This is a genomic window from Abyssisolibacter sp. ZYX002 (genome assembly GCF_056892235.1).
In genome coordinates, this window is the sequence record NZ_JARMXH010000011.1 from 57,672 (window position 1) to 111,272 (window position 53,601).

53 protein-coding genes (1 of these 53 cut by a window edge) are annotated in these 53,601 nt (G+C 31.1%); 6 read left to right on the forward strand and 47 right to left on the reverse strand.

What is annotated here, in order from left to right; translation table 11 throughout:
• A protein-coding gene (gene pcp / locus P3X86_RS19440; protein WP_483294401.1) for a pyroglutamyl-peptidase I crosses the window boundary here: on the forward strand, positions 1 to 384 show its 3' portion. The gene continues 261 nt to the left of window position 1, outside the view; the window shows 384 of its 645 coding nt (coding positions 262-645); its start codon lies beyond the left edge, outside the window; its stop codon occupies positions 382 to 384.
• A gap of 145 nt (positions 385 to 529) precedes the next feature.
• Here pcp and P3X86_RS19445 read toward each other — a convergent pair whose 3' ends face one another.
• The gene (locus P3X86_RS19445; protein ID WP_483294402.1) at positions 530 to 706 is read right to left on the reverse strand and encodes an HTH domain-containing protein; all 177 of its coding nucleotides are present in this window, start codon (positions 704 to 706) and stop codon (positions 530 to 532) included.
• 146 nt (positions 707 to 852) lie between these two features.
• Here P3X86_RS19445 and yiaY point away from each other — a divergent pair, with 146 nt between their 5' ends.
• Positions 853 to 2,001 carry an L-threonine dehydrogenase gene (gene yiaY, locus P3X86_RS19450; protein WP_483294403.1) on the forward strand — a complete coding sequence of 383 codons (1,149 nt, stop codon included), beginning with the start codon at positions 853 to 855 and terminating at the stop codon, positions 1,999 to 2,001.
• Positions 2,002 to 2,618: 617 nt separating this feature from the next.
• On the opposite strand, the gene P3X86_RS19455 is transcribed toward yiaY, so the two are convergent.
• The 8 genes from P3X86_RS19455 to P3X86_RS19490 form a co-directional block, all read right to left on the reverse strand.
• On the reverse strand, positions 2,619 to 2,894 hold the full coding sequence (locus P3X86_RS19455) for a hypothetical protein (RefSeq protein WP_483294404.1): 276 nt from the start codon (positions 2,892 to 2,894) through the stop codon (positions 2,619 to 2,621).
• Between the two features lie 29 nt (positions 2,895 to 2,923).
• Entirely contained in the window at positions 2,924 to 5,020 is a 2,097-nt protein-coding gene (locus P3X86_RS19460; protein ID WP_483294405.1) for a methyl-accepting chemotaxis protein, read from the reverse strand.
• Between the two features lie 214 nt (positions 5,021 to 5,234).
• Positions 5,235 to 6,119, reverse strand: coding sequence for a helix-turn-helix domain-containing protein (locus P3X86_RS19465; RefSeq protein WP_483294406.1), 885 nt, complete (start codon positions 6,117 to 6,119; stop codon positions 5,235 to 5,237).
• A 150-nt stretch (positions 6,120 to 6,269) separates the two neighbouring features.
• The gene (locus P3X86_RS19470; protein ID WP_483294407.1) at positions 6,270 to 8,039 is read right to left on the reverse strand and encodes a sensor histidine kinase; all 1,770 of its coding nucleotides are present in this window, start codon (positions 8,037 to 8,039) and stop codon (positions 6,270 to 6,272) included.
• 16 nt (positions 8,040 to 8,055) lie between these two features.
• Positions 8,056 to 8,718, reverse strand: a complete 663-nt coding sequence (locus tag P3X86_RS19475) for a response regulator transcription factor (RefSeq protein WP_483294408.1) — start codon at positions 8,716 to 8,718, stop codon at positions 8,056 to 8,058.
• Positions 8,719 to 8,853: 135 nt separating this feature from the next.
• On the reverse strand, positions 8,854 to 9,417 hold the full coding sequence (locus P3X86_RS19480) for an HD domain-containing protein (RefSeq protein WP_483294409.1): 564 nt from the start codon (positions 9,415 to 9,417) through the stop codon (positions 8,854 to 8,856).
• An 18-nt stretch (positions 9,418 to 9,435) separates the two neighbouring features.
• Complete coding sequence (locus P3X86_RS19485; RefSeq protein ID WP_483294410.1) at positions 9,436 to 10,497, reverse strand: 4Fe-4S dicluster domain-containing protein; 1,062 nt, start codon at positions 10,495 to 10,497, stop codon at positions 9,436 to 9,438.
• Between the two features lie 142 nt (positions 10,498 to 10,639).
• Positions 10,640 to 12,193: an ABC-F family ATP-binding cassette domain-containing protein gene (locus tag P3X86_RS19490; protein WP_483294411.1), complete on the reverse strand. Its 1,554-nt coding sequence runs from the start codon at positions 12,191 to 12,193 to the stop codon at positions 10,640 to 10,642.
• A gap of 138 nt (positions 12,194 to 12,331) precedes the next feature.
• Between P3X86_RS19490 and P3X86_RS19495 the strand changes: the two genes are divergently transcribed.
• From P3X86_RS19495 to P3X86_RS19510, 4 genes are all read left to right on the forward strand, one after another.
• The gene (locus tag P3X86_RS19495) at positions 12,332 to 13,591 is read left to right on the forward strand and encodes an MFS transporter (protein ID WP_483294412.1); all 1,260 of its coding nucleotides are present in this window, start codon (positions 12,332 to 12,334) and stop codon (positions 13,589 to 13,591) included.
• A 73-nt stretch (positions 13,592 to 13,664) separates the two neighbouring features.
• Entirely contained in the window at positions 13,665 to 14,273 is a 609-nt protein-coding gene (locus P3X86_RS19500) for a helix-turn-helix domain-containing protein (RefSeq protein WP_483294413.1), read from the forward strand.
• A gap of 82 nt (positions 14,274 to 14,355) precedes the next feature.
• On the forward strand, positions 14,356 to 15,033 hold the full coding sequence (locus P3X86_RS19505) for a DUF6483 family protein (protein WP_483294414.1): 678 nt from the start codon (positions 14,356 to 14,358) through the stop codon (positions 15,031 to 15,033).
• Between the two features lie 441 nt (positions 15,034 to 15,474).
• Positions 15,475 to 16,170: a hypothetical protein gene (locus P3X86_RS19510; RefSeq protein ID WP_483294415.1), complete on the forward strand. Its 696-nt coding sequence runs from the start codon at positions 15,475 to 15,477 to the stop codon at positions 16,168 to 16,170.
• 201 nt (positions 16,171 to 16,371) lie between these two features.
• Here the strand turns inward: P3X86_RS19510 and P3X86_RS19515 are convergent, their stop codons facing one another.
• The 38 genes from P3X86_RS19515 to P3X86_RS19700 form a co-directional block, all read right to left on the reverse strand.
• Positions 16,372 to 17,658, reverse strand: a complete 1,287-nt coding sequence (locus P3X86_RS19515; RefSeq protein WP_483294416.1) for an L-cysteine desulfidase family protein — start codon at positions 17,656 to 17,658, stop codon at positions 16,372 to 16,374.
• Position 17,659: 1 nt separating this feature from the next.
• The gene (locus P3X86_RS19520; protein ID WP_483294417.1) at positions 17,660 to 19,594 is read right to left on the reverse strand and encodes a S9 family peptidase; all 1,935 of its coding nucleotides are present in this window, start codon (positions 19,592 to 19,594) and stop codon (positions 17,660 to 17,662) included.
• Positions 19,595 to 19,605: 11 nt separating this feature from the next.
• Positions 19,606 to 20,964 carry an amidohydrolase gene (locus tag P3X86_RS19525; protein WP_483294418.1) on the reverse strand — a complete coding sequence of 453 codons (1,359 nt, stop codon included), beginning with the start codon at positions 20,962 to 20,964 and terminating at the stop codon, positions 19,606 to 19,608.
• A gap of 107 nt (positions 20,965 to 21,071) precedes the next feature.
• Positions 21,072 to 22,298: an MFS transporter gene (locus P3X86_RS19530; protein WP_483294419.1), complete on the reverse strand. Its 1,227-nt coding sequence runs from the start codon at positions 22,296 to 22,298 to the stop codon at positions 21,072 to 21,074.
• 336 nt (positions 22,299 to 22,634) lie between these two features.
• Positions 22,635 to 24,614 carry a sigma 54-interacting transcriptional regulator gene (locus P3X86_RS19535; RefSeq protein WP_483294420.1) on the reverse strand — a complete coding sequence of 660 codons (1,980 nt, stop codon included), beginning with the start codon at positions 24,612 to 24,614 and terminating at the stop codon, positions 22,635 to 22,637.
• Between the two features lie 177 nt (positions 24,615 to 24,791).
• The gene (locus tag P3X86_RS19540; protein ID WP_483294421.1) at positions 24,792 to 25,937 is read right to left on the reverse strand and encodes a 1-propanol dehydrogenase PduQ; all 1,146 of its coding nucleotides are present in this window, start codon (positions 25,935 to 25,937) and stop codon (positions 24,792 to 24,794) included.
• A gap of 358 nt (positions 25,938 to 26,295) precedes the next feature.
• A complete protein-coding gene (locus P3X86_RS19545) occupies positions 26,296 to 26,748 on the reverse strand; it encodes a cupin domain-containing protein (RefSeq protein ID WP_483294451.1) in 453 nt (150 codons plus the stop codon).
• Between the two features lie 18 nt (positions 26,749 to 26,766).
• The gene (gene eutH / locus P3X86_RS19550; RefSeq protein ID WP_483294422.1) at positions 26,767 to 27,873 is read right to left on the reverse strand and encodes an ethanolamine utilization protein EutH; all 1,107 of its coding nucleotides are present in this window, start codon (positions 27,871 to 27,873) and stop codon (positions 26,767 to 26,769) included.
• 67 nt (positions 27,874 to 27,940) lie between these two features.
• Complete coding sequence (locus P3X86_RS19555; protein ID WP_483294423.1) at positions 27,941 to 28,240, reverse strand: hypothetical protein; 300 nt, start codon at positions 28,238 to 28,240, stop codon at positions 27,941 to 27,943.
• Positions 28,241 to 28,254: 14 nt separating this feature from the next.
• A complete protein-coding gene (locus P3X86_RS19560; RefSeq protein ID WP_483294424.1) occupies positions 28,255 to 28,803 on the reverse strand; it encodes a BMC domain-containing protein in 549 nt (182 codons plus the stop codon).
• Entirely contained in the window at positions 28,800 to 30,140 is a 1,341-nt protein-coding gene (locus P3X86_RS19565; protein ID WP_483294425.1) for a 4Fe-4S dicluster domain-containing protein, read from the reverse strand. The genes P3X86_RS19560 and P3X86_RS19565 overlap by 4 nt, the downstream gene beginning before the upstream one ends.
• A 70-nt stretch (positions 30,141 to 30,210) precedes the next feature.
• Positions 30,211 to 30,495, reverse strand: a complete 285-nt coding sequence (locus tag P3X86_RS19570) for a EutN/CcmL family microcompartment protein (protein ID WP_483294426.1) — start codon at positions 30,493 to 30,495, stop codon at positions 30,211 to 30,213.
• A gap of 5 nt (positions 30,496 to 30,500) precedes the next feature.
• A complete protein-coding gene (locus P3X86_RS19575; RefSeq protein ID WP_483294427.1) occupies positions 30,501 to 31,157 on the reverse strand; it encodes a hypothetical protein in 657 nt (218 codons plus the stop codon).
• Between the two features lie 11 nt (positions 31,158 to 31,168).
• Positions 31,169 to 31,990, reverse strand: a complete 822-nt coding sequence (eutJ, locus tag P3X86_RS19580; RefSeq protein WP_483294428.1) for an ethanolamine utilization protein EutJ — start codon at positions 31,988 to 31,990, stop codon at positions 31,169 to 31,171.
• A gap of 26 nt (positions 31,991 to 32,016) precedes the next feature.
• A complete protein-coding gene (gene pduL, locus P3X86_RS19585) occupies positions 32,017 to 32,652 on the reverse strand; it encodes a phosphate propanoyltransferase (protein WP_483294429.1) in 636 nt (211 codons plus the stop codon).
• 16 nt (positions 32,653 to 32,668) lie between these two features.
• Positions 32,669 to 33,451, reverse strand: a complete 783-nt coding sequence (locus P3X86_RS19590) for a cobalamin adenosyltransferase (RefSeq protein ID WP_483294430.1) — start codon at positions 33,449 to 33,451, stop codon at positions 32,669 to 32,671.
• Positions 33,452 to 33,564: 113 nt separating this feature from the next.
• On the reverse strand, positions 33,565 to 33,849 hold the full coding sequence (gene eutM, locus P3X86_RS19595; protein ID WP_483294431.1) for an ethanolamine utilization microcompartment protein EutM: 285 nt from the start codon (positions 33,847 to 33,849) through the stop codon (positions 33,565 to 33,567).
• Positions 33,850 to 33,869: 20 nt separating this feature from the next.
• On the reverse strand, positions 33,870 to 35,309 hold the full coding sequence (locus P3X86_RS19600; RefSeq protein WP_483294432.1) for an acetaldehyde dehydrogenase (acetylating): 1,440 nt from the start codon (positions 35,307 to 35,309) through the stop codon (positions 33,870 to 33,872).
• Between the two features lies 1 nt (position 35,310).
• A complete protein-coding gene (locus tag P3X86_RS19605) occupies positions 35,311 to 35,880 on the reverse strand; it encodes a BMC domain-containing protein (RefSeq protein WP_483294433.1) in 570 nt (189 codons plus the stop codon).
• A gap of 11 nt (positions 35,881 to 35,891) precedes the next feature.
• Positions 35,892 to 36,545 carry an ethanolamine utilization microcompartment protein EutL gene (eutL, locus tag P3X86_RS19610; RefSeq protein WP_483294434.1) on the reverse strand — a complete coding sequence of 218 codons (654 nt, stop codon included), beginning with the start codon at positions 36,543 to 36,545 and terminating at the stop codon, positions 35,892 to 35,894.
• A gap of 16 nt (positions 36,546 to 36,561) precedes the next feature.
• The gene (eutC, locus tag P3X86_RS19615) at positions 36,562 to 37,431 is read right to left on the reverse strand and encodes an ethanolamine ammonia-lyase subunit EutC (protein WP_483294452.1); all 870 of its coding nucleotides are present in this window, start codon (positions 37,429 to 37,431) and stop codon (positions 36,562 to 36,564) included.
• A 22-nt stretch (positions 37,432 to 37,453) separates the two neighbouring features.
• The gene (locus tag P3X86_RS19620; RefSeq protein ID WP_483294435.1) at positions 37,454 to 38,818 is read right to left on the reverse strand and encodes an ethanolamine ammonia-lyase subunit EutB; all 1,365 of its coding nucleotides are present in this window, start codon (positions 38,816 to 38,818) and stop codon (positions 37,454 to 37,456) included.
• Between the two features lie 28 nt (positions 38,819 to 38,846).
• A complete protein-coding gene (gene eutA / locus P3X86_RS19625; protein ID WP_483294436.1) occupies positions 38,847 to 40,274 on the reverse strand; it encodes an ethanolamine ammonia-lyase reactivating factor EutA in 1,428 nt (475 codons plus the stop codon).
• Between the two features lie 108 nt (positions 40,275 to 40,382).
• Entirely contained in the window at positions 40,383 to 41,792 is a 1,410-nt protein-coding gene (locus P3X86_RS19630; RefSeq protein ID WP_483294437.1) for a histidine kinase N-terminal domain-containing protein, read from the reverse strand.
• A 22-nt stretch (positions 41,793 to 41,814) separates the two neighbouring features.
• Positions 41,815 to 42,390 (reverse strand): ANTAR domain-containing response regulator, encoded by a 576-nt coding sequence (locus P3X86_RS19635; protein ID WP_483294438.1) that lies wholly within the window; start codon positions 42,388 to 42,390, stop codon positions 41,815 to 41,817.
• Positions 42,391 to 42,420: 30 nt separating this feature from the next.
• Positions 42,421 to 42,849, reverse strand: coding sequence for a EutP/PduV family microcompartment system protein (locus P3X86_RS19640; RefSeq protein ID WP_483294439.1), 429 nt, complete (start codon positions 42,847 to 42,849; stop codon positions 42,421 to 42,423).
• A 25-nt stretch (positions 42,850 to 42,874) separates the two neighbouring features.
• Complete coding sequence (gene eutS / locus P3X86_RS19645) at positions 42,875 to 43,225, reverse strand: ethanolamine utilization microcompartment protein EutS (RefSeq protein WP_483294453.1); 351 nt, start codon at positions 43,223 to 43,225, stop codon at positions 42,875 to 42,877.
• A 203-nt stretch (positions 43,226 to 43,428) separates the two neighbouring features.
• Complete coding sequence (locus P3X86_RS19650) at positions 43,429 to 44,103, reverse strand: hypothetical protein (RefSeq protein ID WP_483294440.1); 675 nt, start codon at positions 44,101 to 44,103, stop codon at positions 43,429 to 43,431.
• A 53-nt stretch (positions 44,104 to 44,156) separates the two neighbouring features.
• A complete protein-coding gene (locus tag P3X86_RS19655) occupies positions 44,157 to 45,017 on the reverse strand; it encodes a hypothetical protein (RefSeq protein WP_483294441.1) in 861 nt (286 codons plus the stop codon).
• Positions 45,018 to 45,242: 225 nt separating this feature from the next.
• Positions 45,243 to 45,392, reverse strand: a complete 150-nt coding sequence (locus P3X86_RS19660) for a hypothetical protein (protein WP_483294442.1) — start codon at positions 45,390 to 45,392, stop codon at positions 45,243 to 45,245.
• Between the two features lie 144 nt (positions 45,393 to 45,536).
• Entirely contained in the window at positions 45,537 to 47,579 is a 2,043-nt protein-coding gene (locus P3X86_RS19665; RefSeq protein WP_483294443.1) for an aminopeptidase, read from the reverse strand.
• 40 nt (positions 47,580 to 47,619) lie between these two features.
• Entirely contained in the window at positions 47,620 to 47,829 is a 210-nt protein-coding gene (locus tag P3X86_RS19670) for a hypothetical protein (protein ID WP_483294444.1), read from the reverse strand.
• A 185-nt stretch (positions 47,830 to 48,014) separates the two neighbouring features.
• Complete coding sequence (locus P3X86_RS19675; RefSeq protein WP_483294445.1) at positions 48,015 to 48,260, reverse strand: hypothetical protein; 246 nt, start codon at positions 48,258 to 48,260, stop codon at positions 48,015 to 48,017.
• A 31-nt stretch (positions 48,261 to 48,291) separates the two neighbouring features.
• A complete protein-coding gene (locus tag P3X86_RS19680) occupies positions 48,292 to 48,435 on the reverse strand; it encodes a hypothetical protein (protein ID WP_483294446.1) in 144 nt (47 codons plus the stop codon).
• 245 nt (positions 48,436 to 48,680) lie between these two features.
• A complete protein-coding gene (locus P3X86_RS19685; protein ID WP_483294447.1) occupies positions 48,681 to 50,510 on the reverse strand; it encodes a sensor histidine kinase in 1,830 nt (609 codons plus the stop codon).
• A 2-nt stretch (positions 50,511 to 50,512) separates the two neighbouring features.
• Positions 50,513 to 51,199 (reverse strand): response regulator transcription factor, encoded by a 687-nt coding sequence (locus tag P3X86_RS19690; RefSeq protein WP_483294454.1) that lies wholly within the window; start codon positions 51,197 to 51,199, stop codon positions 50,513 to 50,515.
• A gap of 183 nt (positions 51,200 to 51,382) precedes the next feature.
• The gene (locus P3X86_RS19695; RefSeq protein ID WP_483294448.1) at positions 51,383 to 52,717 is read right to left on the reverse strand and encodes an aerolysin family beta-barrel pore-forming toxin; all 1,335 of its coding nucleotides are present in this window, start codon (positions 52,715 to 52,717) and stop codon (positions 51,383 to 51,385) included.
• A 322-nt stretch (positions 52,718 to 53,039) separates the two neighbouring features.
• The coding region (locus tag P3X86_RS19700; protein WP_483294449.1) for a hypothetical protein at positions 53,040 to 53,601 on the reverse strand (562 nt) is incomplete at its 5' end.

Below are 53,601 nucleotides of genomic sequence, written 5' to 3' on the forward strand. Positions count from 1 at the left end.
GCTAGAATCCCAGATAATGAAGAAAATCAGCCTATTGACACACCGATTTATAAAGAAGGGAAAAATGCTTATTTTTCTAATCTGCCAATTAATGCAATTCTAAAAAAATTGAGTGATAACAATATACCAGCAAATATTTCAAATACAGCAGGTACTTTCGTTTGCAACCATTTAATGTATGGCTTGCTTCATATGATTGAAAATACATTTGACAATATCAAAGGAGGTTTTATACACGTTCCTTATTTACCTGATCAAGTAATTGGTAGAAACAACGTAGCTTCTATGTCTCTTGAAAATATAGTAACTGCTCTAAGGTTAATAATAGAAGCTTCAATTGAAAATAATAAAGATATTGCTTTAGTTACTGGAAAGACACATTAAGAAACCATGAAAAAAGATAACTAAGAAGATGCCCCTTGAGACATCTTCTTTTTAATATTATATTTAATATAGTAATCACCTAAAACACCCTGACGAATAATAAAATTTTAAACCTGACTATTTTAGATTTCTCTGTTCATTATATCTACTTTACATCGTAAAAGCATCTTTTAGGAGAGTTTATAAGCTCTTCTTTTTTTAATGCTTTTATTGCTTTGTCTACCTCTTTTTTATCTGCATTAATCTTCTCTGCTATTTGTCCTGCTTTCATAGGTTCATCTGATTCTTTTAATACTTTGAGTACTTGTTCTTTATAATCCATTGACCTTCCTCCTTTTTTAACTAGCTATTACTATATTAATTATACCCTTTTATGTTTACCTTAAACTTTTATATTGTTAATATATATAATAATTGTTTTACTTATGTAAATACTATAACTGATAATATTAAAAAGGAGTGAAATAAGTGAGCTATGTATTTTATATGCCCTCTATAAGCATTATGGATAAAAATGCTTTAATTGATGCAGGTGATATGATTAAAAATCTTGGTTTTAAAAAAGCTTTTATAGTTACTGATAAAGTATTAAATGAAATAGGGTTAGTAAATAAGTTGACATCTGTGCTTGCTAATAATGGTATAGAGTATGTAATATTTGATGAAACAAAACCTAACCCTACTACTAAAAATGTCCATGATGGTGTAGATATGCTTAAATCTGAGGAATGTGATTTTGTTATATCTTTTGGTGGTGGTTCTCCTCATGACTGCGCTAAAGGAATAGCTCTTGTCGCGACCAATGGCGGAAACATTAAAGACTATGAAGGTGTTCATAAATCATCTAAACCTCAATTACCTCTAGTTGCAATAAACACCACTGCTGGGACTGCAAGTGAGATGACTATATTTTGTATTATAACTGATGAAGAAAGACATATAAAAATGGCTATAGTTGATAAACATGTAACTCCTATTCTTGCAGTAAATGATCCTGAGCTAATGATGGATATGCCTAAATCTCTGACTGCTGCGACTGGTATGGATGCGTTAACTCATGCAATTGAAGCTTATGTATCAACTGCTGCTACTCCAATTACTGATGCTTGCGCACTTCAGGCAATAAGCTTGATTTCTAATCATTTGAGAAAAGCAGTCGATAATGGTAAAGATGAAAATGCCAGAAATCAAATGGCATATGCTGAATTTTTAGCTGGTATGGCATTTAACAACGCAAGCCTTGGCTATGTTCATGCAATGGCTCATCAGTTAGGAGGCTTTTATGATCTACCTCATGGTGTATGTAATGCTATTCTTTTACCACATGTACAAAAATATAACAGCCAAGTTTGCCCTGAAAAATTAAAAGATATAGCTCAATCTCTGGGAGTAAAAGTTGAAGGCTTAAGTGACAAAGAAGGTGCTCAAAGCGCTATTGATGCAATAATAGCGCTTTCTAAGGACATAGGTATCCCATCTGGCTTAAAAGAAATCGGTGCAAAGGAAAAAGATATTCCAACATTAGCTGAAAATGCACTAAAAGATGCATGTGGAATTACAAATCCTAAGCAAGCTACTCATGAAGAAATAGTCAGTATATTTAAAAACGCTATGTAGAATTTAAATATTATAAAATTTATAAAGTGGCTACTTTTATTTCAGTAAGCCACTTTTTCTTATATATTTATTGAAAATAATCTAACCTAAAAAGAGTTAAATATACGACAAGAAATTGCAGTTCCTTTACTTATATTACACACTCATGGCATAAAACTACAATATTGTGCCATATGTATTGCTTTATCCAACAATAATCTGTATAGTATAAACATACCAACTACTAATTAAGCAGTGACGTCATGAAGTTGAAGTAGTGTAGATGGAATAAAAAAATACTAAAAATTGAACAGGGGGAATCTATTATGAATTTCGTTAATTTCTTTGCTTCTTTCTTTACAAAATTCGCAGAATTTTTCACAAGTCTTGTGCCATCTATAGAAAAATTGTTTCAGTAATATATAGCTTTGACACTATAATTATTATCAAAACAAAATACAACTAATATACGAACTAATTATTACAATAATAATCGCAGTACATATTCTCAGAAATATATATACCAATATACTAACTAAGCTATATATTATAAATTTAGTAGTCTTCTTAGATAAGTCAAAGCTGTTTCTATAATAAAGGAGTTAGCCACAAATAACTCCTTTATTATTATTTTTGTATTATGAAATCTCTTCTAATATTTTCTCCATTGAGTATGCTATCTCTCCTATTTCATTGCTAGCTTTTAATATCTTCTTGGTATCTATTAAATCAATTATCATATCTGTTGTCAATTCTTTATTATTTGGCATATTGTTTTCTATGCAATGATAAATATCTCTTCGACTTTTATCAATCCATTTAATAATAGAATTTATTCTATCTAACAAATATATCAATTCGTTAATTATATTATCAATGTCATTCTTTTTAACCTTTTTTTCAATATAATTCATAATTTCTTTCACCAGATTCCTTTAAATATCTATATCTTAAATTCTGATATAGTCTCTTGTAGCTCTAAAGCCATTTCCGAAAGGCTTTCACTTGCATTTGCAACTTGTTGTATAGATGCAGTTTGCTCCTGTGTTGATGCTGTTGCTTCTTCTGCTCCAGCTGCATTTTCCTGAGCTATAGCCGATAATGATTGGATAATATCTAATATTTCTATCTTACTTTCTTGCATAGCATTCACTGAGCCATACATTTCGCCAACTACTATCTCTGCCTCCTGCATTGCTTGTTCAATTTCTTTAAACTTATTCTCTGTTTTACCTACACTATTTGCTTGGGCTTCTACAATAAGCCCTACTTCTTTAATTGTATTAACTGCATTTGTTGAATTAGTTTTTAACTCATTTACTACTATATCTATCTCTTTTGTTGAATTAGTTGACTGTTCTGCTAATTTTCTGATTTCTTCTGCAACTACAGCAAAGCCTTTCCCTGCATCTCCCGCTCTTGCTGCCTCTATAGCTGCATTTAAAGCAAGTAGATTAGTCTGTTCTGCTATTGATGCTATAACTTCACTAGCATCCCCAATCTTATCTGAGCTATCATTTGTCTCTTCGATAACTTTGAAAATTTCTGTTGCTGCTTGTTTACTTTGCTCTGTTTTATCTATTAGATCTTTTATGGCATCTAATCCCTCGTCAGTTAAATTTGCAACATTAACAGCAGCGTTGTTTACATCTTCCATTTGCCTTTGATTATTTGCTATCATATCTCCTAAGTTATTTATCTTGGTAGAACCTCTTTCTGTATCTTGAGCTTGATCCATTGCGCCTTTTGCTAATTCTTCAATAGTTTTAGATACTTCTTGTGAGCTTGTTGCCACCTGTTGTGACGTAGCATTTAATTCCTCTGATGAAGCTGAAACATGCCCTACTACATCCTGTACTTTGTTTATTAGATTGGCTATATTGGTTCTCATAGTAGCTAGTGCTTTAGCCATATCTCCTGTTTCATCCTTGCGTTTTAAAAGCTTTTCCATATTTTTGTCCTTATCGTCTCTTAGATCACAACCAGCAAGTTTATAAATCCTTTCAGCTACTACTTTAATAGATTTAACAGCATAAATACTGTTATAGTAAAGCACTCCACCCATAATCAATATGCCTATAACTGCTATAACAACCATTACTATTATTAAGCTATTGGTTTTATTCATCAATTCGTTTATTGGAACTATAATTGAATATGACCATTTTTTATCGTTATTTTGAAAATGTATAGGGTTATAGAATTTATAAACATCTTCTTCTAATTTAGTTGAGTATGAAATGTTTCTAAACTTTTTCCCTTTTCTTATTTGGTCTAAATACTCCTTTCCTGAGTCTGTAGAAAGTTCAGATGCTATAATATTGACTTTCTTTGGATCTTTATGAGCTAAAACTATACCTTCATCGTTTATAAGTCTTCCAAATCCGTTATCAAATAACTTAACATCTGAGTTTATTGTAGTTAGTTGGTCTAATGAGAAATCCAATCCTACAACACCGAGAAATCTGCCATTTACAACTATTGGTTCGCAAATACTTATAACTATTACTTTCTGTCCTTCTATCTCATATTCCGCTGGATCTGCTATAAAACTTTTCTTTGTAGCCTTAGGAACCGTATAGTAGTCATTGCTTAACTCTGTACTTGGTGATAATGTACATTTATCTCCACTTCTTGCCCAGCAAGGTACGAATCTTCCACTTGCATCGCTACCATATTTTTTAGTAAAATTTATATCTTGTCCATCAAAGGCATTTGGCTCAAAGCACACCCATGTGTATACATAGTTTTTGTTGTTGTCAATATATTCTTTTATCAAATCAACTACCACTTTTCTATCTGTAGCGCCACTTAATTTCATAGTCTTAATTGTACTAGCGATTGCTTGAGCATCATTCACTCCTTCATTTAATAATTCTTGCATTTTGTTTGAAATAGTTTCTGTTTCTAATGCAATCTTTTCAACGCTACTGTCTTTGATATTTATGTATGTATTAATAAATGAGTAACTTAATATTATTGCTATTATAGCTATGAAAAGTCCTAGATTTAAAAATATCAACCTGGTTTTTAGTTTCATATTGTTACCTCCTCTTATAGTTTTGCTATATGGGCGTAATCGCTATGAAATTTCGTTATATTCGGTTCTATTTTTATTATCTGCTACTTCTTAAATATATCGACAGTTTTCGACACGAATAACTCCCACACTCATATATTTTAATTATATCAATTAGTTTTATCGAATACTTTGTCAAATGTAGGGCTTTTATAAAATTATTTGTAGAATTTTATCACTCTATTTTTCCAACTATTTGAAAAGATTTCTCATTTATTTGCAATAATTCGTGATATCTATCTTTGTAACGTTTTTTAAATTGTGAAGGAGTACATTCGAAAAAAATCTTAAAGTAACTAATCATATATTTAGGATCTGAGAATCCACAAGTATAAACAATATTGGTCAAAGACTGCTCTGTTGTCAATATCATCTTTGCAGCTTCTTCTACCATAAACGAATATTTGAGCCACCTATATCCATACCCAAAGCGTTCAATTATATCTTTTTTTAGGTGATTATAACTCAACCCTGAATATACTGCTAAGTCTTTTAATCCACCTTTAAAAAACATATTTCTCTTTAAAAATGCTAATTCGTATAGTTTTTTATTTCTAGCAACTACTTTATCACTAAATCTTTTTAGATTTATGCCACAAGCTAAGTAATCAAATTGGTAAACTAGATACTTTAAGAATTCACTAGCACATTTATCAATTTCAATAAAGTCAACATCTCTTAGTAACGCTTGTGTGAGCACATTAATGTACTCTCTTAGTTTTTGATACTTTTTTGGATGCGATTTTTCGAATTTAATTGAATTGCACATTATTATTGATTGTTTAAAATCTTCTATTATATTATTGCAGTAGGTTTCATTAATATAAATAGTTAACACTAGATTATCATTACTTAATCCTTCTATTTGATAAACTTCACCTATATTAAAAATTATGAAGTCACCCTTTTTCATCAGGTTATCTGATGCCCATACTCTAACTTTTATCCTACCTCTTAATACTTTTACAATCGCTATTGATTTGTGCCAATGATAAGGATGTTTCTTTATGGTATGCACAACTGGCTTGATTCGTTTATTGTTTTTTATTACTAATTCCAACGATCTACCCCCTTTTAGCAATTTTAAATTTATAATTTCAATTATAGTATATAAAAGCTCAAAATAAACACTTCCTCACAAAATGTGAGGAAGTGAGTACATTATAGTATATTTTAAACATTTCTTGTAATTTATGTTTCATTAGATATATCAGATTTCATTTTTCTTTGGCAAAATTACAGTGAATCTTGTTCCCTTATTTTCTATACTTTTTACTTCTATTTCTCCTCCACCTTTTTCTATAATACATTTCACAATACTTAACCCCAAACCTATACCTTCTACACTTCTACTTTCATCTATCCTATATAATGGAGTAAATATTTTATGTGTTGTTTTCATACCTATTCCTGTATCTTCTACAGTTATTATCACTTTTTTATTAATTTTGCTCTCTATTTTTACATGTCCATTAGGTTTATTATATTTAAATGCATTATCTACTAAATTATAAAGCACTCTTTCAAACTGTATGTCCTCTATAGGTACTATACAATTTTTACCATCAGTAATTATAAATAGTTTTATATTTTTTTCTATTGCTATTAGTTTATACCTACTTTGTACTTTATCTAATGTTTCATTTAAAATGGCATAATTGTTTTTTTTAATACGTTTATCAAGACTTAAGTAACTACCTATGTTATCTGTCATGTTTTCTATCTGTGATATAGCTTCAAAACATATCTTTTTATGATGAATTCTCTCTTCTTGACTCATATTATACGCAAACATCATTTGATAACTTAGCTTAATAACGGATAATGGCATTTTAAAATCATGGCTTATTCCTCTAAGCATTTTTACTTTTTCTAGCTCTTTTTGCTGATTTTCACACATTTTTATTTTGTTATAGCTGTTAAATATGAAAATAATCATGAAACCTAAGAGATATAAAACTGCTCCTAAATGAGAAATCTTTATTAAAAAACTAACTGTCCCCTCTCTAAACACTTTAAACTCTATTAGGTTTTCGTAATATATAAACGAAATAAATATCAAATTATTTGCATAAAGAAGATGACAATAGTTCGTTTGCTTTACATATTTACATATTAAGACAGCCCAAGAAATTAGGCATAGCGTTACAAGTACAATATTATAATGTTGAATCTTAGTATCAGTATTTACACCTATTAACCAAAGTATAATAAACGATACACATAACATTATCTTGGTATATTTTTTAGTTTTTATATTGTACATGTAAAACAATACTATAACTACAAGTCCTAGACTTATTAAATTTGTTGTCACATTCAATATATAGAACTTTTGTGATGTATACGCTAACCAGCCTGTCAGTCCATATATTTCCCCTAAATTTACAATTTTATATATATACACTATTCCTATAAATATAAATATCAAATAATGCTTCATTTCCATATTGTTAATGTACATAAAAACACATACTGCTACAACAAATAAAAGAACAAATATTACTATAGAGTATGTTACAGCTCTTAAACCTATAAACATATTCATTATCCTTGGTTTTGCAATATATATACTTGTTAGTGCAACTGCATTTCCTTTTATTTTTATTTCAGTATCTCTATGTATTTTAAAAGCTTTATAAGCGATTGCTTTATTATAATTATTAAGTAAAGGATTAATATTTTGACTGACAAGCTTATCATTAATATGTATTTCATGGCTATATCTTAAGCCGTTAATTAAAATAAATATGTTCTTATTATCTTGTGGTTTTATTTTTAATACTATTTCATTTTCATTTTCTACTTCTATATTACTTATTAGATAAAGCTTGTTCGATAATTTATCTAACCTAACTTCACTATATTTTGCTAACACAAAATTACTCATGCGTGTATTTATAAAATTTAGCATTATTATTATAAGAAAAATTGCTATAGGAATAAATATTATTATAAGTATTCTCTTATTTCTTCTCATTTACTTGCCCCTTTTGTTACCCATAAACCTGAAGCTGATATCCTTTACCTCTTATTGTTTCTATAAAAACCTTATCACTTCCGACAAATTGTAGATTGCTTCTTAATCTAGCTATCACCATCTGTAATCTATGACTCTCATCTAAATTTGATCTAAAAACTTCTACTTTATTCACATATGTATTTTGAAGGTGTTTATCACACAACAAATTAAACATTTTGGCTTGTGTTGGTGGTAACATTATTATGTTACATTTGCCTGTTAATGTGCTCTTTTTTTTATCAAAGCTTATGTCTCCAATATTGTATATTTCAAGTTCAATCCATCTTTTTATAGCGTTTATTTTATACACTAGTTCCGCTAAATCAAATGGCTTAATGACATAATCATCTGCTCCCTTTTCATAGCATACCATTTTACTATGAAAATCATTGAGTGCAGTGATCATTATTATTCTACACTCACCATGTATTCTAAAATATGAAATCAACTCATAGCCTTTTCCTCCAGGAAGCATTATATCTAATAGCACTATATGTGGTTTCTTTAGCATATATGTTTTCTTTGCAGTCTCTATACTTCTTTCTCCAAAAGACACATACTTCTCCTTTTGTAACACGTTTACTATAAGTTCGTTTAAGTTCTCGTTATCTTCTACAACTAAAACTCTTATGTTCATAAACATTCTCCTCAAATTCCTCTGATGCTTTTACTTATACTAAGATATACACTAATTAATGTTATAACCTTCACGTGTATACGTTAATAGTACATTCTTATAATATTATCTATATCTAATTTGATTAACTAATTTTTAAGCTTGTAAAATCTTTATAGCATTGTTATAGTCATCGATAATAACTTCCTTTGCTTCTTTGCATAATTTATTCCAGCTACGTTTAATCTTATCTCTTACCCATGTTGACCCTTCATCTATATTCATACCTTTTTGTACATAGGCACAATATAATAATGAAGGAACCTGTTTAATATGTGCCATAGCATCCGCACTTGCTACACATATAGCCTCTTTGCTCATTTGCATTTCCATAACACTTGCTCTATGCGAAAATATACAATGTTTAACTTGGTCTATTATTTCATTATTATAATTCAACTCTTTTAAAATTCTCTCTGCTTCTATTGCTCCATATTTATGGTGCTCATCGTAATATTCTAAACATTTTATACCAGCATAATCATGCAATAATGCCGCTATCTCTACAATTTCTATGTTTGCATCTAGTTTCTTGGCCAATATCTTTGAATAGTCTACTACATCTACTATATGATGTGACCATATTCCGTAACCAAAAGTATTGTTATCATTTTTACATGCATCTTCAACTATATTTTTTATTATAGTTATATTATCCAACTTACACATCCTCTCCTTTCATTTTAATATGTTAAGTGGCTCTCTTATATAATTTCTTATACCATACTTTTCTTCATGTTCTTTAAGTAATTTTAGAATCATTTCGTCGGAATGTTTAATCTGTTCAAGTTTATCTAAATCTAGCCCTTGACTAAACGGACAAGTAGCTAAACATATACCACAATCTGTCCCCAAACTACGCCATATCTCATAACATGCTTCTTGTTTTATACGCCAACGCTCGACTCCATTTTCAATAATTGGAGGTTCTGAGGATATCGCTTTTGCAGGACATGTTTTGGAGCATTTGTTACATAGCTTACAGAACTTTTTAACGCCAAAATCAGATGGTTCATCAGCAATAAGTGGCATATCCGTTGTAACTACAGACATTCTAATGCGCTGTCCATATTTTCTTGATATAACTAATCCATTTCTACCGATCTCTCCAATACCTGCATTCTGTGCTACTAGTGGAACTATAACCTCATAGTTTCCATCAATATGCGCTCTTGCATCATATCCTAACATTTTAATATAATAAGTCATCCATAATGCTATTATTGCACTATCAACATAGCCTTTTGTCACAGCAAACATTTCCTCTAACTGTGGTGCTCTATTAATCATATTTTTGTCCATCTCCACTGCTATAACTAAACCATATTTATGATTATTATCAACCTTCTTGCCATAGTCTTTTAGTGGTCTACCTATAAATGAATAAAAAAACTCTGGTTTCATTTTTGTAACGCCTATATCCACTGCTCCTAAGTAACTACAAAATTTTTTTAGTTTGCTAGTCATATCCACACCTTTAATATTAGTCTTTTCTTTTTTTACTGGTCCATTAACATATTTTTGAAAATCGCTCAACATCATAAATCCAGCATCTGCAAAAGGGCTATTTATGTTATTAAATGTTGCAGTCCCCTCTGAATTAATATGAGGTTTAAGTCTAATTTGATCATCTATGCTTTCATGCTCTGGATAATTTTTATAATAGTCCTCATACTCTTTACTTCCTTTTTCATAGCTCATTCTTGCAAACATTATAGTCCTTCCATCTATTTTGGACATAATAATCTCTCCTCTTATCCGTTTCAATCTATATACAGTCGTATTTTATCTGGATTATATCAAACATGTGTGCTATAAGTCAAAAAACACAAGAACTTATTAAAAAAATGACTAATATTTAGTCATTTTTTTATTATCTATATTATATTTTCATCGCCCAATCTTCGCATTGCCAAACTTTAGTAACTACATCTTGATAAAATTCAGGCTCATGACAAATTAATAATATGCTTCCCTTATATTCTTTTAGAGCCTTCTTTAACTCTGCTTTTGCCTCAACATCTAAATGGTTTGTAGGCTCATCAAGTACTAATAAATTTGTTTCCTTATTGATTAATTTGCAAAGTCTCACCTTAGCTTGCTCTCCACCACTCAGAACGATTATTTTACTTTCAATGTGATCTGTAGTCAACCCACATTTTGCCAAAGCTCCTCTTATCTCAACTTGAGAATATGAAGGAAATTCATCCCATACTTCTTGTAAGCATGTATTTTTATTTCCCTTCTTAATCTCTTGTTCAAAATATCCTATATACAGATAATCTCCTAATTCAACGCTTCCCGATATAGATTTTATCTCTCCAAGTATACTTCTAAGCAACGTCGTCTTTCCTAAACCATTTGCTCCAACAAGTGCTATTTTCTCACCACGCTCCATTAGTAAGTTTAGTGGTTTTGATAGTGGTTCGTCATAGCCAATCACTAGGTCTTTTGTTTCAAATACCATACGCCCTGAAGCTCTAGATGATAAGAAATCAAAAGTTGGTTTTGGCTTTTCTCTAATTAGTTCTATTTTTTCCATTTTATCAAGTTTCTTTTGTCTTGACATTGCCATGTTTCTAGTTGATACTCTTGCTTTATTTCTAGCAACAAAGTCTTTAAGTGATGCAATCTCTTGTTGTTGCTTTTTATATGCAGCTTCCACCTGTTTGATCTTTGCTTCTCTCACCTTCATAAAACTATCATAATCACCAACGTAACGACTTAGTCTAGAGTTCTCTACATGATATATGAGATTAATAACACTATTTAAAAAAGGTATATCGTGTGAAATCAGTATAAAGGCTTTTTCGTACTCTTGTAGATATCGTTTTAACCACTCTATATGCTGTTCATCTAAATAGTTTGTAGGCTCATCTAACAACAATATATCAGGCTTTTCAAGCAGAAGTTTTGCTAATAGTACTTTTGTACGTTGTCCTCCACTTAAATCATGTACATCTCTATCAAGACCTATATCACTTAATCCTAATGCTCTACCCACTTCTTGAACTTTAGAATCTATAGTATAAAAATCATTATTAGTTAACAAATCTTGTAAAGTACCCACCTCCTCAAGCATTTTATCCATAGCCTGTGGAGTTGCATCAGCCATTTGCTCATAAATACTATTTATACGCTGTTCCATATCAAATAGATAAGTAAATGCACTTTTTAATACATCTTCTATTGTATCACCTTTCTTTAGCTTTGTATGTTGATCTAAATATCCAACTCTTACATTCTTTGACCACTCAATATTCCCTGCATCAGGCATTAATTTGCCTGTTATTATATTCATGAACGTCGATTTACCTTCTCCATTTGCACCTATCAATCCAACGTGCTCACCTCTTAAAAGTCGAAAAGATACATCTTCGAAAATTACACGTCCTCCAAAATCATGACTTACATTTTTTACTGTTAATATACTCATTGCTGTTGTCCTTCCTAATTTTAATATGATTTTATTATATCAAAAAAAACATAATTGACAAAATGATTATTATGCTTTAAAATAAATTTAACGTTAAAATTATTTTAACGTTAAATTTATTTTAAAGGGGACATTTAAATGAAGACATCTTTGTTTACTAATCGTAATTTTATCCTAACTATCTTAGGTCGTTTTATTTCTAGAGTAGGTACTTACTTTCAGAGCTTTGCTCTATCACTCTTCGTGCTAAATACCACAGGAGACCCAAAATTATTTGCATCAGTCTTGGCGGTTGCAATAATTCCACAGTTAGTATTTGGACCATTTGCGGGTGTTATTATTGATAGATATGATAGAAAAAAGATTATTGTTTTTCTTGATTTATTAAGTGGATTAGTTATGGCATCATTTATTATTTTATATGTTATAAAAGGTACTTTTTCAATGCTTCATATCTATGCTATTGAAATACTTTTAAATCTGATAAATGCTTTCTTCTCACCAGCTATAGGTACTGTAATACCAAATATAATCGACCGTGAATCTTTACCAAAAGCTAATAGTATAAATTCTTTTTTGGATAGCATTGCTAATATTGCTTCGCCAGTACTAGCAGGGCTAATATATGGTTTAATAGGTCTACTGCCGCTTATGATTATTAACAGCATAAGTTTCATACTATCTGCAATAAGTGAGATGTTTATAGAGTTACCTAAAAGCAAAGCTAAAAAAGGAAAAATTAACTTTAAAAATTTCGTTAAAGATTTAAAAGAAGGGCTTAACTATATTTTCAATAAAAAAGATCTTGTGGCGTTATGCTTTGCAGCTATATTTGTGAATTTTGGACTATCTCCTTTTTTCTCAATTGTAGTTCCTTTTGTAGCTAAGAATAAGTACTCTATAACTGATTCTGAATATGGAACATTTATGTCAATTATTGCAATAGGTATGATTATAGGTCCTATTCTTGCAAATTTCTTGTTTAAAAAATTAAGTCCTAGGCAGATTTGTGTTTATGGTTTTTCGTTTGTCGCTGTAGTTATATTTGCCGGTGCTGCTATTTTTATTCCTAGTATGCAGCATATTTATTCTTCAAAGTACATACCATTGGCTTTATTAGCTATAGAAAGTATTATTGTTATTTGTGTTGTAGTAGCTATTAGTATTTCTATGTCAGTAAATCTTCAACACACCACATCTAATGAATTTTTGGGAAGAGTTGGCTCTGTGCTTAACACTATAGTTACAGCATCAATACCTATTGGACAAATTTTGATTGGTTACTTACTTAAGGTCACTAAAATGTCATATCTATCTATAATTGTTGGGACATTCTTGTTAATTGGTGCAACACTATACTATTTGTTGAGCAAAGACACAAAATCACAAACTGCTTAACTACCTTGATTTTTTAACAAATATAATATACCCTATAATTATAAAATATAAGTAAATCTTAAGAAGGTGTATTATGAAAAAGGAAATTTTAAGAAAAATTGAAACTGATGAAGAAATAAAAATTTACAGTGATCCATTTAGATTTAAAATAGTTACTATGATAATGTCAGAAAACAGACCAATGACTGTTAAACAGATAGCAGATAAGCTAGAAGTTTCTCCAGCTAAAGTTCATTATCATGTAGTAAAACTCTTAAAAATAAATGTTTTAGCTTTAGTTGATACTGAGGTTATAAACGGTATTATAGCAAAATACTACGATACAACAGCCAAGGCTTTTAGTTGCTCTTTATCATCTAGAGAAAACTCTTATGATATAAACAATGTTTCAAAAGCTGTATCTGAAGTTTTTGAAACTATAAAAAACAAGTTTCTTAATGAATTAAGTAGGGCTAGAAATTATGAAGAGGAAAAAGGAAAGAATGGTATGAATATAGATGTAGATATAGCATTGAGCATATTACACAAAAAAGTATATATAACTAAAAAAGAACTTGAAGAATTTCTTGCTTATACAGAAGCTTTTTGTGTAAAACACCTTGAACGAACTTCACCGGATCAAATAGAATACAACATATTTAGAGGCTCTTATAATAGCTTTGATCCTGATCAGTATGAATAGTTTTCTGTAATTTACATTACATACATCTAAGTATTCTATTTTATGTTTTTTATTAAAGATGTCTTTGAAAGGATTAGTTACTATGATAAAAAGAGACTATATAATGGATATGATTGAACAATTCACTACCTTTATAGCTCGCTTAATGGGATTAAAGAAATTGAATCAATTTTTAAAAGCTAGACAACTTATTGGGGAAGTTTATACTTCTAAGCTTGGAGTAAATGAAGATATCATCAATAGTTTGATGTACAATGATTTAATCAAAATTGTCAGTGACATGGAAGATATGGATATTGAGAAATGTACTCTTTTAGCGAAACTTTTGAAAGAAGATGGAAAAATTCTGATTGAGCAAGGTAAAAAAGAAAAAGGTTTCAATTTTCTATTAAAAAGCTTAAATATTTTTTTAGTTATAAGACTAAAAAATGAATATGTAAAAAAAGTAGACTTTGATGCAGAAATAACAGATGTATTAAATGAAGTAAAGCTTTATGAGCTTTTAGATAGTACTAAACATTTACTATTCAAATATTATGAAAACAATGGTGACTATGCATTGGCAGAAGATATATTATACCAATTATTGGATGCTGAATCTTATTCTAAAACAATAGTGAGTGAAGGAATAAATTTTTATAATAGATTACTTGATAAAACTAAATGTAAGCTTTCAGCAGGAAATTTGCCTATTAACGAGGTTATAGAAGGAAAAAAATATCTGATAAGTCAATGTATTAAACGGAATCATGAAATATAAACATATATAAACTTTAATTCTTTATTCCTAAGAGAGTATACTCAGTATACTCTCTTCAGACTGTAGACAAAAGCCCAATTTCTGCGTTGTTGTTAAAATTTCCGTTGCTCACTTACCTCTAAGTAAGCTCTGCTACTCAATTTTAACACGCCTTGAAATTGAACTCTTACTACAGTCTTCTATTTAGATGACTTTGTCATCAACCTAAAGAGAGTATACTCAGTATACTCTCTTTAACTTTATCTCTAAACTTTTAATACACTCTCTTAATCTCTCTCATTTTATAGACATAATAGTCTGTTTATGTTGAATAAAAAGTAAAAAGTAAGAAGTTTGGAATATTTTAAATATAATTTAAAAATATCTTATAATTTGTTTTAATGTAATTTGTTTCATTTTATGGTATAATTAATATTGACTTTATATCAAGGAGTGACTAATTTGAATACAGATGTGTCAAACGTAAGTGACAGCACAGTCTTAACCATACAAGAAGTTTTTAATCTTATACAAAATTATAAATACGCAGAAGCTTTTTTATTATCATCTCAAATAATGAAAAGAAGTGATAGTGGCGATCAATTATTTCATGAATGGGTTAAATCTTTAGCTGAATTTTTTTCTTGTAATAGGAAGAAAACAGCAATACAACTGTTAGAAAAAATAAAGCCCAATAAACCCACAAACGAAATTCATTTTAGAATATTTAACTCTTTAATGAGTTTTTACATAGAAATTGAAGATGAAATAAACTTCCGTAAATGTAAAAAACTCATACTTTCAAATTTGTACAGGCTTAACAATAGTGAACTTATAGCAACCATACTTGGCAATGTAGCCAACGGTTATTATGTATTTAAAAACCATGTTAAATCACTAGAGTTTTGTGAAAAAACCTTGAAAATAGCATGTGAACAAAGATTATTTAATAAAGTATATACTGTAACTATCATGATAAAAATTATGAATTTTTTACATTTAGAAATGCGAGATAAAGCATATGAATTAAAAAAAGATTTCTATGTTTTTTTAGAATTTACAAACAAAGCAAAGGATAAAAAATATTTGGACAAGGCAATAGATAAATTTAATGAGGAGGTGGAATATAATGAAAAAACTAATAAAAAAACTTTATAATAATCCATTATATTTAGCTTTTTTTATTCCTATATTTAGTTATAAATATAGTTATATTGTTAGATTATTTATTGATTTCCCAACTAATCATTAATTTTTTTGTAAATTATATTTGTATACGCCCCGTTTCTAGCATTAGATTTTATTCTAAGTTATATATACGGGGCTTTTACATTGCTTATATTGTTATATTGAATTTAATTATTTTGATACCATTATATCTAAAATCATTTTGTCAGTTTCGACCATTCCCATTGATCCGATTTTGGCTATATTTCTGATAGTTTTTTCTACGCATTTATCTATTATTCCATCTGTTTGGGAAATCTCTATATCGTTGATTGCTAGTATAGCAGACTGCACTGCTGCACTAACACCTGTAGCCACCTTTAGTGCGCATCCTGTCTTAGCTCCATCGCAAATCATACCCGAAATATTACCAATCATATTTTTTATAGCATATTTTATTTGGTCTAAGTTTCCTCCTAATAGATACGTAATACCGCCACTCGCTCCAGCTGAAGCTACTACACATCCACAAAGCGCGGATAGTCTTCCTAAGAATACTTTTATGTGTATTGCGATTAAGTTTCCTATTATTAGTGCTCTGGCTAATTTTTCGTCTGTTACGTTTAATTTCTCTGCAACTGCTACTATAGGTAACATGACAGTGATACCTTGATTTCCACTACCAGAGTTACTCATGACACTTAGCATACTTCCTGCCATCCTTGCATCTGAAGCTGATGCTGTAACTTGCATAGCATAATTGTGCAAGTCGTCAGAAAGCAATCCTTTTTTCACATTTTCAGCTAACGTTTTACCAACTTTCAATCCATACTCTTTCACCAAACCTTCTTTTGATATTTTTTTGTTCATATATGCTCCTTCCATAATGAACTCAATATCTTCGAATTCTACATTCATAGCAAATTCATATATGCTATTTATAGAAAGTTTGAAATCTTCTACTTCTTTATCCATATCTATATCACATTCTGAATCTTTTCTTTCATAAATTGTATCGTCATTGTAAGATATCATAACAATATTTGAGTGTATGTCTTTAATAACTACTTTTGCTTTATTTTTATCATCATAGCAAATTGCTTCTATATAAAGTTTGTCCTTAGTGTCTTTAACTTTAATATTTATACAACCTGATGCCACTAATTCTTTTGCCTGTTTTACATTAGATTCTTTGACATTTTTTAAAACCTGTAACTCTGCTTTTGAATCTCCTGATATAACACCCAACGCTACTGCTATATCTAATCCTATCATACCTGTTCCCGGTATCCCAACACCCATACCGTTTTTGTATATATTAGGACTTAGATGCACATCCACTTTCTTCACTTCACTATTAAGCACCTCTTTAGCTTTAGCTACAGCTAGAGCAACTGCTATAGGCTCTGTACAGCCTAAGGCTGGAACTACCTCTTTTTTTAGAATATCTATATATCTTTTATAATTATTGTATTGCATTTTATATCTGTCCTTTCAAATAATAATCAAACCACTTAGTTATTTCTTCTAGTCTTGCTATTCTCTGCTGTGGCTTCCCACTCCTACTGAGTTCATGGTTTTCTCCTTTAAATAAACACATTTTTGCTTCTACATTATGATATTTTAGAGCTGTGAACATCTGTAACCCTTCCCCATAAAAACACCTATAATCTTTATCTGCATGTATAAATAGAGTAGGAGTTTTTACTTTATCTGCGTACTTTAATGGTGAGCTATCCCAAAGTTTTTCGAAATCACTCCAAGGTGTAGCTAAATTTTGATCTTCTACCCAATAGTAACCTATATCCGTAGTGTTGAATTTCGATATCCAGTTTGAAATACATCTTTGGGATACAGCAGCCTTAAATCTATCAGTATGACCTATAATCCAATTAGTCATATATCCTCCATATGACCCTCCTGTTACACCGACTCTCTCTTTATCTATAAACTCATATTTATTTAATACCTCATCTGTAAACTTCATTATATCTTCATAGTCAATAGTACCAAATTTACCTCTTATATTTGAAAATTCATTGTCTTTACCATTACTCCCTCTTGGGTTGCAAAAGAAAACAACATATCCCAATCCTGCCCAGTATTGCATTTCATGATAAAAGACATCACCATAAGCAGTTTTAGGCCCACCATGAATATTTAATATAGCAGGATACTTTTTGTCTTTGTCAAAATCACATGGTTTCATTATCCATCCATCTATTTCAACATCATCTATATTTTTCACCTTAATCTTTTCAAGTTGTACTATATGTCTATCACTTTCAACCCAGTTATTGAATTGGGTAATTTGTTTTTCTTTACACAGCTCGTACAATTCTTGTAGTTTATTATCTCTCATACCAATAAACATAACTTTACCGTCTTTTACATCATAGCTATCTACCGAACCTTCTGTTCTTATTACTTTCTCAATATTTCCAGCTATATCTATACTATTTAACAGCGAACTTCCACCCTCTGTAGTGATAAAGTATAAACAGCCATTGTCAATTTTCATGGTTGATGATGCTTTATATCTACAATCCGAACCCACTGTGTTCCATAAACTACAGTCAAAATTAGGCGTAAGTTCTTTTAATTGTTGTGTATTTATATCTATTAGATAAAATTTGTGATTTTCATTATTACCATACTTTTTCATATCGCTGCCTGTATATATTATTTTATCTTTTGAGATGTAATTGGCATAACTATATTGAAACCTTTCGTCTCTGGATATTCTTTCTATAGTTTTCTCATCTATATCATAAATATATATATGATTTGCTATCTCCATTTTGTTTTCATAAGAAATACCTATAAATATAAGCTTTTTTCTATCTTCACTTATATTAAAACTTTCAACATTCATATATTCATCTGTAATAGCATCATATTTATTTGTATTTACATCATAAATGTATAACCTATTTCTATTTTTATTTGTACCCCCCACACCATTTGTCCAAAATGGTATCTCGTCAAATATTTCATACTCTTTGTTTTTGGCTTCTTTACCTTCTTTATTTTTATTATAAGTAGCTGAAAATACATACATGTTCTTATTAATTTGTTGTATCTTGTTTGATTTTTTTCCAATACATAATTCCTTTATATTTTTAAATGAATCCATAATGTAATATAATGTGCTATCAGCCTTTTCATTTTTTTTGCTGGATTTATAAAGAATTGAATCATCATCTAGCACAATGAAATCGACCACTTTATCACATTCTGTAAGTTTTTTTTGCTTTTCTTTACTCTTGTTATATATCCATAGATTTGTCTTATATTTATTTTCTTTCTCGTCAGCCTCGTGAAGTAAGTAATAAGTATTTCCTTTGCCATCTAGCTTCACATTAGATAAGTATTTAAATCTACAGATATCATTTATTTTTATATTCTCTTTCATCTGCTTTCCTCCTAACTATTGGCTAAACACTCTTCTGCGCAATAATCAACTTTAGGATAAGTATTCTTTACGAATAATTTATCTGCATATTCAAAGTATTCTTTTGAAGTTTTAAAGATTGGATTGTATTCATCAATAATTACTCTTGCTCTTTTCGCCTCGTTAGATAATAATTCATATACCATTCCAGCCATAAACTTTGTCCCTAATACATAAGCAATATCATAATCTATTATCTCGTAATCTGGACTGTGTAATCCTCCATTTAAACAACCTATACATGTCTCTATTGCAGGCATAACAGAAGATATATCTCCTAAGTCAGTCGAACCTTTACTTGGAGGAAATGTTGTTACTTCTTCCTTAGTGACTAATTCTACTCCTACTTGATGAGCTACTTTGGTTAATTTTTCATCTACAACAAAAGGAAACATTCCTGCAGTGTCCTCTATCTCAACTTTTGCGCCCATAGCAATCGCCCCACCTATAAGTGCTCTGTTTATTTTTTTATTAGCATCTACAATATCATCTATATTACTTCCTCTAACGAAAGTCTCCATATGAACATCAGATGGTATCACATTAACTGCTTCTCCACCTTTTGTTATTATTGGATGAACTCTAAGGGATGATTGCTCTTTAAATGTCTCTCTTATTGAATTTATAGCCATTAACCCTATATTAGCTGCATATAGAGCATTGACTCCTTCATGAGGAGTTGAAGCTGCATGAGAAGCTTTACCTATATACCTAATATTTTTAGCAATAAATCCATTACTCCCAGATTCTAATGCAATCTTATAATTTGATGCCATAGCATGAATCATTACACATATATCAACGTCATCAAAAAATCCTCTATATAATAATTCTGCTTTACCTGTCGGGTACTTTATAGTTCCTTTTTTGATTAATTCACTTCTATAATCCATTTCTATATATTCTTCTGCTGGTACAGCCATAAAATGTATCTTGCCTACTAATTCATCCAATATATCTGCCTTTATTATACTTTTAGCTACTCCAATAATGTCTGCTATCATAATGTTATGACCACATGCATGAACAGCACCTGTATCTTTATTACTATCTATATGTTGTGAACATATTACTGCATCTAGTTCTCCTATCAAAGCTATGTTTGGTCCATTTTTCCCTGTGTCTAGTGTTGCCTTCACACCGGGAATATTATCTAGCTTTTGATAGCTTAACCCTAATTTTTCAAATTCTCTAATTACAATTTTTTCTGTCTCGTATTCTTTAAACCCCGTTTCTGGCGTCTTATAAATTTCTTCACCTATGGCTTTTATATAATCACTTGCGTTATTTACACAGTCGAATAATTTTTGCTTTATTTTGGTACTATCCATTTTTACACCTCTTGCCTATATATAATATCCCGAAATATTCATGAAGGGTTGATTGATTTACTATAAAATAAATTTTATATGAATATCTCGGGATTAAAATTATTTACTTAGTTTTTAACACCTTTCGCTCTTCTATATAAAATAGTTGTAGTAACTAAACATATAATTACCATTACTAACATGTAACCAAATATAACTTTAAATCCAGTTTCTCCTGAAAACTTATCTAGTATCGTACCGTTCAAGCCGTGAACATACATATCTGGTATGAATCCTAAGAATGAAGCAAATCCTATAAATATTCCTGTCTTATCAGGACTAATATTTAGCTCACCTAAAGATGAGAAATATATTCCTCTTATCGAGAAGTTTGCATATTGTGCAACCATCCATAATCCTATTACCACGTATAAAAGACTTGCTTTCCCTGGAAGTAATATATATGCTACTAGTGATACGACCGCTACAACTAATAAGTATCTAACTACTTTAAGTGTTGAGCCTAGTTTATCAACAAATATACCCGCTGTCGCTGCACCAATAAATCCGATAACATACATGCAAAACATTGATATACCTGATGCAGATGTTGTTGATAATCCAAATATCTTAGTCAAATATGGAGTTACTATACTTAGTCCTCTGTGAAAATGATATGCACTTAAAATCATGATACCTATCAACCATGCTCTTGAATCCATCATTATTGTGAATATATCTTTTATTGAAATAGCTGTTTTTTCTACTTGCTTAACGTTTTTTAACAAGAATAACAGCAATACACCTACCGATATCATTACTACAGAATATATTATAATTATTGTGGACATTCCAAGCTTTGCCTCACTAAATTGAGCGAAAACTGCTAATGCAAGATATGATATTATCAATCCCGATACTTGTTTTCCACCTTCCCAAAATCCAAACATTTTTCCTAAATCTTCACCACTGCTTAATAACCTTACAGCTTTTATTGCTACCGACCAATAACAAAGGCATACTATTGCTCCATATGCAATGTGTATAGCTAGCACTACATTATACGACGGGAATGTCGAATATAATAATCCTAATGATCCCATCGAAATAAATGCAAAACTAAGCAATGCCTTTGGACTAAATCTATCTGCTATCCATCCACCTGGAAAATAGCATATAGTAGATGCTATACCGAAATAATTAACCAAAACTCCTAGCTGTGTATTAGTAACTCCTAATGAAGATATAAGTGCATCGTAATATGAACCTTTTAAGTATGGAATCTTGTACACTAATCCACCTGCTAGCGCTAGTATTAATAGAGTTATCCAATTCTTTTTTATTTTACTTTTCATGTATATCTCTCCTTGTCAATTTTTATCATACATAGTCAAATGTTTACTCTGTGATTTTTATCAATAATCCCTCCTATCATTTATACAAAGATTGTTCTTCTATTATTAGTTCTAAGCAAATACCGATAAAAATTATTTTATAAATACGTTTATATTTAGAAACAACCTTATGTAGCAATATATAAGAGCAATTACCGTGCCAACTACGAAAATTTTCCTGTTATTTTATAGTTAGCTTATTATGCACATTTATTCGATATAGTTAATATTTTTATATTAAAAAAGTGGATTGTCTAACGAATCCACAATCCACTTTAAAATCCACATTTCATCCAATTATTTATCCCTATCATTTATTAGCTTCAAACCTTTTTGAGTTATAACACAACCCTTTCTGCCAATCTTTTTGCTGATATAACCTTTTTCTTCTAAGTTTTTTAATATTATACGCAGTCTATATTCGGTTATATGTTTGTTGTTGTGTTCGTTATATACATGAACTAACTTTACTCTTCCAATTCCATCTCCATCATCTGCGTGTTTATTAATAGCTTTAAGAACTGAAATCTCCAAATTATCTCTTATCTTTAAATCACCTTTAATAATAAATGTATCTGGAAGTGGCTTAGGGCTATTCTTCATAAATGAATAATACTCTGCCACGTTTTTTAATTCTCGTACATTACCTCTCCATTTATGCTCTAAGAGAGCTTTTTGTATGCTTTCTTTTAATTCCCCATGTTCGTTGGCATATTTTTTAAATAAAGGCAGTATATCTTCTCGCCTTTTATTTAGTGGTGGTACATTTAATGGCAGTACATTTAATCTATAATATAGGTCTTCTCTAAACCTGCCCTCTTCAACTTCTCTCATCAAATTTTTATTTGTAGCAGCTATTATTCTAACGTCTATCTCTATTATTTTATAACTTCCTATTCTCATAACCTGCATTTCTTGTATAACCCTTAAAAGTCTTGACTGTAGCTCATAAGGCATATCTCCAATTTCATCTAAGAATATGCTTCCATTATTCGCTTCCTCAAACAATCCACTTTTCCCTTCACTTCTAGCTCCTGTAAACGCTCCTTTAGCATAACCAAAAAGCTCACTTTCAAGCAAACTAGCTGGAAGAGCAGCACAATTTATGGCTACAAATGGCTGTTTTTTACGTCTAGAACTATTGTGTATTGATTGTGCTAGAAGTTCTTTTCCTGTTCCGCTTTCTCCACATATTAATACTGTTTTATCTGTGCCAGCGAATATTTTAGCAGTCTCAACACACTCCTCCATTATCTTTGAATAATATATTATTTTTTTAAATGTATATTTAGCCATTAAGCCTGTTGATTTTAATTTAGCACTAACCGTTTGTTCTAGTTTTTTAATATATGTTATATCTTGTAAAACTATAATCTTCTCATTCACTGCATGATGATATACAGTAGGTGTTTTTACTGATATTATCAATATTTTTTTATTTATTTTTACTAGTTCATTATCTATATCTTCAATTTTTATTTTTTTTATAAAATCCTCATCAAATATCTCATTTATATTGGTCATATTGTTAGCCATATCTATGTTCAATATTTCATAAAGTCTATCGTTATTTAGTATTATATTACCATCGTTATCGATTAGTATTATACCGTCACTAGATTTTTCTAGTATAGAATGTAATTGTTCATTTAACTTGTATAATTCTTTATATTGTTGCTTAAAACCTACATCTACAGTTACTATTCTCTTTATATATTTTAGTAGCCTATTATTTATCTCCGAATCCTTGATATTTAGCTTGTTTATTATTGCAATAAATGTTGATGTATCTAGGCATCTTACACCAACATCAATTATATTAGGAATAGAAGAAGGTACTTTTTCCTTTATACCTACTGTTATCGCATACTTAATATGTCTATAATCTTCGCCCTCTTTATATGATATAAAACGTAAATCTTTTATTTTCAATTTATACAATAATGTCGTTACTTGAAGTGTTGTCTCATAATAATCATTTACTACTAGCACTTCACTATTTTGAGGTATGTCAAGTATTTTTAATGCTTCTTCTTCTAGTATTGTTCTAGAAACAACTATAACTTTGTCTAAATTTTTTATATTTTTAGTAGCTTTAGCTACTCTATTTTCAAGCATGAAAAGAATAGTATCTCCATCTATAATATGGTCGTCGTCCATATTATTAAGATAACAATTTTCTATAATTATCTTATCTTCAAATACATATTTCAAATTATTTGTTAGTTCTACCGATAATTCTCCTTCAAAATCTGTAACTATAACTACCTTTTTCACATTAATCCACCATGCTTTCGATTTTAACCTAAAGTATCTTTTAGTATTATATTACTACAAGGCTTATAATATTTAAATAAGAAATAAATAATTTTGTAAGATATTGTTGTAATTTCAGAGCAAAAATATTTTATGCAATCAATAGTATCAAAAAAACAGTTCCTACCGATTAGCAATTTACCCATACAATTTGTACATTACACTCTTTAACCCTTCATATGTCACTTTAGTCTGATTTGTAAGTGTACAAACATCCTCCAATGCTCTCTTTATAATGACATCTATGTTTTCTAAGTATTCTAATCTATCTATTCCGTATTCTTTTAAGGTTAATGGTATGCCTAACTTCGCATTTAATATCTTTATAGCTTCTATAAGACTAAGTACACCTTCTCTTGTTGTTTGGCATGGCAGAGTTAGTTCATCAGCTAACACCTCATATCTCTGTGCCGAGTTTGTTAATGTATTATTTATACCAGAGTTGAACTCTATAACATATGGCAATAGCATGGCATTGATTCTACCATGAGATATCTTGTATATACCTCCTATAGCGTGTGCCAAACTATGATTTATACCTAATCCTGCATTGGTGAAACTTATACCCGCCATACATGATGCTTGTTGCATTTTTTGGCGAGCAATCATATCATCTCCATCAATATAAGCTCTATATAAATATGAAAACACATCCTTCACAGCTTTTCTTGAATACATATCTGTATAATCTGATGCTTTTATGGAAACAAAACTTTCTATTGCATGAGACAAAACATCCATTCCTGTATCTGCTGTAACTATTGGTGGAACTGTTCTTGTGAACTCTGCATCTAACACTGCTACATCTGGTGTCATAATGTTATCTACTAGTGGTATTTTGACGTTGTTTTTTTCATCTGTCACAACAGAAAATGCTGTAACTTCAGATCCCGTTCCACTTGTAGTAGGAAATGCTACAAACCAAGGTTTTTTAATGTCAGCTCTATCAACTAACTCTTCTTTGGTCTTTATACAAAAATACATAATAGCCTTTGCTGCATCAATTACTGAACCACCACCTACTGCTATTAGTAAGTCTGGTTTATTCTTTATAATATGATGCAAACCCTTAGTCACTGTACTTACCGATGGATTTGGCTCAACTTCATCAAATACGCTATATTTTACATTACTTTCGTTAAGAACATCTGTAACTTTTTTAACAAGCCCTAGTTTAACCATTAATCTATCCGCTACCACAAAAGCTCTTTGAGATTTTAAACCACTTAAATATTTAAGAGAGTTTTCTCCCCAATGTATCTCTGTTTTAGATTGAAATATCATATTGTTCCTCCTGTAAAATGATTATACTCTAAAGGGGTATCTCATAAGACACCCCGATATACTATTTATCTTATTATGTTTAACATGACTCTATAGTTAATTCTAAAAGAGTGAAATTTTAAAGTTTGCCATTCCACCTCATAATCCCTACTTCGTTTTAAAATGAGTGAGTACCAAGGCATTGAAATTTTCACGGATAGGAGCGTTTTAAATTATCTCTCGGCTATCGCCAGTATGCCATTATATATAGTGAATTCTAAAATGAGTGAAATTCAAGGAATCAAAAATACTGAGGATATGAGCGTACTAACGTACGCGATTAGTCTCAGTATTTTTGATGACGCAGAAGTTTGCCATTTTAGGATTCACTAGCCCAATCAGCGGGATAAGTGATATACACAAACCTAGCATGATCTGGTACACTAAACTGTATTGATGTATTTTTAGGGATAAATATGATATCACCTTTATTCCCTATTACTCTTCTACCATCTATTACTATCTCTAGCGTTCCATCTATTATATAGTCTATTTCATCGTATGTTAGTGTCCAGTCAAATGTTGTTTTAGTCATTTCCATTATGCCACAACCTAATCTTGGGCTTTCATCTAATGAGATTACGTCTTTTAGGTAGACATTGTCTCCTTCTTTTCCTGTGTCAAATTTTTCTCCTTTTACGGTGCTTGTTTTTATTGATATTACTCCGCTACTATCTACTGTTTTTTCAAAAGACTCGCTTTTGTTGTTCATTTGCTCACTTATGACTTTTCTTATGATTTCTTCTAACATTTTTTCGTTAATATTTTCTATCATATTTACACCTCTGTATTATTTACTTTGTGCTTTACTTGTTTGAGTGTTTATTGATTTATTTGCTATGAAAACTGCTATTACTACTGCTGTAGCTCCTGCTACTAATTTTCCTACAACCATTGGGAATATCATCTCTTTATTAACACCAGCTGTAAATCCTAGATGATCGCCAAATACAAATGATGCGCTTACTGCAAAGGCAACGTTTATTATTTTCCCACGGTCATCCATATCCTTCATTAGACCAAACATAGGTATGTTGTTTGCAAGTGTTGCAACCATTCCTGCTGCTGCTACATCCCCCATACCTAAAAGTCTTCCTAGTTTAAGTAAAGGCTTGTTGAACACTTTTGTTATTACGTATACCATCGGGAATGCTCCTGCTAACATTAAAGCTATAGATCCTACTATTGATATACCTTCTGAAACTGGCGCCATACCTGGTATTACTACATATCCTGTTAGAGTTTCTATTATTATTGCTGCTAGTCCTACTGTTATAACTGCAACTACACCTTTTCCGAAAATAGTAAAGCCTTTTATCATCTTTTCTGGTAACTTCCAAAGTCCTATTGCTAGTAACAGTGATACTATTATGATAGGTATAAGGTTTTTGATTATCAATGTTATACTAAATCCTGCTACTAATCCACCTACTAAACATCCTATCGGTATTGTTATAAGACCTGCTAATATACCAGTTGCTAAGAATTTGTGATCTTTTTTATCTATGATACCTAATGCTACTGGTATTGTAAATACGATAGTTGGTCCCATCATACTACCTAATATTAAACCTGCGAATAATCCTGCATCTGCATTCTGTGCGAGTTCCATAGCTAATGGATAACCACCCATATCATTTGCTAGTAATGTTGTAGCAAACATTGAAGGGTCAGCTCCTAGCGCTGTGTATATAGGCACTACTACTGGTTTCAAAACTTTTGCTAAAACTGGAGCAAGTGATACTACCCCTACCATGGCTAATGCTAATGAACCCATTGCCATTATACCTTCTTCAAATTGCTCACCAAGACCAAATTTATTACCTATTATTTTATCTAAAGCTCCTAAAACCATAAATGCCACCATTATATATACAATAATTTCATTGATACTCATATATAATATCCTCCTCTTATTAACTCTAGCGATTCTAAAGTTTTTTATTTGATTAACTAAGGCAGTATTACAAATCTATACGTTCTAATACTCTTTTTGTTATACAGTTTATTTTATTTTGGTCATATATCTTAAAATCCTCTACTAAAACTTTTGCTATTAGTGTTACAATCTGAGAACTTTCATCATTCTCTTGTTCTTGTTCTTGTTTTTGTTTTTTCTGCCCGTATACTATAGTTATGTTTTTATTCCTAAGCATATCTTTAGCACTAGGAGACAGTATCATTTTTTGTTCAACATAAAACTCACTATCACCTTGTTCCATAAATTGTGATAAATTATTCTTGGTTACAAGAAGTTTACCCATTATATCACCTCTTTCTAAAGCAATTTGTCAAATAGTTCTTTTCGAGGTGAAGGAATTACTACCTTGTTTACTAGCATGCCATTATCTCCTCCAACTCTTGCACCAGCCTCTATTGCTTCTGTTACTCCACTAACATCTCCTGTAAGTGTTATGAAGGCTTTTCCTCCTATACCATAACCTAATCTTACCTCAATTAAATCGACTGATGCCGCTTTTGCTGCTTCGTCTGCTGCTACTATACATGTCGCTATACTAAAGAACTCTAGCACACCTAAAGCATTGACTTTTGAAATATTTGTTGCTGAATTTATTGCATTTATTAATTGTGGATGTATGCTTGGAAGGACTAGTGTATCAAGCACAAAAGCACGTCCAACTTCTTTGCCTACTTCTATTGCTGTTTTTACGTCACCTACATCTCCTGATATTAACACAATATACTTGCCTGGGCATATTGAATGTGATTTTAATAGCTCAACCGAGGCTGCTTTGATTATAGCATCTGCAACTTCTATCCCTTTTGCTATACTGTTTAATTCTATTAGTCCTATTGTTCTAATCATTGGTTCACCTCACTATCTTTCATAATAGCAATATATTCTCCTACTTCACATACTTTTCCAATTATACTAGCATGTATATTAGCTCCTAAAGTTCCTAACTCAATTTTTCCAATGAGTTGTCCCTTCTCTACAATATCTCCAACCTTTACTACGGGTGAAGCAGGTTTGCCAATATGTTGTGATAATGGAATATATACTTTTTGTGCCTTTATATTCTCTATTTCGCCCAGTTTAGTGTCTTTGTAAATATTCAAGTCTAATCTTGAAATCAACCTTGATACTGGTACTTTTCTATATTCTCTAAGTTGGTTTACTTCATTTAACGGTTTTCTATCATAGCGAACACCGTTATTTCTAAGTTCATTTTTTATAAAAGCATTTACAAGTCTTGGTGAAAGCCCCATTGGACATGCATATAGTTCACATACACCACATTCGCTACATATCAATGCTTCCATTAGTGTATCTTTATTTTTTACTCCTGCACCCATTGCTCGCATTATTTTATGAGGTCTTAACTGATGACCCATTAAATTTCTAGGGCACATATCTGTACACATCTTACACTGTATACATGCTGTCCTTGCTTGATTAATAATTTGAGTTATTGGTTTTAATTTTCTTTTAACCATGTAATGATCTGCTGGTATTACGATAAGTGATCCCAATGTTTTTGTGATGTAAGTAGTTTTAGCATCTTCTTTGTCTATGATTTTTCCCATCATAGGCCCTCCCAAAATTATCTTATAATCTTCACGTACTACTCCACCACAGTATTTTAAAGCTTCGCTAACTGCCAAACCTATTGGTGCTTTTAGAAACTTTGGCTCTTTTACTTCTCCGACTACTGTCAGATACTTATCTACAACAGGATTGTCATTTATAGCATCATATATATTTACTACTGTTGCTACATTGTTAACTACAACACCTACATCTAATGGTATTCCTCCTGCTGGTATAACTCTTTTAGTTACTTCGTAAACCATAACCTGTTCATCCCCAGCAGGGTAGAAATTTTCAAATGTATGAATCTTTACATTTGATTTTAAATCATCTATAGCATTTTGTAAGGATTTAATTTCTTCTTTGTATTTGCTCTTAAGAGCTATAATCATATGCTCTGCTTTAACTGACTCTGCCATTTTCTCTATAGCTATGATTATTTGATTACTTCTTTGTCTCATTAGATATTTATCAACTTCTAGCAAAGGTTCACATTCTGCTGAGTTGATAATGAGGTATTCTACTTGACAATTGAGTTTTATATGAGTTGGAAATCCAGCCCCTCCTACCCCTACAACTCCACTGTTATATATTTTGTCTAAAAGCTCCATATCTTGCCTCCTTTATATATATGAAGTCTATCTTTATTGCTGATTTTACTCCTGCATAGATAACTCAGCGTTATTTAAGTTCTATGTTTTTATCTATTTCGATTTCATCTATTATACCAATTATACTAGCGTCTATTGGTGCATTGTCTTTTTCAATTGTTTTTCTAGCAGAACTACCTTTTACTACAAGTACTGTATCTCCTATTCCAGCTCCTACACTATCTGTGGCAACAAAAGAATTCAATGGTCTATCATCGTAATAATCTATTGGTTTTACTACCAACAGTTTGAGTCCTGTTAGACCTTCTTCTTTTCTAGTTGCCCAAACGTTTCCTACTACTTTACCTAAAATCACAGATATCACCCTTTCTTTGTTATGTTTATATCATTAATTTTAATATAATCTGACGCCAATGGTGATATTATTGATTTATCGTTAATCTGGATTGTATCATGTCCTGCTTCATAAACTTTCTTTACATCAGATTCTACTATGATTTTTTTGTTTATAACCGTTTTACCTATTTTTAATGTTTCATCAGTTTTTGATTTTTGTAAATGTAAGTCCTCTTGCTTGATTATAGTCATACCATATTCTTTTAGTTTTTCTTCATATGATTTAAACATGTCATAATACGAGGCGTTGGCTAACCCTTTGAATTTTCTATAAGCTATACCTTCTTCTAGTAATGTTATTTGCTTTCCTCTTAATAATGTCTCTGATATAGCCAACGTAACTTCATCATCTGCTACTCCTAATGCTAATTTTGCCAATGCATTATTTTCTAGCTTAGGAACTATTATATAGTCAATTTGAGCTAAATCTACGCCTTGACCTATCTGATCTAAAAATAATATATTGCTGTAATTTATAGAAAGTAATTCATATAGTTTCTCATATTCTTTTGATTTATTACCAGCAATAAGGACTTTCTTTGAATCTTTTATTTCTCCTGCACTTTCTAATCTATTTAGAACTTCTTTTGTAACCATTTCAATGATATGCTTTATATCCATATAATTTCCTCCTACAAAGTACAGTTCATAGCTATTCCTAATGGAGTCACTAAAAATGGATTTGTTGGTTTATGAGTTTTTATTCCTATCTCTTTCTCAAAAACCTCTTCTATTCCGTCTAAGCAACATGTTCCTCCTACAAGGTATATATCATCTACATCATAGTTTTTTATATGGCTCTTAACTATAGTTGCCATCTTCTGAATCACTGGTCTAACTATGGTAAATACTTCCCTTTGACGTTTTTTGTCTTTTTTTATGTCTTCTGCTTCTTCAAATGTAACTTTATAATTTCCTGCAACTACTAAAGATAAATGTGTACCTCCTGTTGCCTCATCTGCTGTGTATATAACTTGTCCATCTTTCAATATAGATAGCCCTGTTGTGCCTCCTCCTATATCCACTATAACTCCATTCTTGATATCTAATACTGCATTAGCTGCTGTAGGCTCATCAAGTATTGCTACAACTTCCATCCCTGATCCTTCTACTACGTATTTATGTGTTTTACTATCTGACTCTTGTGTTCCAGGTGGTACTGCTATTGCAGCGTTTCTAAGCTCAACTTGCAATCTTTCCTCTAGCTTTGCCTTCAGTTCTCTGACTATACGAGATGCCCCAATATAATCAACTACTAATCCATCTTTTAAGACCTGAGCAAATTGCATCTCGCATGCTATAGGTTTTTTTTGTTTATCTAGTACAACTAATACAATATATGCTGTACCTAAATCAACACCTACTAGGACATTTTCTCCTTTGTTAAACTGCTCAGTATTTTTTATGCTATTTTCTACTTTGCTTATAAGAGCATCTACTCTATCAAAGTTCATAGGAAATTTCCTTTCTTCAATTTAAATTATAGCTTCACTATTTTTCCATGTGCGTTTTTATTTAAACCTGCCGCATTTGCTTCATCAAAGTCTATATGCATACTTAACTTGTATGCATCACTTACTCTAACTACTACTTCCTCAAACACTATAGGTCTATCTCCTTTTACTCTTACTGCTACTATTTCTTTGTCTTTTACTCCCAATCTCTTCGCATCTTTGGTATCCATATGGATATGCCTCTTAGCTACTATAGTTGATTCAAGTGCCTCTACTACTCCCTTATCACCTGCTATGAATATGGACTGACTACCATCTAAATTACCCGATTCTCTTACTGGAGGTTTTATCCCTAGTGCCCTAGCATCTGTGTTTGATACTTCAACTTGTGTTTTGTTTCTGGGTGGTCCAAGTATTGCTACATTTTTGATTACACCTTTTGGCCCAATAAGTGTAACTCTCTCATTATATTGGAACTGACCCGGCTGTGATAGTTCTTTTTTGACTGTCATTTGATAACCCTCTCCAAATAATTTCTCTATATGCTTATCACACAAATGTACGTGTCTTGCTGAGATTTCTACTGGAAACGCTTGTTCATCTTTTTTGGTCAGTTCTTTTATTACTAGTTCTACTATCTCTTTTATTTTGCTCTCTTGCACTAACTCCCCTCCTTTCTTAATATAGCCCTACTTTGTACTTGCACATAATAATATAGATAACACTACTAAGCCTATTGAGCGACTTCAAGATATCTACTCTATCCACTTTATGCCCATTTCTAAATGTATTTATCCCCGCTATCTCAACTTCTCTTATAGCACTTCTTAATGAATTTAGCTTTATTATTGTTTCTCCCATTTCGTAATCAGGCAATATGTGATCTATATTATAATGCTTCTTCGGATTATGCGATATATCTCTAATTTGTTTTTCACTTAGTCCTAATAATTCTATTTGTTTTAATGGTTCTTCTAAAACCTCTGCTCTTAATATTTCTCTCACAAACTTTAGTATTTCGTCTAAATCGTTTGTAAGTGAATCAAGCTTTATATTTTCTGTGTAAACCATCATTTCCAGCAATAGCGATTGAAAACTATCTATCTTACCTCTAAAAATGATTCTCTCATCATCTTTATAGACTAATTTATTACCATACATGTGCGTCATGTATTCTGGTTTTTCTTCATAAAAACCACCTGTATAATAATCTATAAACTTTGGAGCTATTTTTTTGTCAGGAGCTTTTATTGGCTTATATACATTGCTTTGCTTGTCTTTTCCCAAACTTTCTTTTTTGTAAACATTTTCATCTCCATCTTTATATACCAACTCAACACATTTATCTTTTAGATACTGCCTAGCTGAAGGAGTTATTATTGTTTTCTTGCTTACAAGGTACTGTTTTGGGGTATTGTTTTTAAACTCTGCTCGAAGCGTTGCTTCGGTCAAAACTCTCATGGTTTCACTCCCTTTTGTTGTAGCTAAAACTAAGTATATGTGCAAATAGGGGCTATCTTTTAATGCAAATTACTGCACGATACCCCTATTTACACTTATTTTGGGTGATTTTATTATCCTTCTATTTTTGGTAATATCATTTCTACTTCACTATGTGGTCTTGGTATAACGTGTACTGAAAGTAATTCTCCTACTCTTTCTGCTGCCGCTGCACCTGCATCTGTTGCAGCTTTAACAGCTCCAACATCTCCTCTTACCATAACTGTAACTAAACCTCCACCAATTTGTTGTTTTCCTATTAGTGTAACATTTGCTGCCTTAACCATTGCATCTGCTGCTTCTACTGCACCTACTAACCCTTTTGTTTCTATCATTCCTAATGCGTTCATACTAGCCATTTATAATTCCTCCTTGATTTTTATTTTATATTTTTTAGTTGCTCTAGAACTAACTTAGTTATAAGCGATACATCTACTTGCTCACCAGCTGCATCATTGTTTTGCATATCATTTACTCCATATGCCAGTCTTCTTATATTGATTAAATTCATAGGTGTTACGTTATCTGAAGTTGCACTCCCTCCAATTGCACCACATCCCAATGTAAGTGATGGAGCTAAGTTTGTTGTTATTCCAACAGCTCCTTGAGATGATGGCGTATTTACTAAAAGTCTTGATACTGGTTTTTTTAGTGCAAATTCTCTTATTATATCATCATTTTCAGAATGTATAACTAAACTATGTCCCATACCGTCATTCTGTAGTAGTTTATAGCTTACTTCACATCCTTCTTTCCAGTCACTTACTGTAAAGAATCCTAGTAAACATGTAAGTTTTTCTTTTGAAAATGGATATTGCTTACCGATACCTTTTTCCTCACAAACAAGTACCTTTGTTCCAACAGGTATATCTATACCTGCCATTTTGGCTATATCGGTCGCTGATTTTCCTACTATTTTAGGATTCATACCTCCATTTGGTCTTTCCATTATTTTTACTACTTTATCTAACTTCTCACCTGTTAGGAAGTATCCTCCTTTAGTAATCAATTCTTCTTTTACTTGATTTGCTATAGGATAGTCCACTACTATTGATTGCTCTGATGCACATATAGTACCATTGTCAAATGTTTTACTTGCAAGTATTCTTTCTATCGCCTTCTTGATATTAGCACTTTTTTCTATATATGCTGGCACGTTACCTGGACCAACTCCAAGTGCAGGTGTCCCTGAACTATAAGCTGCTTTTACCATCGCCGAGCCACCTGTAGCAAGTATTAGCGCTACATCATCATTTTTCATTAACTCATCTGTGCCTTGCAATGTTGGTAGACTATGGCAACTAACTAGTCCCTTTGGTGCTCCCATTTTCTCTAATACTTCATTAATAACATCAACTGTCCTACTTATACAATTTTTTGCACTTGGATGAGGACTAAATACTATTGCATTTCCTGACTTAAGTGCTATTAGTGCCTTATAGATTGTTGTTGATGTAGGGTTAGTTGAAGGTATCAAAGCTGTTATTACACCAACAGGAGTACCTATCTCTACTATTTTTTTGTCTTTATCTTCGTTTATTATCCCTAGTGTTTTCATGTCTTTTATATATTCATATAGTTTTTCACTAGCTAATTTGTTTTTCTCTACTTTATCCTGCCATTTTCCAAAACCAGTTTCTTCGTGTGCTAATTTTGCTAATTCCACAGATGCTGATAATGTTGATTTTGCAACCTCTTTGACTATTTCATCTATTCTTTGTACATTGAAACTTGCAAATTCTTTTTGTGCTATTACAGCATTTCTTACCAGAGTTCTAGCTTCTTGAATGGATTTTAAATCTTTATCTTCCAAATACATCTTAATCCACCTCCGTTAATGCTTGTCTTAATGCATTTAATAGTTCTTCTTTTTTAGCAAATTTTATTTCTTCTTTAGTGATATTTATTCTTTTTACTTGTCTAGCTATTTTTCTTAGCTCAACAACCTTCATGCTTTTGAATATCTCAATGTCATTAAATAGAATTTTTTTACCTTTATGATAAACATATATCTCTTTTGATGATTTATTTTCTTCTACTTTTTCTATCTCTTCTTTAGTTTCTATGTCAATTTTTTGTTTTGAAATAAACCTGTCTTCTTGTGATAAATAATATGTTTTATCCTCTACTACTTTCTCTAAACCAATACCCGGTCTAGCAATAACATTGATAGATACAACTTCTCCAACTCTAGCTGCTGCTGTACTACCAGCATCTATAGCTGCTTTGACTGCACCTACATCTCCTTGTATGATAATTGTAACCAGCCCTTTACCTACAAAGTGACTGTTGATTAACTGTACATTTGCTGCCTTCAAACAAGAATCCGCGGCTTCTACGGCGCTAATATACCCATAGGTTTCTATAAAGCCTAGTGCTTGTTTTAACATAATATCACCATCTAATATTTATTTGGATTGTCTGCAACATATTTTACTGCATCTGCAAATGCTTCACATGCAGCTTTACATGCTGATTGACTGCCTGTAAGTAACCCTCCACCAAAGTTAGTCTCTGATGGTGGCCCAAAAAATTCTTTTAACTCAACATCTGCTGCCTTCAATGCAACATCTAGTGCATACATTGACTCTATTGGAGGAGCTATCAAATAAGCCAATGCTTTTCCTTCTTCTATACCTGCTGTTTCAGATAAATACGAACCTGTTCTTGATACACAATGAGCATAATATGCTATAGAATCATCTTCATTTGCACTATAGAAACATGCATCATTTTCTATAAAATCTATTGCCGCATTTAAGCCACTTCTAACTTCTGCTGGACTAGGTCCTGAAAGAATACCTATAAACTCCCCTGCTAGTTTTGTGTTTGCATTTGCTGCTCCACCATAGAATGATTTTGCGTATACTACTTTTACATCTGCTTTCTTTGTCGCCTCGTCTATAGCTGTATATCCTACATCATCACAGTCTGTAGTTATCATTCCTATACTTCTATGCCCTTGTGGAAGTTCTAGTTTTTTAGCCATTTCTCTATCTAGACTTGGTATTAATTTAACACTTAAAACTGATGTGCGTAATGGATCATTTCTCATACTATTTCACCTCTCATTAAAGTTTTAAATCCAAACCACTTGCTTTATTGTCTAATATTTTCTTTATTATCTCTGCTATATGTGCTCCTGCTTCTGCCGCTGAAGTACCACCTTTGTGTATATTAGAGATAACTGTTCTATTTGATTCAGGCATACCTACTGTAGCTTTATATGCCATATAACAACTCATACTCTCTCCTGTTGCAAGCCCTGGTCTTTCACCTATCAATACTACTGTTACCTCTGCCTCTAGTGCTTCTGATATTGCATCCATAGCAGGTACTCTACCATACTTAACAAAGAACGGCTTGCCCATATCAATGTTGTAACCTTTTAGCCCTTGTTTTATTGCCATTAATGCATCTTTAGCATTAGTCTCTACTGCTGTTGAACTCAACCCATCTGATACGTATATTTGTACTCTTGGTTTCATAGTACAATTCTCTTTAATTTTGCTAATTGCTTCATCGCTAAATTTTTTGCCCAAGTCAGGTCTTGTTAAGTATTCATCTTTATCTTTGCAAAGTGTTTCTACTGAAAACTTACCTATTTCTCTTATAAATTCATCTGAAACATTATTAAATACTGCATCTTGTGCTACTGCGTGATCTGCTCTAAACCTCAGTAATGTTTCTGTTTTATATCTTGGCCCTGCTCTCCATATTCCTACTCTAGCAGGTGTCTTTTCTTTAAATTTCATGTACGAATCTTTATTTTCTGGATTAGGTACATTAAATATTTTGTTTGTTTCCATCTCAGTGATATCTGGGATATCAACATCTTCACAACATACTGTATTAACTTTCGTTTCTACTTGTGGCTTTTCTTTTGTTTCCATTTTGATTAAAACTTCTTCTATTATACTTTTTATTTGCTTTTCAGAAATCATACTATACCTCCTTATCTCGTTATTTTAGGAATATTGAAGCATCCCCAGTTTTTCCTGTCATTCTACCATTTTCATAAAGTCCCATTTTCTCTAACCATTGCTCAAACTCTTTTATTGGTCTTAGATTTAGCACTTGTCTTAGTGATGGTGCTTCGTGGTATCCTGTACATTGGTAATTGAGCATGATATCATCACCGTTTGGTATACCCATGAAATAATTACAACCAGCTGCAGCTAATAAAACTCCTAAGTTCTCTATATCATTTTGATCAGCTTTCATGTGGTTAGTGTAACATGCATCAACTCCCATTGGGATTCCTGTAAGTTTACCCATGAAATGGTCTTCTAATCCTGCACGAATTACTTGTTTGTTGTCATACAGATACTCTGGACCTATAAACCCAACAACTGTATTTACTAAGAATGGGCTATAATTCTTTGCCAATCCATAGCATCTTGCCTCTAATGTTACTTGGTCTACACCATGATGAGCATCTGATGATAACTCAGAGCCTTGTCCTGTCTCAAAGTACATCACGTTTGGTCCCGAAGCTGTACCTTCTTTCAACATCAGCTCTTGTGCTTCTTTTAATAATTTTCCTGTTACTCCAAATGCTTCGTTACCTTTCTGGGTACCAGCTATACTCTGGAATATCATATCTGATGGAGCCCCACTCTTTACAGCATCCATTTGAGTTGTTACATGTGCTAATACACAGTTTTGAGTAGGTATTTGCCATTTTTCCTTTATATCTTGGAACATATTTAGTATGTTCTTTACACTATCTACTGTATCGTTTACTGGATTCAATCCTATTACTGCATCTCCAACACCATAGCTTAATCCTTCTAATAATGAAATCTTGATACCATCTAAGTCATCTGTTGTATGGTTTGGCTGTAATCTAAATGCCAAAGTCCCTTCTTTACCTATTGTTGTATTACAATGTGCAGTTATTCGTATCTTGCTTGCAGCATATACTAAATCTAAATTAGACATTATCTTTGTTACTGCTGCAACCATCTCACTTGTTAAACCTCTGCTTATTCTTCTGATATCAGCTCCTGTTGTATTTTGATCTAATAACCATTCTCTAAGTTCGGATACTGACCAATTTTTTATTTCACCATATATCCTTTCATTGACATTGTCCTGAATGATTCTTGTTACTTCATCTTCTTCATATGGTACTGCTGGGTTATTTCTAAGTGTTTCTAATGTCATGTTACTTAGTACTTCTTTAGCAGCTATCATCTCTGTTACTGATTCAGCTGCAATACCTGCTAGCTTGTCTCCTGATTTTTCTTCATTTGCTCTAGCAAGGACTTGATTAACATCTTTGAACTGATATACAGTTCCAAATAGTTTTGTTTTTAATCTCATTTTGTCTCTCCCTTCTTATTTTAGGTTATTAATAATTTAATAATAATGTCTTAACAATGACAGGAACTACCTTACCATTAGCTACTGAGTTACCTATATCAATATAATCACCATTCTCTACATGAACACTGTCAATACAAACAACTTCTTTCTTGTAACCCACTCTTGCTTTAAGAGTTTGTCCTAATACTTTTGCCATATCACTTTCTACTATGATGATTATAGGATAATCTTTTTCTATAATTTCTTTCATCCCGCTTATTATGCTATCTGAAAGCTGTGTGATGTAATTGAAACTAGCACCTTTTTTGCCTTCAAATGCTAAGGCAATTAACTGTGCATCGTTTTCAACTTGAAACCAACTAATTTTATCTTTGATAATCTGACTTATCTTTTCTAAAGGTAGTGATTCTTCTTGCAGGCTGAGTTTTATTATGGGAACATTTTTTATCGGTAAAACATTTTCATCAAATGTAATAGTACTTCCACTTATATCTGTTGTATGCGTTCCAGCTCCAATAACTGTTGCTCTTATTGTTTCACTAGATACTAAAATAGGCTTTTCTTTTAATATGTTTCCATTCTTAATGCTTCGACCTAGTAGTATTCCTATGTCCCCATAACAAAAATCATTAGAAGAATCACTTATATCTATACAATCAGCCACACCACCTGAGAATGATACATAATCTATATTGTAATCTCTTCTTAGGTCATGGTCTGTTGTAATCAAATCTAGTTCTTTTGACTTTTGTTTTATCCCTAAAACTTCCTCTAGTATTTCCTCCATACGATTTGTTATTTTTTTAAGTTTTTCTATTGAAATAGTACTTCCTTCTTGCAATGTTATTCCTATACTCATTGCTAGTTTTTTTATCTTGTCTGATGCATAGAGGATTCTTCTGTCTCTATCTAGTTTTATGAGTCTTCCACCTATATCAAGGCACGCTGTATCTATTACCTCTCCATCTCTAAAAACTGCTATATTGGTTGTTCCTCCACCTATGTCCAAATTAACTACTGTACTGGATCTGTCTTTTGATATTTTAGCTGCATTTGCACCTTTACCTGCTATAATCCCTTCTAATGCTGGTCCTGCTGTAGCTACTACAAAATCACCTGCAAGACCACTCAATGTCTTTAATACCTGTGAAGCATTTTCTTTTCTTGCTGTTTCTCCTGTTATGATAACTGCTCCTGTATCTACATCTGCTGGTTTTATATTTGCTTTTACATACTCTTTTTCTATCAACTTTCTCACTTCATCTGTATCTATTTCTGTAAGCGATTTTAATGGCGTGAAATATATTTCACTTCGATATATTACAGCTTTGTCTACAATCTTTATGCATGGAACACTTACCATTGAAGCTGTATTTCGTATTGTAAGTTTACTAAACACTAGTTGTGTAGTAGATGTTCCTATGTCTATACCAACACTAAGCATTTGCTCCATTATAGTTCCTCCTTATTTACGTCTATAAAAACACAAAGGAGCCAAAAAAATATTATTAAATATTTCTTTGGCTCCTTTGCCTTTATATAAACACTCCATTGTGTCTATTTATTCACTTTTAAAGTCAAACATTGTTCTAGTTCCTTTTGGACTGGATTCTATGATTAGATGCCCTGATAGTTTATCTTTTACTATCTGCTCAACTATCTTTTGTCCAAGATGTCCTTTACTAGCTGACTGAGTATTGAACCCAACTCCATTATCTATTACTGATATACTGGAATATAGACATCCTTTTTGTATTAATATCTCTATGTTCCCTTCTTCTCTATCTGCAAAGCCATGATCTACTGAATTTTGTAGTAGCTCATTTACTATCAGCGCAATGGATGTAGCTTTATCAGAGTTAACTGTGATACTATCACCTATGACTTTTATCTGTATGTTTTTGCCAGGTGGTATACTGTAAACAGTTGTTGTATCTTTTAACCTAGACAATATCGTTTTTATATCTATATCATCAACACCTTTTTGCGCGAGAAGCTCGTGAGTTATTGCTATGCTAAGTATACGACTTATGCTCTCGTTAAAGGCTTTTTTTACTACTTTATTATCAATCCTTCTCGATTGTAAATTCAATAGACTAGCTATAGTCTGTAAATTATTCTTCACTCTATGATGTATTTCTTTTATTGCAACTGATCTTAATATTAATTCTTTTTCTTTTTGTTTTACATCTGTATTGTCTTTTATAAACATCACTACACCGTTTATCTTATCTTTATGTTTTAAAAATGCATATTTTGTCTGTAAGCATAAATTACCGACTATCACTTCGCATACTTCAAAGGTTGAATCTTTCATTATTTTTTCAAAAGATATTCCCCCCAGTACTAGATTATCAAAACCCATGCCTACTATGTTATCTCTATACCCTAGCTTTCTATAAAGATTAATTGCCCCAGGGTTAGCATATGTCGCTATCTTGTTTTTATTAAATATTACAATTGCTTCGTTTATATGTTTAGTTATATTATCTTCCTGATCTTTAAAGGTTAAGAGTGTCTCACTAAGATGCTCAGTTGTCTCTGAAAGTAGTTCCATTTGCCTTGATTGAGCTAAGTGTTGTGTAACATCCTCTTCCATAATCAATACTCCGATAGTTTTTTCTTTATCGTTCTTTATTGGAATTGTATTTTGTATGACTGTTTTGTTTTCTTGTGTTATAGCTTTTAAATCTCTTGTAGCCATCCCTACTTCAAGAGTTCTAAGTGCAGCGGGTTCATTTAATCTGTATGCTAGCTGTCCTACAACAGATGATTCATACATTGATTTGCCTGTTGAAGGTTTTGCTTCTGCAACTACTATCGCTACGTCTGAATCTTTTATTAAACAGTCTATAAAAACATCTGCTCTAACAAGGTCTGCTATCATAGGAAGCATATTAGCTATTTGTTTTAACTTATCTATCTCTAAATCTGATAGCCTTGTGTATTTTTTACATAGTTGCTCTATCATATTTATCACTCCAATAATACACCTAAGATTTACTATTTAACAGTATGGCATTTGCTATTTGTCTCATTGAGCATCTTTTGTTCATACTCAATTTTCTTATCCTGTTGTATGCGCTTTCTTCTGTCAAACCATATGTGTCTATTAGTACACCTTTTGCTTTTTCTATAATCTTTCTGTCTTCTACTTGTTTTTTAGCTTTAAGTGCATCTTTTTTTATGGATTCTATTTGCTTACTTTTTGATAGAGCTATTTCTATTGCTGGCAATAAGCTTCTATCATTAATTGGTTTTACTAAATATCCCATAACGCCTAAATTTTTCGCTTCTTCTACAAATTCTTGTCCACTATATGCAGTAAGCAATATAACGCAATTTGTAAGCTTTTCCTGTGAAATAATCTTTGCAGCCTTTAATCCATTTAAAAGTGGCATTTTAACATCCATGAGTATCAAATCTGGCTTGAATTCACGACACATTTCAATAGCATCAAATCCATCAGCGACTGTAGCCACGACGTTGTAGCCAGCATCTTCTAATATTTCGCTTAGGTCCATTCTAGTAACAGGCTCATCATCGGCTATTACTACTGTTCTTGTCATATTATCCTCCTTTATTAATCAGCAATTAATTTATATGCTTTTTAAATAACTCTTTATATCATCTATACCTTTATTGTTATATGAGCTGACCTCAAATATTTGATCAACCCCTGCTAAATACAAGCTATTTTTATGGAATTCTATGTTTTCAGACTTTAAATCAGTTTTTGTTATTATACCTATTGTGGGTTTGTTAAAAACTGAGGCAAAGCTAGGTGGATAAAGTGATCTTTCGTCCGTAGAATCAATTATAAATCCAATAACATCACAGTCATAAGAAGCAGTTATTAATGCTGTATATAAGCGAGGATTCTCTAGATATTCTCCAGGTGTATCTAGTATACTGTTATTAAACTCCATTGCTTGCGTTTTTTTATATTCTATTTTCTCTTTATTCATAACTTGAGTTAATGTCGATTTACCACTTCCTGAACGCCCTATTAGTATTATCTTTCTCATAAGTTCACCCCATATTCATCGCTAATTATGATTTAGTTATTTTTGCAGGTGTGAAAGCTAAGGTGTTTTCTAATACGTTCATCACTTCTCTTAGCGCTGATTCTACACTTGATACATCACCAACAATAACCAGCGATCCACTAAATCTATCAATAAATCCAATCTCTACTCCAGCGGCTTTAGTTGCAACATCCGCTGCTATTATGGCAGCTTCACTAGGTGTAATAGTAAGAATACCTATTGCATCGCTATATTCAACTGGAAGACCTATCTTTTTATAGATATTTCTTTGTGGGTTTGCTATTAAATGCGCTAATGTAACCTGTTTGCCAGGAACATATTCCTGTATAACTCTTTGTTTTGTTTCCTGCATAATTATCACCTTTCTAATGTTTATGTGTAGAATACTTGAGTGAAAAAAAACGCTCGCTAAAAACGTGTTATCGTTTCCATGCGAGCGTCATTGCTCTATATCTATCGCACCCCATTGTGCGATTTATTTCTTGACCCGATTATATCAAATATAATCCTTTAAGTCAACTGAGATTTTTTTCAAGTAAATCACCTTGAAATTACATATCAACTTATTATATTTTTCTTTTCTTGTATAAAAGATATCGTCATTATAGGATATACATACCATGTAATTACCAATACTGTTGTCCATAAGAGCATAATTTGTTTAATGCCTATTGCAAATAAAATGAATGTAATTATACAACTTAAGCCATTTAGTAAAAATCCTCTTGCTACCCATTTGCCTCTAATTGAATTATTAAAGCAAAATGCAATAAATATATTTGAGATTCCAAAGAAAAACGTCCACCCTAGTATATTAAGAACAGAGACAGGAGAATCAAAATTAAATTGAACTAAATACTCTAATCCTTTTAATGCCCCTTTATTTATACCTACTCTAACACTAGTCCATTGAATGTAATAGTTAGCACTTGATAATAAAAGAAAGATTATCGCAAAACATACCCCGATATTAGCAAGTATTTTCCTCTTTTCACTGACATATCTATTGATAACTAATGATATTATTAAGTATAGAAACGACTGGCAAAATGCCAATATCTGTATGACGACTAATAATCCCTTATACATCCCCTTATACTGTAATACAAAATCATATACCCCATTCCAAGGTTTTGCTGGAAACATTGTAAGAAATACGATATATACAACCAAGTACAAATATCCATTTATGCTCTGCATCAATGTTGACCAATATCCAATTTTTCTAGTCATATCCTCCCCCTATACTAAGAATAAGCTATTTTTTTCTATATGTTTTAAAGTTGTTATTTCTTGTTACTAAGTAGTTTAGTTACGACTTTAGGTATTTTAGCATATCCAGCTTCGTGTCCACCTTCTACTGCTATCACATTGACATTCTTAGATTTTAAAAACTTTATTTCTTTATTTGTTAATCTACCTACTGATTCATCATCTTTGCTATATATATAGGTCACTTTAGACAAATCATGATTCTTTAGCTTTTTTGTATATCTGTTATAACTAAGGCCTGCTGCTAGTTTAGACATATTCTTTGAAAGAGGTTCATCTTCTATATCTTCTGAGACAAATACTTCTCCATTAATGAACATTCCTCCATCTCCTCTTGAGAAATTTTCCCATGTTTCTTCATTAATATCTAATCTTCCAACTGCTAGAATAATGTTATCTGCTATATTCACGCCTCTTTCAAATATTAATTCCTGTACTATAAATGCTCCAAATGAAGCACCTATAATATGAATTTTTTTGCCCTGCTCTTTAAAATACTCTACAACTTTGTATAGATACTCTACACTTTCTTCATCATATTGTATAGCTTTTTCAAAAGGTATCTCTTCATCTAAAAATTTCTCTGGATTTCTAGTTTGCACCTGTTCTACGTTGACCATCATAATTTTTTTATCTATTTGCTCTTTTTTTATAAGGTTATACTCTTCTTTACTTAACTTTGTATCTGGCCCTCCCTGAGCATTAATGATAACTGTATCACTATTGATGTCTCCTTCGATATAACAAAGTTCTCTAATGTCTTTTGGTATTTTACTTTCATTTTTGCTAAGTATATTACTAAATCTACATCCTGATACTAAGATTGATAATATCAATGTTAATACCAAAGATGTTTTAATGGTCTTCTTTAGCATTAAATAAATAACCCCCTATTCATCAAACGGTTTATTTAAGCTCTTGGTCCCTACTAATACAAATCTTCCATCCTTAATTATATCTACATATTCTCCATCTCTTTTAACAGCTAATATAAACTTTATTGCATGATAAGGTATTGTTATATCTGTATGAATGTTAGTATAAGCTTTACTTTTATCTTCTTTTCTGATTATAGATTTTTCATTATCTCTAGCTGTTATTTATTTGTTATCCAAAAGATTGTAAACTGGATTATCCTCTGACCATGCATAGCATATATCACCTATAGCAAAATGTGGTCCCATCTTTTCTACTATTAATATAGGTAATTTTTTAATGATTCCGTATTTTTCAGCTATAACATAAGCCAAAGTATTTGTTCCTATTGCAAATTCTCCAATAGGTAATGTATCATGTGGGAATAATAGATCTTCATGTACATAGTTTTTGTTATCTTCTTCTTTTTCATTCTACCGTCAAACACATATATTCTACCTTGTACACTATTAACTATTTTATTGCTTATCAAAAGGCTCATTTAGTGCTTCTGTTCCCTTTAGTACAAATCTACCGTCTTTTATTATATCAATATATTCGCCATCCTTAGTAACTGATGATATAAATTCTATTGCATAGTATGGTATCGTTATATCTGTATGACGATTTGTATATGCCTTATTTTTATCTTCTTTTCTCAATAATGATTTTTCATTATCTCTAGCTATTATTTCTTTTTCATTTAGTAAATTATATACTGGATTATCTTCAACCCACGCATAGCATGTATCACCTATAGCAAAATGTGGTCCCATTTTTTCAACAATCAATATAGGAAGCTTGTCAATAATACCGTATTTTTCAGCTGTAACATATGCTAATGTATTAGTCCCTATTGCAAACTCTCCCATAGGTAATGTATCATGCGGGAATAAAAGATTTTCTTTTATATAGCTTTTATTATCTTCTTCTTTTTCAAAATTTGCACACGAATAATCTGAAACATATCCGTCTTTAAACTCTATTTTAAAATCAATATACTTTAGCCCATCTAAGAAAACCTCTTCTATATGCAACAATCCATTTGTTCCATTTAGTCTTGGTGAAGTAAATACTTCTCCTAATGGTATATTAACATCAGCTCCACAATTAAAGAAATTAGTTTGCTTACTAGGATCTGATAGTTCTTGCATATTAACCTTCAAATCCGTTAAATTAGCGCCTTTTCCTTTGATATGAACATGCTCTCCTTTATCAAGCACATCAATCATAGCCTGTTGAATTATTTCATTTTCACTATTACCAATCATATTAACCTTTAATATATCATCAAAAATTTCCTCAAAGTTGTCTCCAATAGCTGGCGTTGGAAAAGCTATAATACTAAAGCTAGTTTCTACCTCTGGAATGTATTGCTCCATTATTTCTGATCTGAATATTCTGTTTTTTGATACTAATTCTGTCTGTTCTTTTGAAAATTTAAGTACTTCTTCTTTTTTCTCTGGTGCAAAAGGTTCTTCTCCAAACGTTTCAACTATTACTACTCCAGCATATTCTTTAAGCATGCCTTTTGATTCTTCCAAAGTTTTCTTGAGTGAATTTTGCATCTCCTCTAGGAACCCTTCATCCAACAATAAAGCTTCCTTGAATTTATGGTCATACTGATATTGTTTGTTTGCTGGCGTTGAACTAACTCTTGCCACTAATACATCCAATCCTTTGTCTTTAAAGCTTTTGATAACATATTTAATCATCTTTTCATGACCCAAATTACATATTACTCTAACTACAGTTCTATCATTTCTATCTTTGTTTTCTGTCTCATATCCCCTAAGATATGCTTCTGCCATAGTATTAGCTAATGTTATAAGCTTTTCGTCTGAACACTTTTGTAAAAACTTAGCCGTTTTTATTTCGTTCTCAGTTACTCTTGTACCAAATCTGTAAAGATATCTTATATCTGATAAACTATCATATAGGTTATTGTAAAAGCTATCATCCTTATTATATCCTTCAATTAAACTAATCCTTTTATCTCTATCTGCATACATAAGTTTATATTTTCTGTATATCTTTAATAATTCTTCGTAATTTAGTGAATTATTGCTAACATATTCATACATTTCTATAAATAATCTATTATATCTCTCCATTTCAAATATCTTGTGCTTATATGCATACTGTATATAATTTCTAAATTCTACATAAACACTAGATAAAAATTGACCAAATTTATCCCCAAGTTCTTTAACTGCATAAGCTGGATTTGCATAGCTAGTTTTGTAGTTTTCAGGTAGAAGCTCCTCGTATAGTTCATTATTTTCTTTTTGCAATACTTCTATGTCATTATCAAAATATTCTTCATTCAAACGATTTTCTAATGACGTCATTTTAATTATAAGTTTTCCTGCTTTATTAAAGTAAATGTTAAAATTAGATTTATCACCTTCAACTAGTTTTTCAGTATTGGTAACTATTGTCTTTATTTTACCAACTGTTTCGTTATAGCTAGCTTCAAATTTGTTATTTTCCTGTAAAAACATTTTGTTAATATTTCTCATAACAATACCTCCACTTTATTATAAACTTGATATGTAATGACTATCTCCTAGATGGTCTAGCAGATCTTTTTTCGTTATAAAATGACCAGGCTATGACTGTAGCACTATCAGTTCCTTTTTCTTCATCAACTAATGTAAGTATGTCTATAATATTTTTTTCTATTTCTACTTTATCGTTTTTATGTTTTTTAGTACAAATTTTATAAAAGTACTCAGAGTTTTCAAAAGGTCTGTTACCACACTCTAACACACCATCTGTAATTAAATAAAAATGATTCCAACCTTCTCTTAACTCTCTTATCCCACTACTATAACACGGAACTTATAAACCAAACGTATTAACCTTACCCACCCACTGGTAAAATTGTCTTTGATTTAATGAATACTGTCCTAGCTCTGCTAATTCTCTATGTAACAAATATATTAGATTATCACCTATAGAAAACCACCATACAAATTGTTCTTTTTGTACACAAATAAGACAGTAGCCTCACCAGTTACTCTTTTGCATCGTTCTTGAAAATCATTGTTACTAAGGATTTTCAGCACTAAGTTTTGCATGTCGTGAAATACTTTAGCTAAAGGTTTTGTTAAAACATCTAGAAGCTTTTTTTGGTTTGCTCTGAAAGCAGTTAATATTAGTTCGGCGCTTTCGTGGGTGGTGTGAGCGTCTATTAACATTGCAAATTTTCATTTTCCTTTTTTATCTGCTTTATATATGCTCCATCTTCGTTTTTATTAGCCCTTTCATTACATTTCCCCCATAACAACCTAAATATATATCATTACTGCTAGTAATCTGTATTTCTCCAAGATATCTTTCATCGTTACCTAGCCAGTAAATTTCACTGTACATTACATACCACACCTTTCACATACTATTAATGATATCATTAATAATATATCAAAATCAAATCTTTTAAATATTCGTATTGACTGCTATAATTTAAAACCTTAGAGAATACATTAAGTTCTATAATAAATTAAAACCGCAAAAAACAAGATGCATAGCTTATTTAAAATATCAAAACCATACATCTTAATGTGCATAATATTTTTAATTAATTTGATTGTCTACTTTACAATAGTTAGTCCAATTCATTAGACTCTCTTTCCCTCAGATATATCTAAAGAAAAATAAAACTCTACTCCATTTTGTTTATTGTAAACCCCATAATCACTATTGTGTTTATCAAGTATAGCTTTAACTATTGCTAAGCCCAGTCCTATGCCTCCTTCGTTTCTACTATGAGATTTATCTACCTTAAAGAACCTTAACCAAATACTATCTAATTCTTCTTCTTTAAATCTTTGACCCTCGTTATACACATATATATAATTTTTTTTCTGCAAGGTTTCTCCTTTTATTTCTATAGTACTATCTTCTGATCCATATTTGATTGCATTAGATAGGAAGTTTTTTAGTACTTGTTCTATATTAAATTTGTCACCCTTTACTTTCTTGAAATCACCATAAACCTTTATATCAATTCTTCTTTCTTTTAGCTTCACTTCTAGTGTATTTAGCACTTTGTCAATTACGTCTTTGATTTCAAATTCTTCAATTTTATTGAGTTTTTTATGCTCAATTTTTGATAACTCTAACATATCTAAAATTAGCTTATTCATACCTTCTATTTCATCCAATATAACATCAATGTAGTAATTTTTCTTTTCTTTTTTAACTCCATCTTTTAATCCTTCAGCAAAACCTTTTATAATACCTAATGGTGTTTTAAGCTCGTGAGATACATTTGCAACAAATTCTCTCCTTATTTGCTCTTGCTTTTTTTCTTTTTCTATATCAAACTTTAATTTCTCATTTGCTTCTTTTAAATCAGACATTGCATTATCTAGATTACTCGATAGTGTATTGAGACTTTTATATAGTATTCCTAGTTCATCACTTCTAGTTTCTTTTAACTTGACTTCAAAATCCATATTAGCCATTTTATTAGCTACTTTTGTTACTTTTATAAGTGGTTTAGATATTAGGTTACTATATACATAAGCTATAATTAACGATATTATCGCTGATAATATGAAAAATATAAAGAAGTAATTATTTATCATGGCTACTACTTCATTTACTGGTTGAAGAGAAGCTGATACATTTATAGCTATAATATTATCGTTCTTGTCTGTTACAAATTTTGAGAATACCAATTCCTTATAATTTACATATGGCATATCATTAATAGAATACATTATTCCTCTTTTAGTAAAACCAGAACCTTCATTCTCCAAATTCCATTTGTGCACAAAATCATTTACGTCCTTAAAATATATTGCCCTTTCTGTTGGCTTTATCTCTATATCTTCTTCTGCACTATTATAAATAGCACCATCTATTATCTGTTCTGGTACATATATAATCTTTTCAATAACAGCCTTCCCTTCAATTTTGAAATATTCACCATCATTTATTTTGTGGTCGTTATCTAAGGGCTTTCCATTAATAATTATAGGAATCAATAAGTTATCTTCTGTTTTATATGCTACTATTTTTAATACATCTTTATTTTTAGGTTCTTCGTATCCAAAAACGCTTTCTATTTCTTCTTGATTTAAAAATAAATCATAGAATTCATTCTTATATTTGATAGTTAATAGAAAGTCTTTACTTAATTGTTTTTTAATATATTCATTGTCTTTAATATCATAATATTCTATTGTCATAGTAGCATTATTAGAATCATTAAATATTGGTACTTGTCTTATGATTTGTTCATAATTCCACTCATCTTTGACAGCTTTACTTGCAAATACGTTTATATTATCTATTAGTTTATTTATTTTGTTATCTCTATAATAATTTTCCATGTAAAATTTTAAAACAACAAAAATAGAAATAATCACTATCAACATAGACACAAAAGTAATTATAAACATTTTAGTTACTACTGAATTTAGCTTTATCTTCTTAAACATATCTATACCACCTTAAATTTATATCCTATACCTATAACCGTAGTAATATATCTTGATAATTTTCCTAATTTTTTTCTAATTGTCTTTATATTAGTGTCAACAACTCTACCATCACCAAAATAATCATATCCCCAAACATTCTCTATTATTCTATCTCTGCTAAGTGTGTTCCCTTCATTTTCTATTAATAACACTAAAAGCTCAAACTCTTTTTTAGTTAATTCTATCTCTTTATCATTCACCGTAACCACGTAAGCTTTTTTATTTATACATATCCCACCTCTATTTATTAGGTCTATTTCATCTTCTCCTTGCTCATCTTGCATAGAAAATCTTGAAAGTAATGATTTTACTCTCGCAACCATGACTTTAGGGCTAAATGGCTTTGTAACATACTCATCCGCACCCAGTTCAAATCCTAAAAGCTTATCTTCTTCATCACTTCTTGCACTTAATATTATTATTAGTACATCTGATTTTTTTCTAATTCTCCTGCAAATAGACCATCCATCAAGCTTTGGAATCATTATATCTAATATGACTAAATCTATATCGTTTTTGTCAAATACTTCTATTGCCTCTTGTCCATCTCCAGCTTCATAAATATTGTATCCTTCCACTTCTAAATAGTCAGTTATGATTTCTCTCATTCTTTTTTCATCTTCTACAACCAAAATATTACTCATAATTAACACTCCTATACAATTAGTCTCTTCTATATGTAGTATATCAATTTTTATTTATTATTTATATTATAATCTTAATATGTGAAATTAATGTGAAAGATGCAAAAAGCTGTCTTGCCAAATGATGTGTTTGGCAAAACAGCTCTTAACAAAGTTTTTGTTTTTTTACTCTAACTACTAGTACAGCTATCTCAAATTTACTGTTCCTGTACTTGTAGTTACGCTACTTTTAGTAACTTTGTTTTGTGGTGTATCGTTGAATTTAGTGTTCTCTATTGTTATCCCTTTTGATTGTTGGTTACTAGCACCATTTTGAGTCATAAGCATACTTTTTGCTGCATTGTTACTAGCACTTGCTAACTCTTCATCTGTCAATGCTACAGCATCTCCTGCTTGTATTACAACATGTGTTCCATCTACGCATGTAAATGTACCATTTATATCTGCTGCATCAAGTTGACAAACATTCATCAAAATATCTTGGAAATTTTGTTTGTCATTAGTGGCTTGTTTCTCCATCCAGTTCCAGTCCCAATTAGAATATCCGTTTATATCTTTATGGTCATACATATCTCTTATAGCTTCTTGAGCTGATTTGTGATCATCGCCAAATGTTATATTTACAAATGGTCTATTTCTAGGATGATCAGCTCTTGCATTACCACTATATTTTAAGAAACCTGAGTAAGTTATATCATAGTCCATATATATAGTAGCTGTATATGGAACATCTGATTTAGTTTTAAAGCTCATTAGTTTGATTGTTCTTTTACTTTTTGCAGGTATTTTCGCATCGTATGATGTTGTTGCTGATACGCTTGATGCTGTTGCTGTGCTGTTAGTCCATGATTGTCCTGATTTAAAAGACCAACCATAATTACATGAAGCAGAGACAAACTTAACATCTATTGTTGCTGTACTATTAACTTGTATACCTTCTTCAAATGAATAGGTAAATGAATGTGATACAGTTTTATCTTTTGTATATGTGAAACTTACGGTAGAAGAATCTTCAGTGTTTCCTTTATTAACTGCATCACATGATTGAAGCATTACTGGATCTAATTTTGTTACTTTTTCTTTACCTAATTTAATTGAATCTGTATCTATGTGAAACCTTACATTTGATACAGTCATCTTTAATCTCTTGTCTGCCCAGTAACCACTAGCGTATGGATCGTGTTTGTTATAATTTGCTTGTAATATATATTTATCTCCATCTTTTTTAAATGAAAAATCATCGCCTACATATTGACTTGCTGTTCCACTGCACCATGCGATACCTAGATAATTTGCAAATATAGCATTATTTTTTATGAAGTATCTATTGTTTATTACTTTGCTTATTAAATCTTGTTCGTCTTTAAAATTTGAGTAATTCATTGTGCTTGATGGGAAGGAAGTATTCGTTGCAGGTGATGATGCATACGAAATACTACCCCATGGCATTAAGTTAAAGACCATACATACTGACATAAATAAATATAAAACTTTTTTTGACAAACTACTTTTGGTTTTCATAGTTATTACCTCCTATGCAATATAATATGTTTACATAATATTCCGTATCGGCACATTATGTAAACATCTTCCATATCTTTATTATAGTACTAAACCTCGCTTATGTAAATGACATTTCCGTCCGAAAAACAACAATTTCAATCCCAATTATGCAAATGTAACTTCTGAACAAAAAACAACAATTTCAATCCTAATCGTGTAAAGAGATTAAACAATCATCGTATATCTATATTAGTTTTTTATACTTTGTTCATGTATTTATTCATTTAAAAAGAGAGCTGTCTATCGACAACTCTCGTTACATAATGTTATAGAAGCACTTTTATTTTTCATCTTTTCCATCATCAAATATATTCATTTCTAATAGTTGTTTCCAACACTTATCTGCTTCTTCTCTACATGCCTTAGCCTTTTTGAAAAGCTCTATCGCCTTATTAACTTTAGCTTGATCTGCATTATTTACTATATTTGCTTTGAATTCTTCTAATGTTATTTCACCGTAAAGCACAACCTTGCACTTTATTTCAAATTTTTCTGCTTTACTTCCTACAGTTTCAGTTTTTTCCCCTTCTTTGAATACTCCTAAATCATTTATTTGATTCATGATTTTGTCTGCATCATCATATTTACCTTCTTCTTCTAATTTTATCATTTTTTCAAATAGGTCTTTTGCTTTTTTTAGTGTTTCTTTTGATATATCTTTTTTAAATTCTTTTGAAAGAATGTTGAAAGTGTACTTATCTAAATTTCCTTCAGCAGTTTCAAATGGTTTATCAAATACTCCTAATTCAAACAATTGTTTCATAATTTTTTCTGAATCATTAAAGTTGCCTTCCTCTTCTGCCTTTACCATTTTTTCATATAAGTCTTTTGCTTTTTTTAGC

Bases quoted from the DNA above. Each gene is read 5' to 3' on its own strand.
- P3X86_RS19665 (WP_483294443.1), bottom strand. From the start codon at position 47,579: ATGAGAAATATTAACAAAATGTTTTTACAGGAAAATAACAAATTTGAA.
- P3X86_RS19445 (WP_483294402.1), bottom strand. From the start codon at position 706: ATGGATTATAAAGAACAAGTACTCAAAGTATTAAAAGAATCAGATGAA.
- P3X86_RS19555 (WP_483294423.1), bottom strand. From the start codon at position 28,240: ATGGGTAAACTTCTTGTAACCAAGAATAATTTATCACAATTTATGGAA.
- P3X86_RS19640 (WP_483294439.1), bottom strand. From the start codon at position 42,849: ATGAGAAAGATAATACTAATAGGGCGTTCAGGAAGTGGTAAATCGACA.
- P3X86_RS19560 (WP_483294424.1), bottom strand. From the start codon at position 28,803: ATGATTAGAACAATAGGACTAATAGAATTAAACAGTATAGCAAAAGGG.
- P3X86_RS19515 (WP_483294416.1), bottom strand. From the start codon at position 17,658: ATGCAATACAATAATTATAAAAGATATATAGATATTCTAAAAAAAGAG.
- P3X86_RS19590 (WP_483294430.1), bottom strand. From the start codon at position 33,451: ATGAGAGTTTTGACCGAAGCAACGCTTCGAGCAGAGTTTAAAAACAAT.
- P3X86_RS19475 (WP_483294408.1), bottom strand. From the start codon at position 8,718: ATGAACATAAGAGTTTTAGTTGTAGAAGATAACGAGAACTTAAACGAA.
- P3X86_RS19695 (WP_483294448.1), bottom strand. From the start codon at position 52,717: ATGAAAACCAAAAGTAGTTTGTCAAAAAAAGTTTTATATTTATTTATG.
- P3X86_RS19575 (WP_483294427.1), bottom strand. From the start codon at position 31,157: ATGGATATAAAGCATATCATTGAAATGGTTACAAAAGAAGTTCTAAAT.
- P3X86_RS19630 (WP_483294437.1), bottom strand. From the start codon at position 41,792: ATGATAGAGCAACTATGTAAAAAATACACAAGGCTATCAGATTTAGAG.
- P3X86_RS19540 (WP_483294421.1), bottom strand. From the start codon at position 25,937: ATGATATTTCAATCTAAAACAGAGATACATTGGGGAGAAAACTCTCTT.
- P3X86_RS19500 (WP_483294413.1), top strand. From the start codon at position 13,665: ATGAAAAAGGAAATTTTAAGAAAAATTGAAACTGATGAAGAAATAAAA.
- eutJ (WP_483294428.1), bottom strand. From the start codon at position 31,990: ATGAACTTTGATAGAGTAGATGCTCTTATAAGCAAAGTAGAAAATAGC.
- P3X86_RS19530 (WP_483294419.1), bottom strand. From the start codon at position 22,298: ATGAAAAGTAAAATAAAAAAGAATTGGATAACTCTATTAATACTAGCG.
- P3X86_RS19675 (WP_483294445.1), bottom strand. From the start codon at position 48,260: ATGTTAATAGACGCTCACACCACCCACGAAAGCGCCGAACTAATATTA.
- P3X86_RS19460 (WP_483294405.1), bottom strand. From the start codon at position 5,020: ATGAAACTAAAAACCAGGTTGATATTTTTAAATCTAGGACTTTTCATA.
- eutL (WP_483294434.1), bottom strand. From the start codon at position 36,545: ATGAGAAATGATCCATTACGCACATCAGTTTTAAGTGTTAAATTAATA.
- P3X86_RS19650 (WP_483294440.1), bottom strand. From the start codon at position 44,103: ATGACTAGAAAAATTGGATATTGGTCAACATTGATGCAGAGCATAAAT.
- eutM (WP_483294431.1), bottom strand. From the start codon at position 33,849: ATGGCTAGTATGAACGCATTAGGAATGATAGAAACAAAAGGGTTAGTA.
- P3X86_RS19600 (WP_483294432.1), bottom strand. From the start codon at position 35,309: ATGTATTTGGAAGATAAAGATTTAAAATCCATTCAAGAAGCTAGAACT.
- eutA (WP_483294436.1), bottom strand. From the start codon at position 40,274: ATGGAGCAAATGCTTAGTGTTGGTATAGACATAGGAACATCTACTACA.
- P3X86_RS19620 (WP_483294435.1), bottom strand. From the start codon at position 38,818: ATGAGATTAAAAACAAAACTATTTGGAACTGTATATCAGTTCAAAGAT.
- P3X86_RS19655 (WP_483294441.1), bottom strand. From the start codon at position 45,017: ATGCTAAAGAAGACCATTAAAACATCTTTGGTATTAACATTGATATTA.
- P3X86_RS19490 (WP_483294411.1), bottom strand. From the start codon at position 12,193: ATGAGTATATTAACAGTAAAAAATGTAAGTCATGATTTTGGAGGACGT.
- P3X86_RS19485 (WP_483294410.1), bottom strand. From the start codon at position 10,497: ATGTCCAAAATAGATGGAAGGACTATAATGTTTGCAAGAATGAGCTAT.
- P3X86_RS19680 (WP_483294446.1), bottom strand. From the start codon at position 48,435: ATGTACAGTGAAATTTACTGGCTAGGTAACGATGAAAGATATCTTGGA.
- P3X86_RS19635 (WP_483294438.1), bottom strand. From the start codon at position 42,390: ATGACAAGAACAGTAGTAATAGCCGATGATGAGCCTGTTACTAGAATG.
- P3X86_RS19685 (WP_483294447.1), bottom strand. From the start codon at position 50,510: ATGTTTAAGAAGATAAAGCTAAATTCAGTAGTAACTAAAATGTTTATA.
- P3X86_RS19495 (WP_483294412.1), top strand. From the start codon at position 12,332: ATGAAGACATCTTTGTTTACTAATCGTAATTTTATCCTAACTATCTTA.
- P3X86_RS19505 (WP_483294414.1), top strand. From the start codon at position 14,356: ATGATAAAAAGAGACTATATAATGGATATGATTGAACAATTCACTACC.
- P3X86_RS19470 (WP_483294407.1), bottom strand. From the start codon at position 8,039: ATGAGAAGAAATAAGAGAATACTTATAATAATATTTATTCCTATAGCA.
- P3X86_RS19520 (WP_483294417.1), bottom strand. From the start codon at position 19,594: ATGAAAGAGAATATAAAAATAAATGATATCTGTAGATTTAAATACTTA.
- P3X86_RS19525 (WP_483294418.1), bottom strand. From the start codon at position 20,964: ATGGATAGTACCAAAATAAAGCAAAAATTATTCGACTGTGTAAATAAC.
- eutH (WP_483294422.1), bottom strand. From the start codon at position 27,873: ATGAGTATCAATGAAATTATTGTATATATAATGGTGGCATTTATGGTT.
- P3X86_RS19455 (WP_483294404.1), bottom strand. From the start codon at position 2,894: ATGAATTATATTGAAAAAAAGGTTAAAAAGAATGACATTGATAATATA.
- P3X86_RS19605 (WP_483294433.1), bottom strand. From the start codon at position 35,880: ATGTTAAAACAAGCACTAGGCTTTATAGAAACCTATGGGTATATTAGC.
- P3X86_RS19565 (WP_483294425.1), bottom strand. From the start codon at position 30,140: ATGGAGCTTTTAGACAAAATATATAACAGTGGAGTTGTAGGGGTAGGA.